We start from the raw sequence: 56,718 nt of genomic DNA on the forward strand, positions 1-56,718 counted from the left end.
CCCTACCGGAACAGATTCGCCGCTGCCCGCTGCCGCTGGTGGTGGTCTCTCAGTCGCTGCTGGATGAAAAATGCAATCTGGTGATGCGCGATAACCGGCAGGCGGCCAATCTGGCGGTGCGTTATCTTATCGAGCGCGGCCATCGTAATATCGCCTACATTGGCGGACGTGAAGGCTGCCTTATCCGCGAACAGCGCCTGCTCGGTTTTCGCAGCGCGATGGCGCAAAATGGGCTGGTCTGGCGCGATGAATACTCTCCGGCCTGCAGCGATGACACGCTGGCCGCGGGTTTCGCCACCCGCCAGCTGCTGGAAAAAAACAACACCATCACCGCCCTGCTCTGCCACTCGCCGGATGCCATGATCGGCTCCATCTCCGGTATTCATCAGGTCGGGCGTACGGTGGGTAAAGATGTGTTTTTAACACAGCAGGTCGCGCTGGTCGGTTTCGAAGATATGCTCCACGTAAACCTCACCTCGCCGTCATTTACCTATGTCTCATCCGCCAGCGAAGAGACGGGGCGTCAGGCTGCCGGGCTGATTATTCGCACGCTAAAGGAGCCGACGCTGCAAACCCAGCGCATTACGCTTTCCGGGCAGCTTATCGCGCGCGAGTCGGCGTAAAATCAGAATTCAGAACAGGTCTGTTAAGGCGAGATTACTGCTATATTTCCATGATTTGCCATGGATAATATCAATGCCTACCGTTATTACGCACGCTGCTGTTCCGCTTTGTCTGGGCCTGGGCCTGGGAACCAAAGTGATTCCTCCCCGCCTGCTGTTTGCCGGGATTGTTCTCGCCATGCTGCCGGACGCCGACGTGCTGGCGTTTAAGTTCGGCGTCGCGTATGGAAATGTTTTCGGCCATCGCGGCTTTACCCACTCCCTGCTGTTTGCCTTTGCGGTGCCGATACTTTGCGTGCTGACTGGACGACGATGGTTCAGGGCCAGCCTGACGCGGTGCTGGCTGTTTTTAACGGTGTCACTGCTGTCGCACAGCCTGCTGGATTCGATTACTACAGGCGGGAAAGGCGTCGGCTGGCTGTGGCCGTGGTCAGATGAACGCTTTTTTGCGCCGTGGCAGGTGATTAAGGTCGCGCCGTTTGCACTCTCACGCTATACCACGCCGTACGGGCATCAGGTGATTATTTCAGAACTGCTGTGGGTGTGGCTGCCGGGGGTTGTGCTGATGGGAATGTTGTGGTGGAGAAGAAGGTAAAAAAAAGCCGGGTGGCGGCAGCGCCTTACCCGGCCTACTTTTACCCGTAGGCCCGGTAAGCGTAAGCGACACCGGGCGTTACAGACTTACTTACGGCGCCAGGTGGTACCCTGCGGGCCGTCTTCCAGAATGATGCCCATCTCGGTCAGACGGTTACGCGCCGCATCGGCCGCCGCCCAGTCTTTCGCCTGACGCGCTTCCAGACGCGCTTTGATCAACGCTTCAATTTCCGCCACTTCGCCGTCATCCGCCTGCGCACCGCTCTGCAGGAACACGTCCGGATCCTGCTCCAGCAGGCCGAGCACGGAAGAGATCTTACGCAGATGAGACGCCAGCGCATTCGCCGCCGCCATATCTTCTGACTTCAGGCGGTTCACTTCGCGCGCCATGTCGAACAGCACGGAGTAGGCTTCCGGGGTGTTGAAGTCGTCGTTCATCACCTCAACAAAGCGTGCTTCGAACGCTTCGCCGCCTGCCGCCGGAACAGACCTGTCGGTCCCGCGCAGCGCGGTGTACAGACGCTCCAGCGCCGAGCGCGCCTGCTTCAGATTCTCTTCGCTGTAGTTCAGCTGGCTGCGATAGTGGCCAGACATCAGGAAGTAGCGCACGGTTTCCGCGTCGTAATACTTCAGCACGTCGCGCACGGTAAAGAAGTTGCCCAGCGATTTCGACATCTTCTCGCGGTCAACCATTACCATCCCGGAGTGCATCCAGTAGTTCACGTACTCGCCGCCGTGGGCGCAGGTGGACTGCGCAATTTCGTTTTCGTGGTGCGGGAACATCAGGTCTGAACCGCCGCCGTGAATGTCGAAGTGCTTGCCCAGCTGTTTGCAGTTCATCGCGGAACACTCAATGTGCCAGCCCGGGCGGCCTTCGCCCCACGGGGATGGCCAGCTTGGCTCCCCCTCTTTGGACATCTTCCACAGCACGAAGTCCATCGGGTTACGCTTCACGTCAACCACGTCGACACGGGCGCCGGCCTGGAGCTGATCCAGATCCTGACGGGAAAGCGAACCGTAGGTTGGGTCCGTTGGCACCGAGAACATCACGTCACCGTTGTCCGCAACGTAGGCGTGACCGCGTGCGATCAGCTTTTCGGTGATCTCGATGATTTCGTGAATATGGTGGGTCGCGCGCGGCTCGCTGTCCGGGCGCTGAATATTCAGGGCGTCGAAATCTTTGTGCATCTCGACGATCATGCGATCCACCAGCGCGACAAAGCTTTCGCCGTTCTCATTAGCGCGCTTGATGATTTTGTCGTCGATGTCGGTGATATTACGCACGTATTTCAGGGTATAGCCCAGAAAACGCAGGTAGCGTGACACCACGTCAAAAGCGACAAAGGTACGGCCATGGCCAATGTGACAGAGATCGTAAACCGTAATACCACACACGTACATGCCGACTTCCCCGGCATGGATAGGTTTAAATTCCTCTTTTTGGCGCGTCATTGTATTAAAGATTTTTAACATCGAAGATTCCATGTAAACACGTGTGTGGTTGAAAACCGGCTATTCTACCCGTAATTCAAACCCGAAGCAGCACACAATGCAAGGTGATCGCATCCTGTGGTTATGCTATAACAAGCCCCTATAGATGACCCGAACGCGGGTCGACGTACCACAATAACGGAACAGGATGCAAAAATGGTTACTTTCCACACTAATCATGGCGATATCGTAATCAAAACCTTTGATGACAAAGCGCCTGAAACAGTTAAAAACTTCCTGGACTACTGCCGCGAAGGTTTCTACAACAACACCATTTTCCACCGCGTGATCAACGGTTTTATGATCCAGGGCGGCGGTTTCGAACCTGGCATGAACCAGAAAGCCACTAAAGAGCCGATCAAGAACGAAGCGAACAACGGCCTGAAAAACACCCGCGGCACGCTGGCGATGGCGCGTACTCAGGCACCTCACTCTGCAACCGCGCAGTTCTTCATTAACGTGGCGGACAACGACTTCCTGAACTTCTCCGGCGAAAGCCTGCAGGGTTGGGGCTACTGCGTATTCGCAGAAGTGGTTGAAGGTATGGACGTGGTTGACAAGATCAAAGCCGTCTCTACTGGCCGCAGCGGTATGCACCAGGACGTTCCGAAAGAAGACGTTGTGATTACAAGCGTGACCGTCAGCGAGTAATTCGTGGCGACACTCTTTATTGCGGATCTGCATCTGCAAACAGAAGAACCGGCGATAACCGCCGGTTTTCTGCGTTTTTTACGCGGTGAAGCGAAAAGCGCCGATGCGCTGTACATCCTGGGCGACCTCTTTGAAGCCTGGATTGGCGACGACGATCCTAACCCGCTGCACCGTGAAATGGCTTCGGCCATTAAAGCGCTGGTGGATTCCGGCGTCCCCTGCTACTTCATTCACGGCAACCGTGATTTCCTGATCGGCAAGCGCTACGCCCGTGAAAGCGGCATGACGCTGCTGCCGGAAGAACAGGTGCTCGACCTCTACGGCCGCAAGGTGCTGATCATGCACGGCGACACGCTCTGCACCGACGATACCGGCTACCTGGCGTTTCGCGCTAAAGTCCACACCCCGTGGATCCAGAAGGTGTTCCTTGCCCTGCCGCTGTTTATCCGCAACCGCATCGCCGCCAGAATGCGCGCGGGCAGTAAAGCCGCCAACAGCAGCAAATCCATGACCATCATGGACGTTAATCCTCACGCGGTGGTCAACGTGATGGAAAAACATGGCGTTCAGTGGTTGATCCACGGGCATACCCATCGTCCAGACGTGCATTCCCTTATCGCCAACGGCGAACCGGCCCATCGCGTGGTGTTGGGTGCATGGCACTCAGAAGGATCCATGGTCAAAGTCACGCCAGAGGGTGTGGAGCTGATCGCTTTTCCGTTTTAACCCCTTACAGTTCATTCTATTTTTTTGAACAATATTGGCAAATTGTTTCGATTTTAATCAGCCCGTGGTCGGCCTATTATTTATCACATCAGGGCAGCACGCCCTATCCCAGATAAATTACTTAAGGAATACGACCATGAAATCCATCAAAACTTTCGTTGCAGTTACCGCTCTTTCCCTGGCTTCCTTCGGCGCTTTCGCGCAGAGCGTCAGCGCAACCGGTTCAACCCTTGACCGCGCAGAAGCGAAAATTGCTGCACAGGCTGCTGAACAGGGCGCGTCTTACAAAATCACCAGCGCGAAGGTCGACAACCGCGTGTATATGACCGCAGAACTGACGAAATAATGATTGCCCTTCGACAAAAACAGACCGCCAGAATGCGGTCTGTTTTGTTATGAATTGATGGTAACAACGGCTCAAGATTTAACCGCGCAACCGTTTTCCTTGCCCGTATAACATGCTATTCTCTGTGCCCTCGAAAGCAGTGTGTTTCGCACCACAGGAGTTTTAAGACGCATGTCTTCCCGCAATAATCCGGCGCGTGTCGCCATCGTGATGGGGTCCAAAAGCGACTGGGCTACCATGCAGTTCGCCGCCGAAATCTTTGAAATCCTGAATGTTCCGCACCACGTCGAAGTGGTCTCCGCGCACCGTACACCGGACAAACTGTTCAGCTTCGCCGAAAGCGCCGAAGAGAACGGTTATGAGGTGATCATTGCCGGTGCGGGCGGCGCAGCACACCTGCCGGGCATGATTGCCGCCAAAACCCTGGTGCCGGTTCTGGGCGTCCCGGTACAAAGCGCCGCGTTAAGCGGTGTGGACAGCCTCTACTCCATCGTCCAGATGCCGCGCGGTATTCCTGTCGGGACGCTGGCGATTGGCAAAGCGGGCGCGGCGAACGCTGCCCTGTTGGCCGCGCAGATCCTGGCGACGCACGATAAAGCGTTACATCAGCGTCTGGCGGAGTGGCGTAAAGCCCAGACCGACGAAGTGCTGGACAATCCGGACCCGCGGGGTGCGGCATGAAGCAGGTTTGCGTCCTCGGTAACGGCCAGTTAGGCCGCATGCTGCGTCAGGCCGGTGAGCCGCTGGGTATTGCCGTCTGGCCCGTCGGGCTGGACGCTGAACCTGAAGCCGTACCGTTCCACCAGAGCGTGATCACCGCCGAGATCGAACGCTGGCCGGAAACCGCGCTGACCCGCGAACTGGCGCGTCATAACGCCTTCGTAAACCGCGACGTGTTCCCGATCATTGCCGACCGTCTGACGCAAAAGCAGCTGTTCGACAAGCTCGGCCTGCCGACCGCGCCGTGGCAGCTCCTGTCCGATAAAAGCAAGTGGAATGATGTTTTCGCGATGCTGGGCGAGCTGGCCATCGTGAAGCGCCGCGTGGGCGGCTACGACGGCCGTGGCCAGTGGCGTCTGCGCGCAGACGACACTGCCGAGCTGCCGGACGACTGCTACGGCGAATGCATCGTTGAGCAGGGCATCAACTTTAGCGGTGAAGTGTCACTGGTTGGCGCACGCGGGCACGACGGACATACCGTCTTTTATCCGCTGACGCATAACCTGCATCAGGACGGTATTCTGCGCACCAGCGTCGCCTTCCCGCACGCCAATGCTGAGCAGCAGGCGCAGGCAGAAGAGATGCTTTCTGCCATCATGCACGAACTCGGATATGTGGGCGTCATGGCGATGGAGTGCTTTATCACCCCGTCCGGTCTGCTGATCAACGAACTTGCACCGCGCGTGCACAACAGCGGCCACTGGACGCAAAACGGCGCGTCCATCAGCCAGTTCGAACTGCACCTGCGCGCGATCACCGACCTGCCGCTGCCGCAGCCGGTGGTGGACAGCCCGTCGGTGATGATCAACCTGATCGGCACCGATCTGAACTACGACTGGCTGAAGCTGCCGCTGGTGCATCTGCACTGGTATGACAAAGAGGTTCGCGCGGGTCGTAAGGTCGGTCACCTGAACCTGAACGACAGCGACACGGGCCGCCTGAGCGCCACCCTGGAAGCCATGATCCCTCTCCTGCCGCCGGAATATGCGAGCGGTATCGTCTGGGCACAGTCAAAGCTCAAGTAAGACATCTGCGCCGGGGAGTTGACCTTCCCCTTCCCCGGCGTACAATCCCCGCCCATTGCTGCTGAGTTTTCTTCTGGAATAACCATGAACGATGGAACGGACTATCGCGCGATCCTCGCGTCTGATACCCCTTTAATCGACGTTCGCGCGCCGATTGAATTTGCCCAGGGTGCGATGCCCGCCGCCATTAACCTGCCGTTGATGAATGACGACGAACGCGCCGCCGTCGGCACCTGCTATAAACGCCAGGGCCCCGAGGCCGCGCTGGCGCTTGGCCATAGTCTGGTGAACGGCGAGACGCGTGAGACACGTATTAACGCCTGGCGTGAAGCCAGCCTTGCCCATCCTGAGGGCTTTCTCTGCTGCGCGCGCGGCGGTCAGCGCTCGCACATCTCGCAGGCCTGGCTTAAAGAGGCGGGCATCGACTACCCGCTGATCCGCGGCGGCTATAAAGCCCTGCGCCAGACGGCGATTCAGGTGACGATTGAGCAGTCACAAAAGCCGATAGTGCTTATCGGCGGCTGTACCGGAAACGGTAAAACCCTGCTGGTGAAGCAGCACGCACAGGGCATCGATCTGGAAGGGCTGGCGCACCATCGCGGTTCGTCTTTTGGCCGCACGCTCACGCCGCAGCTTTCCCAGGCGAGCTTTGAAAACCACCTTGCGGTTGAACTATTGAAAAAAGACGCCGCGCGCTGGGTGCTGGAAGATGAAGGTCGGATGATTGGCTCTAACCACCTGCCGGAGTGCCTGCGCGACCGGATGGTTGAAGCGCCTATCGTGGTGGTAGAGGATCCGTTTGAAATCCGTCTTGAACGCCTGCGCGAAGAGTATTTCGACCATATGTGGGCGGATTTTTCTGCTGCCTACGGCGAGGAAGCGGGCTGGAAAGCGTACAGCGAGTACCTGCACCACGGCCTGTTCGCCATACGCCGCCGTCTGGGGCTACAGCGGTATGCAGAATTCACCGTGCTGTTAGATTCCGCGCTGCTGGAACAGCAACGATCTGGCAGCACGGACGCGCACTTCAGCTGGCTTGTACCGCTCCTGAACGACTATTACGACCCGATGTACGGCTATCAGCTGGAGAAAAAGGCGGAGAAGATTGTGTATCGCGGGACGTACGGCGAGGTAGCTGACTGGCTTAATCGCTAAAAGAAAGCCGGGTGGCGAGGTAAAAGCAAAACGGCAACCAGGGTTGCCGTTTTTAATGTTTGTTCCCTCTCCCCGTGGGAGAGGGTCAGGGTGAGGGCATCAGGCCGCACCCTACAAGATCACTTAGAAGTCGTAACGCAGACGCACCAGGTTCATGTCGCCCAGGTCGTCGGTGCTGGAGGTGAACACGTGTTCGTAGTCCACGCGGAAACCGTAATCCAGCTGGAAGCTGATACCCACGCCGTTGTCGATGCGCTGGTAGTTGCGGCCATTCACGTAGTCAATACGGTCGCCCATGAAGTAAGGCTGGATAGATTTAACCGCATACTGACCAATTGGGAACTTGTAGCCCGCAAAGTATTCAATACCCCATGCATCACCGGCGAAGTAGTCGTTAACAGACACTTTTTTGGTGGTCATGAAGTTCTGATACCAGCCGCCGCCAACGGAGAATGTCCAGTTGTCCGGGGTCCAGCTCAGCGCGGTACCGAGGATGTTCTGGTCGTAGGTTTTGCTGTCGCCATTGGCCGGGTTACGCATATCCGCACGGGTGTAGTTCCACGCGGCGCCCCAGGTCAGATCGGTGGTCAGGTGGTAATCCAGACCCAGTGAACCGCCGCCTTTACGCTTGTAGCGCAGGCCGTTGCCCGGCAGGTATTCGCTGTCTTCAAACAGGTAGGATGCATAAATGTCAGCATCGCCCACGGTTTTCTTATATTTCAGCATATTACGTGAACGGTAAGAGCCGTCGTAATCGCCTTTGATCCCGTTACCTGGCGCCTGACCGATCATGTCGTAGTCCCAGATATCGGTTTTCGCGCCCACCACATCATAGTAAACGCTGTTCTGTTGACCGAAGGTCAGCGTACCCCAGGTGTCGCTCTTCAGACCGGTGTAGAGCATACGACGCGTCGTGTCGTGGTCGCTTTCGCTGTAGTGGTTGTCCCAGTTGAACATTGCAGGGAAGTTCACGCCCAGCTCGTAGTAGCTTACCCAACTGATGTCATCAAACAGGTAGTAATCTGCTGCGAAACGGAAACGGGTGCCGCCGTCGAAGCCGTTACGCTTGTAAGAACCTTTGTCGCCGTCACCGGTCATCATGTTGAACTGTGGACGGATACTCCCACCCACGGTGAAGTTCAGGCGGCTCAGCGGGTTACCCGCCTGAGGATCCTGCTTAAGAACGGTGATTTCCGCCTGAGAAGCGAAGGTAGTCAATGCCACTGCCGCGCCGATCGTTGCCGCCAGCGCTGATTTTTTTATAGTCATTATTTTTCCTTAATAGACACGCTGCTAAATATTTAGCGGGTGAATATTAACTGGAAATAATCGGGCTGTGTGGTCGGGTTTTTAATGTTTTGTGCTACTAAATGAGTGGGTATTATCACTTTGTGCTTTTTAAACACTACGCACCGGCATTTGAAACCGGTGCGTAACTTTCACCGTGCTAAATCAACTCGCGAACTGACGGAACAGGGCTTTGCCCTTTAACAGCCGCGTGCCGAGCCAGCCTCCGCAGAGTGAAAGCAGCACAGCGCCACAGAGAGGCAGGATCAACCAGAGACGCCAGTCAGGCTCCCACGGGAAGTCGAAGACTTTTGTCTGCAACACCGCCAGCGCCGTCTCTGCGCCAATGGCTGCCACCAGACCCGCCACCAGCCCCAGCAGCGCAAACTCGCTCCAGAGCGTCATCCGCAGCAGCCGCTTTCCGGCCCCCAGCGTGCGGTAGACCACCAGCTCCTGATGGCGCTGGCGCATGCCTACCTGCACCTGGGCCAGCAGCAACAGCACGCCGCAGATCGTCACCAGCACCACCATGACCTCCAGCGCGCGGCTCACCTGCTCCAGAACCTGCCCTACCTGCTTCAGGATCGCTCCAATATCCAGCAGGCTGACCGTCGGAAACTCCCGGTTAAGCTGGGTCAGCATGCCGTTGCCGTTTTCCCAGCGGAAGCTGGTCAGCCAGCTCTGCGGCTGACCGTCCAGCGCCCCCGGCGGGAAGATAAAGAAGAAGTTTGGCCGCAGGCTTTCCCAGTCAACTTTACGCAGGCTGGTGACCTTCGCGGTAAAATCCTGGGTATCGCCGGTAAAGGTCACGCTGTCCCCAAGCTTCACGTTCAGGCGCGTCGCCAGCCCCTCTTCCATCGACACTTCCCCCGCTTTTGGCGGCCAGGTGCCAGCGGTTATCGGGTTGTGGTCAGGGCGTTTCTCCTGCCAGGTCAGGTTCAGCTCGCGGTTAAGCGACTCGTCCTTGTTCCCCTCCGTTGGCTGCCCGTTGATCTGCGTCAGACGCGCGCGAACGATGGGATAGAACGACTCAGGGATAATGTGATGCTCCGACAGGAAACCCTTTAGCGGAGTGACCTGTTCTGGGGCAATATTGATCAGGAAAAAGTTCGGGCTTTCCGGGGGAAGCTGCTGCTGCCAGCGATCGAGCAGATCGCCGCGCAGCACCAGCAGCAGCGCCAGCAGCATAAATGACAGCGAAAAGGCCGACAACTGGCTGAGCGTTGACCAGGGCTGATGCAGCAGGCGGTTGACCGCCAGGCGCACGGGCAGGGATTTTACCGTCAGCCTCTTCAGGACATTGAGCAGTATCCAGCCCAGCACGCCGCACAGCAGCGCCAGCACAACCGCCCCGGCCAGTACCGCCCAAAGCAGCGTGCTGCCCCCCATCAGCCACGCCAGCAGCCCCACCGCCACCGCAATAATCACCGGAAGGTAGAACTTCAGCGGCCAGACGTTCGCCACCACATCGCTGCGGAGCACGCGCAGCGGCTGCGTGGCGAGCAGCAGTCGGTAAGGGCGTAGCCCTACCAGCAGCGAAATTACCGTCATCGCGCCGATTGCCCATAGCCACGGCCAGAGGCTGGCCGGCGGCAGTGCGGCCGGTAGCACCGGTTTCAGCATCACCATCAGCAGTTTTTCAAACAGCAGCCCCATTATTCCGCCGGTCAGCGCGGACAGGACCAGCAGCATCAGCCACTGACCGACAATCAGCTTGCGCAGCTGCGCCCTGCCCGCCCCCAGGGTTTTGAGGATCGCCACCAGGTCGTAACGACTGCGGCAGTAATGCCCCATCGCCACGGCCACCGCCGCCACCGCCAGCAGCAGGGTCAACAGGGCCGACAGCAGCAGGAACTGCTGAGAGCGCTCCAGAGATTTACCGAGCGCCCCCTCGTCCTGCTCCAGCCCGTACCAGCGGTGTTCCGGTTTGAGCTGCGGCAGAAGCCATTTTTCATATGCGTCAAGCTGGGCAGGCGTGCCGCCAAACTTATAGCGCCAGGTAACGCGGCTGCCCGGCTGTACCGCATGGGTTGCTGCTACGTCCGCGGTGTTCATCAGCAGGCGCGGCGCAAGCTGGAACGGGTTAAACCCAGAGTCAGGTTCCTGTACCACTTCCCCGGCAATTTTGAGGGTGGCGTCGCCGACGTCGATACTGTCGCCGGGTTTCAGATTCAGCAGCGCCATCAGACGCGATGCCAGCAGCACCGTACCGGGCGTGGGCTTTAATCCCGGCGGGCGGGTCTGCAAGTCACCGTACATCGGGTAGATGTCATCGACGGCCTTGACGCTCGCCAGCTGCGGCGTGTCGCCCGCAAAGGTCATGGTCTGGAAGCTTACCTGCTCCCCCACCTTCAGCCCTTCTTTACGCGCTTCGTCAATCCAGCCCGGCGGCACGGGGCGGGAGCTTTGCAGCGCCCGGTCCCCCGCCATAAACTCCCGGCTCTGCTGGCTGAGCCCTTTTTCCATCCGGTCGCTGACGCTGCCGAGCGCCAGCACGCAGGCCACCGCCAGGCTTAACGCCAGCCAGACAATCAGCAGCGAGGGCGAGCGCCACTCGCGCCAGAACCAGCGGGTAATCATGCCTCCTCCTGAAGAATACCGTTAACCAGCCGCAGGCGACGGTCGCAGCGGGCGGCGAGCTGCGGATCGTGGGTCACGAGGATCAGCGTGGTGCCGTGCTCGCGGTTGAGCGAAAACAGCAGGTCGGCAATCCTGTCGCCGGTTTTACGGTCAAGGTTACCGGTAGGCTCATCGGCAAACAGCACTTCCGGGCGACCGTTAAACGCCCGCGCCAGCGCCACGCGCTGCTGCTCACCGCCAGAAAGCTGCGCGGGAAGATGGTCGAGACGTTTCCCCAGACCGAGCTGTTCCAGCAGCGCCTTCGCGTGAGCGCGGCTTTCACGGCTATTTTCCCCGCGCAACAGCGCCGGGAGCTCGACGTTTTCCAGGGCGTTCAGGGTCGGGATCAGCATGAAGGACTGGAAGACAAAACCCACGTGACGCGCGCGCAGCGCCGCCCGCGACTCTTCATCAAGCTGGTGCAGCGGCTGCCCGACAAGGTGGACCTCGCCGCTGCTGCCGTCGTCCAGACCGGCCAAAATCGCCAGCAGCGTGGACTTACCGGAACCGGATTCGCCAATCAGCGCGATGGTTTCAGCGCGTTTGACAACGAGTTCAACTCCAGTAAGGATGGAAAGCTCGTGTTCCCCCTGACCGACGGACTTCTTAAGATGATGAACTTCAACACTGTTTTCCGCTGGCATTTGCCCTTCCTGTTTTTGATTCTGATGACCTTCCGCGCGGCGGCAGCGGACACGTTACTGGTTCTTGGCGACAGCCTGAGCGCAGGCTATCGCATGGCGGCCAGCGCGGCCTGGCCCGCCCTGCTCAATGAAAAATGGCAGAGCAAAACGTCTGTAATCAACGCCAGCATCAGCGGTGATACCTCGCAGCAGGGCCTGTCGCGCCTGCCTGCGCTGCTCAAACAGCATCAGCCACGGTGGGTGCTGGTTGAGCTTGGCGGTAATGATGGCCTGCGCGGTTTCCAGCCTCAGCAAACGGAGAATACGCTGCGCACCATTTTGCAGGACATCAGGGCGGCAAACGCCCAGCCGCTGCTGATGCAAATTCGCCTGCCCGCCAACTACGGTCGTCGGTATAATGAGGCCTTTAGCGCGATCTACCCTAAGCTTGCCAAAGAGTTTGATATTCCGCTGCTGCCATTTTTCATGGAAGAGGTCTATCTCAAACCCCAGTGGATGCAAGACGACGGGATCCACCCCAATCGCGATGCGCAGCCGTTTATTGCCGACTGGATGGCAACGCGGCTGGCTCCTTTAGTTAAACATGACTCCTGATTAAGCGGAGATCCTGACAGGTAAAGTTATGCAAAAATCGGTCTTAATTACAGGATGTTCCAGTGGAATCGGTCTGGAAAGCGCGCTCGAATTGAAGCGCCAGGGGTTTCGGGTCCTGGCGGCCTGCCGCAAACCCGACGATGTCGAACGCATGAACGGGCTGGGCTTTACCGGCGTGCTGCTGGATATGGACTCACCGGAGAGCGTTGAGCGCGCCGCCGATGAGGTGATTGCACTGACCGACAATCGTCTGTACGGGCTGTTTAACAATGCCGGTTACGGCGTGTATGGCCCACTGGATACCCTCTCCCGCGAAACGCTGGAGAAGCAGTTTTCGACCAATTTCTTCGGCGTGCATCAGCTCACCATGCGTCTGCTCCCCGCGATGCTGCCCCACGGTGAAGGACGCATCGTGATGACGTCGTCGGTGATGGGGCTGATTTCCACCCCAGGACGCGGCGCCTACGCCGCCAGCAAATATGCGCTGGAGGCCTGGTCCGACGCCCTGCGCATGGAGCTACGCCACAGCGGCATTAAGGTCAGCCTGATTGAACCCGGCCCGATCCGCACCCGCTTTACCGAAAACGTGAACCAGACGCAGGCGGATAAACCGGTCGAGAACCCCGGTATTGCCGCACGTTTTACCCTCGGGCCAGAGGCGGTGGTGGCCAAAGTGCGCCATGCTTTTGAGAGCGAACATCCCAAAATGCGCTATCCGGTGACGCTGGTCACCCATGCCGTAGGCTGGTTAAAACGCCTGCTGCCGGGCCGGATGATGGACAAAATTTTACACGGCTGAGTTGAAGCGACGACGCGCATCCCCATGTAAAGAACAAACCGACAAAAGAGAAAGCCGCATGTCCGTACAGAATATCGTCAATATTACAGAAGCTAACCTGCAACAGACCCTTGAACAGTCGATGACCAAACCGGTCCTGTTCTACTTCTGGTCTGAACGCAGCCAACACTGCCTGCAGCTGACGCCGGTGCTGGAGAGCCTTGCCGCCCAGTACAACGGTCAGTTCATTCTCGCGAAGCTGGACTGCGACGCCGAGCCGATGGTGGCGTCCCAGTTTGGCCTGCGCGCCATTCCCACCGTCTATCTGTTCCAGAACGGTCAGCCTGTTGACGGCTTCCAGGGGCCGCAGCCGGAAGAGGCTATCCGCGCCCTGCTGGATAAAGTGCTGCCGCGCGAAGAAGAGCTGAAGGCGCAGGAAGGCATGGCGCTGATGCAGGAAGGCAAATACGACGAGGCGCTGCCGCTGCTCAAAGAGGCGTGGCAGCTGTCGAATCAGAACAGCCAGATTGGCCTGCTGCTGGCGGAAACGCAGATCGCCCTGCACCGTTCAGAGGACGCGGAAGCCGTACTCAAGACCGTTCCGCTGCAGGATCAGGACACCCGCTACCAGGGTCTGGTCGCAAAAATTGAGCTGCTGAAACAGGCGGCGGACACCCCGGAAATTCAGCAGCTGCAGCAGCAGGTTGCCGACAACCCGGCGGACGCCGCGCTGGCAAGCCAGCTGGCGCTGCAGCTGCACCAGGTAGGGCGTAACGAAGAGGCGCTGGAGCTGCTGTTCAGCCATCTGCAAAAAGACCTCGCTGCCGCAGACGGTCAGGCGCGCAAGATGTTCCAGGAGATCCTGGCCGCGCTGGGCACCGGAGACGCGCTGGCGTCGAAGTATCGTCGTCAGCTGTACGCGTTGCTCTACTAACAAAAAAATGCCCGGTGGCGCTAACGCTTACCGGGCCTACAAAACAGGCTTAACCCGTTTTCTTTAATTGCGTCACCACCAGCTGGTGACGCGCGTTGTAAAACTTCCGATAGGTCAGGTAGCAGGCAATGATGGTCGACAGGCTTGCCGTGGAAAGCAGCATAAACGTCACCATGATCTGATACTTAATCGCTTTTACCGGATCGATACCGGCAAAAATCAGCCCCGACATCATGCCCGGCAGGCTCACCAGCCCCACCGTTTTGGCGGAATCTACCGTTGGGATCAGCGATGAACGAATGCTCTCGCGAATCAGCCGCGCCGAGGCCACTTTTGGCGTTGCCCCCAGGCTTAGTTTCTCCTGTAGCTGCTGCTGTTCACTGCTGAATCGCTGGCCAAGGTTGTTGTAACAGAGCCCAACGGCCACCATCGCGTTCCCGGCAATCATCCCCGAGATAGGGATAACCTGCATCGGCGTAAACTCAATCGAGCCGGAGAGCACCAGCACCGCCAGCGTGAGCGCCGTACCGGTGGTAATGGCGATAAACGACGAGATAAATGCTTTATCAATGTATTTACTGCGTTTTTTCGCATTCCACGCCGCGTTAAAGCAGATAAAGAGCACCATCAGCAGCGTCAGCACCGCGTGGTTAACGTTGAAGATATACTTCAGCACATAGCCGACGATGATGAGCTGAATCACCGCGCGGCAGATGCTCCACACAATATCTTTTTCCAGCCCCAGCTTTTCGCGGTAGCTGACCACAATCGCAATCAATACCAGCACCATCGAAAAGGCCAGCGATTCGTTGGTAATGTTATGTTCACCCACGGTTTGCCTCCTGCATTTTTCCGCCGTGCGGCTGAAGCGTAATCACGTCATCCGCATGGGTTATTTCGTTAGCATCGTGCGTCACCCACAGCACGGCAATATTTTGCTCCCGGGCGTAGCGATGAATAATCTCGTTGACGTTGCGCTTGTTGACGTCATCCAGCGCGCTGGTGATTTCGTCAAGCAACAACACCTTCGGTAAAAACTGCAGGTTGCGGATCAGCGAGACGCGCTGCTTTTCTCCGCCCGACAGCGCGTTGATGGATTTGGTCAGCGTCTCCTGCGCCAGGCCAAAGCGGGCCAGATCGTTGATAAACTGTTCCGGCTCCGGCGTTTTATTGCGGATTTGCCACGGGAAAATCAGGTTGTCATAAACCGTATCGCCAAAAAGCACGGGCGTTTGCACGCAATAGGAGACCTGCTGGCGATAGCTTTCCGGAGAGAGCGACGCAATATCCTGTCCTTCAAACAGAATGGTTCCCTCCGTCGGGCTGAGGAGTGAGGCCACGATTTTCAACAGCGTGCTTTTGCCGCAGCCTGAGGGGCCCGTGATTAATTTAAACTCACCTGGCGACAGGCTAAACCCGACGTGCTGCAGGATCGTGTTTTCCCCGACCCGAAATCCGACATCCCTGAGAAGTAATACGTTTTTTTTATCGTTCATTGCGCTTCCGTTAACCGCTTTTTGTCATAACCGTCTGTAGCATAATCCTTTCGCCCGCACAGAGCGAATAGCCTCACGCTAAAGCAAGTGTTAAACTTTTTGTTTGTTATTTGTCACCACCATCACTACAGGAAGTATGCGACATGGCACATATCTTTTATGAGTTTCCTTCCCTGAAGCCTGGTGTTCCTGATGTCGAAACATTAATGGAAGTCATCAAATCGTCGGAACTCACGCGTTTTGTCATTGGTGCAGAGGTGGTGGATTTTGTTAAGAAGGCGCTCATCGTGAACACCACGATCGGCAGCTTCAAAAATTGCTATTTCGCCTTCGACAACGGGACACACTTCCTTGAATTTGACGGTAAGGGAAAATCAAAACGTTTCAATGACGTACCCGACTGGTTCGTCTCTCCGGCGGAATTTTCACGCACCCAGTGGCTTATCAACCACAATCTTGCGGATGTAAAAGCCACTCAGTTCATTGACGTGCTGATGTCCTACCCGCTGAAAGAACGCCGCGCGCACTGTAATTTGTTATTTGGGCTGGAGCTGGAAAAGGTGAATGCGGTTCCGGCCGCAGGTAAAATCGGCAATAAGAACGGTAAAACCACCAAACCACGCGTGACCGATCTGGGATCGTTTGAATTGTTCCGTCAGTTCTTTGCACGAATGAAAACCGCCGTGCTGGCCGATGAGTTCCCTACCCTGCAGGTCCTGACGGGCATGGATAATCTGACAAAAGCGCCGCATAATTTAAAGCAGGGTATCAGAACCTGGTTTAAGGCCATCGCGGGCGACCTTCCACCGAATAACAAGCGCGTTGAAGCGGGGAATGCCGTACTGTTCTGCGCCCCCATTCGCGAACAGATCCAGCGTATCGAAGCGCTGGGGCTGGAGAATTACTACGAGGGATTATCGAAAGCCATTGCTGAAGCGGGTGATGGATTCATCTCTGACTTTACCTATACTTACGAGCAATAAACACACACTTTCACTCGTCACAGCATGCAAAACAGGAGGTTTTTATGCTTATCGTTGTTCCGGTCCTTATTTTCGTTGCGCTGGTTATCGTGGGCGCCGGCGTCAAAATTGTCCCTCAGGGTTATCAGTGGACCGTTGAGCGTTTCGGTCGATACACCAACACACTCCAGCCTGGCTTAAGCCTGATTGTTCCGTTCATGGACAGAATTGGTCGCAAGATCAACATGATGGAGCAGGTTCTGGACATTCCGTCCCAGGAAGTGATCTCCAAGGATAACGCCAACGTCACCATCGACGCCGTCTGCTTTATCCAGGTGATTGATGCGCCAAAAGCGGCCTATGAGGTCAGCAACCTGGAGCTGGCGATCGTCAACCTGACGATGACCAACATCCGTACCGTGCTCGGCTCGATGGAGCTGGACGAGATGCTTTCCCAGCGCGACAGCATCAACACCCGCCTGCTGCACATTGTCGACGAGGCAACGAACCCGTGGGGGATCAAGGTCACCCGCATCGAGATCCGCGACGTGCGCCCGCCGGCGGAGCTGATCGCCTCCATGAACGCCCAGATGAAGGCCGAGCGAACCAAGCGCGCCTATATTCTGGAAGCTGAAGGGGTGCGTCAGGCGGAGATCCTCAAAGCGGAAGGTGAAAAACAGTCGCAGATCCTGAAAGCGGAAGGCGATCGTCAGTCCGCATTCTTACAGGCTGAAGCGCGTGAACGTTCGGCCGAAGCGGAAGCCCGCGCCACCCAAATGGTGTCTGAGGCGATTGCCGCCGGTGATATCCAGGCCGTGAACTACTTTGTCGCGCAAAAATATACCGACGCCCTGAAACAGATTGGCTCGGCGAACAACAGCAAAGTGGTGATGATGCCGCTGGATGCCAGCAGCCTGATGGGCTCTATCGCCGGTATTGCCGAACTGATCAAGGACAGCGGAAACGAGCGTAAAAAATGATTGAGCTGATCGTTGCACATCCTCATGCCTTCTGGCTAAGCCTCGGTGGCTTATTGCTGGCGGCGGAGATGCTGGGCGGCAACGGCTACCTGCTCTGGAGCGGTGTTGCCGCCGTCATTACGGGCCTTCTGGTCTGGATCCTTCCCCTGGAGTGGGCGTGGCAGGGCGCACTGTTTGCCGTGCTCACGCTGGTGGCCGCGTGGCTGTGGTGGCGCTGGCTCAACCGGCGGGTTAACGAGCAGAAACCGGTCGACGCGCACCTTAACCAGCGCGGGCAGCAAATTGTCGGCAAACGTTTTACGCTCGATACCGCCCTGGTAAACGGGCGGGGGCATATGCGGGTGGGCGACAGCTCGTGGCCGGTGGTCGCCGACGACGACCTCAGCGCCGGCACGCGGGTTGAGGTCATTGCGGTGGAAGGCATTACCCTGCGGGTGAAAGCCTGTTAGGCAGAGGCCTTACGGTGGCAGCAGCCGGCAAGATTGTCGATTATCGGGCAGTCGGCGCTGTCATCCCCCGGACAGGACTCCGCGAGCTGCAGCAGCTGTTCGCGCATCGCCTGCAGTTCGGTGATGTGACGTTCAATCTCGGCCACCTTTTCCAGCGTGCGTTTTTTCACGTCGGCGCTGTGACGCTTCGGATCGTTGAACAGGTTAACCAGCTCGCCGCACTCTTCCAGATTAAACCCGACCTGTCTTGCCTGGCGCAGCAGCGTCAGCTCATCAATATGCAGTTTCGTATAGCTGCGGTAGCCGTTTTCGCTGCGCAGCGGCGGCGTGACCAGTCCCTTTTCTTCATAAAAACGGATTGCCTTGCTGGTTAAGCCGGTTTTTTTTGCCACATCACTGATATTCACATTTCCCCCTTGACCTTCCCCTTGATGGAAGGTTTAACCTTCATAACAGTTAGTAAAAAGCGTTACTCCGGTCAACAACTGACCAAAATATTATACGGGAGTTTTGTTATGTCTCACACTATTGACCTGACGCTGGACGGCCTCTCATGCGGCCACTGCGTCAAACGCGTTAAAGAAAGCCTGGAACAGCGCCCTGACGTTGAAAGCGCTGAGGTGACTATCGATCATGCCGCCGTCACCGGCAGCGCTAGCGCGGATGCGCTGATCGATACCATCAAGCAGGCCGGTTACGGGGCGGAGTTAAGCCACCCAAAGGCTAAACCGCTGGCAGAGTCATCATCCCCGTCGGAAGCACTGACAGCGGCCACTCCTGAGCTTCCGGTAGCTGATGATATTGATGACAGCCAACAGTTGCTGATCAACGGCATGAGCTGCGCCAGCTGCGTCTCCCGGGTACAAAACGCCTTGCAGGCCGTACCGGGCGTCGCACAGGCACGGGTCAATCTTGCGGAGCGTACTGCGCTGGTGATGGGCAGCGCCTCCGCCGCAGATTTAGTGCAAGCCGTTGAGAAAGCGGGCTACGGGGCGGAGGCCATCGAAGATGATGCCGAGCGCCGCGAGCGCCAGCAGGAAACGGCTATCGCCACCATGAAGCGCTTCCGCTGGCAGGCCATCGTTGCCCTGCTGGTCGGTATTCCGGTGATGGTGTGGGGGATGATCGGCGAAAACATGATGGTTACCGACGACAACCGCACGCTGTGGCTGGTGATTGGTCTGATTACCCTTGCGGTGATGGTGTTTGCAGGCGGACATTTCTATACCAGCGCCTGGAAAAGCCTGAAAAACCGCACCGCGACGATGGATACGCTGGTGGCGCTCGGTACCGGCGCAGCATGGCTCTATTCGATGAGCGTGAACGTCTGGCCCCAGTGGTTCCCGATGGAAGCGCGGCATCTCTATTATGAAGCCAGCGCGATGATTATCGGCCTGATTAACTTAGGTCATATGCTGGAAGCCCGCGCCCGTCAGCGCTCCTCGAAAGCGCTGGAAAGATTGCTCGATTTAACCCCACCGACGGCCCGCGTGGTCACGGACGAAGGGGAAAAGAGTGTTCCGCTGGCCGAGGTTCAGCCGGGCATGACGCTGCGTCTGACCACCGGCGACCGGGTTCCCGTTGACGGTAAGATAACCCAGGGCGAAGCCTGGCTGGATGAAGCGATGCTGACCGGGGAGCCTATCCCTCAGCAGAAATCAGACGGCGACGCCGTGCATGCCGGTACGGTCGTGCAGGACGGCAGCGTGCTGTTCACCGCCAGCGCCGTCGGCAGCCACACCACGCTGTCGCGTATTATCCGCATGGTGCGCCAGGCGCAGAGCAGCAAGCCGGAAATTGGCCAGCTTGCTGACAGAATCTCGGCCATTTTTGTGCCGGTGGTGGTTGGTATTGCCCTGCTGAGTGCGGCGATCTGGTATGTCTTCGGCCCCGCGCCGCAGATTGTTTATACCCTGGTGATCGCCACCACGGTACTGATCATCGCCTGTCCTTGCGCCCTTGGTCTGGCGACGCCGATGTCGATCATCTCCGGCGTAGGCCGCGCGGCCGAATTTGGCGTACTGGTGCGGGATGCGGACGCGCTGCAGCGGGCCAGCACCCTCGATACGCTGGTGTTTGATAAAACCGGCACGCTGACGGAAGGTAAACCGCAGGTGGTCGCCGTCCACACCGTGGGCGTGACGGAAGAGGATGCACTGCGTCTCGCCGCCGCGCTGGAGCAAGGGTCCAGCCATCCGCTGGCGCGCGCCATTCTCGATAAAGCGAATGCTTCTTCCCTGCCGCAGGTCAGCAATTTCCGCACCCTGCGCGGGCTTGGCGTCAGCGGCGAAGCAGAAGGCCACGCCCTGCTGCTGGGCAACCAGGCATTGCTCAATGAAAACGGTATTGATACCACCGCGCTGGAAAGCGAGCTGAAAGCGCAGGCGTCTCAGGGCGCCACGCCGGTTCTGCTGGCGGTGGATGGCAAAGCCGCCGCGCTGCTGGCCGTGCGCGATCCGCTTCGCCAGGACAGCGTGGACGCCCTGCAGCGCCTGCACCGTGCCGGCTACCGTCTGGTAATGCTGACCGGGGATAACCCGACCACCGCCAACGCCATCGCGAAAGAAGCCGGAATTGATGAGGTGATTGCGGGCGTACTGCCGGACGGTAAAGCGGACGCCATCAAGAAACTGCAAAGCCAGGGCCGTCAAGTGGCGATGGTCGGCGACGGCATCAACGATGCCCCGGCGCTGGCCCATGCTGACGTGGGGATTGCGATGGGTGGCGGGAGCGATGTCGCCATTGAAACCGCTGCCATCACGCTGATGCGCCATAGCCTGATGGGCGTTGCCGACGCGCTGGCCATTTCAAAAGCCACGCTGCGCAACATGAAGCAGAACCTGCTGGGGGCGTTTATCTATAACTCACTCGGCATCCCGATTGCTGCCGGTATTTTGTGGCCGCTGACCGGCACGCTGCTTAACCCGGTGGTCGCGGGTGCGGCGATGGCGCTCTCCTCCATCACCGTGGTGAGCAACGCCAACCGCCTGCTGCGCTTTAAACCGAAGGATTGAACCTTGTACCCGTACGCGCTAGCATGAACCTTTCCGTTCATGGAGCGCGTATGGGTCTGTTTAATCGTATAAAAACATCGTTTCGCGCCCTCTTTCCTCGCCGTTACGCCTGGCCCGGTCTGGATATCTCGCTTCCCGGCGGGCAACACCTGCACCTGGTCGGCAGCATCCATATGGGAACGCAGGATATGTCTCCCCTGCCACCCGGCCTGATAAAACTGCTGAAACACGCCGACGCGCTGGTCGTTGAGGCGGACATTTCGGGTCAGGAGTCACCGTTTGCCGGGCTCGAGAGCGATCTCACCCTGGCGGAGCGCCTGGATGAGACCCAGCTTGCGGAACTGACGCGGGTCGCCGAGGAAACCGGCGTATCGCTCTTCATGATTGACACCCTGCCGCTGTGGCAAATCGCGATGGTATTACAGGCTACGCAGGCGCAGCGTCTGGGCCTGCGCGGAGACTACGGCATTGATTACCAGTTGCTGAACGCGGCAAGAGCGCGCAGTTTGCCCATCATCGAGCTGGAGGGGACGGACAGCCAGATTGCGCTTCTGCGGCAGCTTCCCGACGACGGCTTGATGCTGCTGGATGATACGTTGACCCACTGGCACACCAACGCGCGCCTGCTACAGACCATGATTGGCTGGTGGCTGGATGCGCCGCCAGAGGACGGTAAGCTGGCGTTACCGTCGACGTTCAGCGAATCGCTGTATGATGTGCTGATGAATGCGCGCAACAAAGCCTGGCGGCAGACGCTGCATGCTTTACCTGCGGGGCATTACGTGGTGGCGGTTGGGGCGTTACATTTGTACGGAGAAGGGAATTTGCCGTCACTGTTAAAATAAAAAAATGGCCAATATTTCTATTGGCCCGTCAAAGAGGAATTTCATCGTTTTTATTATGCCGAAGGAGACCTTCGGTTGAGCCGATTGTCGCTCAAAGTGACCATCACTGCCAATACTATTGCGCAAGATGGTGCTATTTTTTAGACAAACGTCAGGCGTATGATGTTGGCATGATTTGTCTGTCGTAAGAAGGATAGCTATGACTCCCGCCGTTAAATTACTCGAAAAAAACAACATTTCTTTCCGGATCCACACTTACGATCACGATCCGAACGAGACCAACTTTGGTGATGAAGTGGTGCGCAAGCTGGGGCTGAATGCTGACCAGGTTTACAAAACGCTGCTGGTGGCGGTGAATGGCGATATGAAGCACCTCGCCGTCGCGGTGACTCCCGTGGCAGGACAGCTGGATCTGAAGAAGGTCGCCAAAGCGCTGGGGGCGAAGAAGGTGGATATGGCCGATCCGATGGTGGCGCAGCGCACCACGGGCTACCTGGTGGGCGGCATCAGCCCGCTCGGACAGAAAAAACGCCTGCCGACGCTGATCGATGCCCCTTCGCAGGAATTTGACACCATCTTTATCTCCGGCGGCAAACGCGGGCTGGATATCGAGCTGGCGGCGGGCGATCTGGCGAAAATGCTGGACGCTAAATTTGCGGATATTGCCCGCCGGGAGTAAAAAAAGCCAGGTGGCGGCTACGAGGTAAAAGCAAAACGGTAACAGGCGTTACCGTTTTTTGTGTTCTCGCCCTCTCCCGGTGGGAGAGGGTTGGGGTGAGGGCATCAGGCCGCACAGCACTACTGCCAGCTCACCTCGCCTTTCGGCTCATACGCATTCACGTCAATCGGTGAATTCTGCTCGATATACTGCTTCAGCACTTCCGCGTCGATAAAGCCGGTGTTCACGTATCCCGGTTTATTATCAATATGCGGATAGCCGTCGCCGCCGGTAGCGTTAAAGCTTAACGTCGCCAGACGGTACGTTTTAGCCGGGTCAACCGGTTCGCCTTTGATCTTCAGGTCGTTAAGCTTGCCGTCTTTCGCGACGAAGCTGACGTTGGCAAACTGCGGATAGGCCCCGGAATCTGGCTTCATCTGCGCCACGGCGGTCAGGTACTCAATCACCTCTTTCCCGCTCATATCCGCATACACCACCACGTTGCCGAACGGCTGTACCTTCAGGACGTCTTTATAGGTGATGTTTCCGCCTTCGATGGAATCACGAATGCCACCGCCGCTCATTACGCCAAAGTCAGCGCCGGTGCGCGCTATTTGCGCCGCCAGCACCAGATGGCCCATGTTGGTCTGCACGAAGCGGACTTTGCTGCGGTCCCCTTCCAGGCGGCCATTGAGCGTGCCAATCTTCACGTCCAGCTGCGCCTTGCCTTTGTTCTGGAACGGCGTCAGCAGGGAGAGCATCTGCTGGTTCTCTGCAATCTCAGGCGTGTAAAGTACGCGCTCACTTTTCCCGTCCGGGTAGGTGACCTTCTTCTTCAGGTTGACCGGAATGAGCTGGTAGTGAACCAGCTTCATCTCGCCGTTACGGAACTCGAAATCTGCACGACCCACGTATTTGCCCCACTCGTGCGCCTGTACGATCCAGATACCGTTCTGACGGTCCGGCGCGCACGGCGTGCCCGGCACGTAGTCCACCTGCTTTTTGTTCTCCGAGGCCATACACACCGGATCCTGTGAGTGACCGCCCACAATCATTGCCAGCGAGCCTGCCGGCAGGCTGCGCGCCATCTCGACGTCGCCGGGAGCATTGGAGCCGTGCTCACCGTTGTCGTAGTGCCCCATGTGGGTGGTGGCGATAATCACGTCCGGCTTTTCGTTTTGCTGCAGCTCCTGAATCACCAGCTTCGCTTCGTCTGCCGGTTTGCGGAATTCGATATCGGTAAAGAACTCGGGGTTACCAATTTTCGCCGTATCGTCAGTGGTTAGGCCGATGACCGCGATCTTCAGATCCTGACGCTTAAACAGCGCCCACGGCTTAAACAGGCGTTCGCCGGTGCTTTTCTGATAAATATTGGCTGAGAGGAACGGGAATTTGGCCCATTTTTCCTGCTGACGCAGCACGGTCAGCGGATTATCAAACTCATGGTTACCCACGGCCATCGCGTCGTAGCCAATCAGATTCATGCCGCGAAAGTCGGGTTCGGCGTCCTGCAAATCGGATTCCGGCACGCCGGTATTAATATCACCGCCTGAGAGCAACAGTACGCTGCCGCCCTGAGCCGCCACCTCTTTGCGAATGCCATCCACCAGCGTTTTTTGTGCCGACAGGCCATATTCGCCGTATTCACTGCGCCAGAAGTGACCGTGGTGGTCGTTGGTATGCAGAATGGTAATTTTATAGGATTTGTCTTTTTCATACGCCTGCGCGGGCAGGCTTACCAGCCCCCACGCCGCGATGAGCGCCAGCGCGACGCCCCGCTTCATTAACTTCATCTTCTCTCTCCCTGACCAATAGACAAAGGCAGAAATTACAGTGACTAATAAGAATAGACAAATAAGTTTTCATAATTGCGACTTTCTTCAAATGTCCCGGGCGGGTATGTTAGTCGGATAATAATTACACCCTGCATCTCTAATAACTAAAGACGTGGTACTTCTCTCTATGGCAATCAGTGAATCAACCCAGCCCGCTCCGGGCGCGCCGGCGTCGCCGCCTGCATCGCGCACCTCCTTTAAAGTCTTAGGCGCAATCAGTCTCTCGCACCTGCTCAACGACATGATCCAGTCGTTGATTCTGGCGATTTACCCGCTGCTGCAGTCTGAGTTCTCACTCACCTTCGTGCAGATCGGGATGATCACCCTGACCTTCCAACTGGCTTCGTCGCTGCTGCAGCCGGTGGTGGGCTACTGGACGGATAAATACCCGATGCCGTGGTCGCTGCCGGTTGGCATGTGCTTTACCTTAAGCGGGCTGGTGCTGCTGGCCATGGCCGGGAGTTTTGAAGCCGTGCTGATCGCCGCCGCGCTGGTGGGTACCGGGTCGTCCGTGTTCCATCCGGAGTCCTCCCGCGTGGCACGGATGGCGTCCGGTGGTCGTCACGGGCTGGCGCAGTCGCTCTTCCAGGTGGGCGGTAACTTTGGTAGCTCCCTGGGCCCATTGCTGGCGGCGGTGATCATCGCGCCGTATGGCAAAGGCAACGTGGCCTGGTTTGTACTGGCCGCACTGCTGGCGATTATCGTGCTGGCGCAAATCAGCCGCTGGTATGCCGCGCAGCATCGCGTGAACAAAGGGAAACCTAAAGCGAAGGTTATTAATCCCCTGCCGCGCAATAAGGTTATCCTGGCCGTCTCTGTGCTGCTGGTGCTGATTTTCTCGAAATACTTCTATATGGCGAGCATCAGCAGCTATTACACCTTTTATCTGATGCAAAAATTCGGATTATCGGTACAAAATGCGCAGATTCACCTGTTTGCCTTCCTGTTCGCCGTCGCGGCCGGTACGGTCATTGGCGGGCCTGTGGGTGATAAGATTGGGCGTAAATATGTCATTTGGGGCTCTATCCTCGGCGTGGCGCCGTTTACTCTTATTTTGCCGTACGCGAGCCTTGAATGGACGGGGATTTTAACCGTGATTATTGGTTTTATCCTCGCTTCCGCGTTTTCCGCCATTCTGGTTTATGCCCAGGAGCTGCTGCCTGGCCGTATCGGTATGGTTTCCGGACTCTTTTTCGGTTTCGCCTTCGGCATGGGCGGGCTTGGCGCAGCGGTGTTAGGGATGGTTGCGGATCACACCAGCATCTTCCTGGTTTATAAAATCTGCGCTTTCCTGCCGCTTCTTGGGATGTTAACTATATTCCTGCCTGATAACCGACATAAAGCCTGAATTACAGGTAGCCAAAGTTTTACTTTGGCTACCTGACACCCTGATGCCATAAGGGTTTCTTCTTCATCCCCTCTCTGAATTTATCAAAATGCGCTTTTTTACGTGCATATTGCTGTTTTATTCAAACTTCAACAATTATTCATAAACATAAGGGTAAAAATTGTCATAAACTATTACTCGGTTTTTTGGTTTTCGCCAAAAAGGAACACCCACAACGAAAGGAGACGGAATGCACCACGCCACACCGCTTATCACCACCATTGTTGGTGGACTTGTGCTCGCTTTTATCCTCGGCATGATTGCCAATAAACTGCGTATTTCTCCTCTTGTCGGCTATCTGCTGGCAGGTGTTCTGGCGGGACCGTTCACGCCAGGTTTCGTTGCGGATACCAAACTGGCACCTGAACTGGCGGAATTGGGCGTGATTCTGCTGATGTTTGGCGTCGGTCTGCATTTTTCCCTGAAGGATTTGATGGCGGTAAAGTCGATTGCCATACCGGGAGCGATCGCCCAGATAGGGGTGGCGACGCTGCTGGGGATGGCGCTTTCGGCCGTACTGGGCTGGTCGCTGATGACCGGCATCGTATTTGGGCTGTGTCTCTCAACCGCCAGTACCGTGGTGCTGCTGCGCGCGCTTGAGGAGAGACAGCTGATTGACAGCCAGCGCGGGCAGATCGCGATTGGCTGGCTGATTGTGGAAGACCTGGTCATGGTCCTGACGCTGGTACTGCTGCCTGCCGTCGCCGGGATGATGGAAAAAGACAACGTCGGTTTTGCCTCGCTGGCGCTGGATATGGGCATCACCATCGGTAAGGTTGTGGCGTTTATCGCCATCATGATGCTGGTGGGCCGCCGTCTGGTGCCGTGGATCATGTCCCGCAGCGCGGCGACCGGCTCACGCGAGCTGTTTACCCTCTCCGTGCTGGCGCTGGCGCTGGGCATCGCCTTTGGTGCCGTTGAGCTGTTTGATGTCTCCTTTGCTCTGGGTGCGTTCTTCGCCGGGATGGTACTGAACGAGTCCGAGCTGAGCCACCGCGCTGCGCACGATACGCTACCGCTGCGCGATGCCTTCGCCGTACTGTTCTTCGTCTCCGTCGGGATGCTGTTTGACCCGATGGTCCTGATCCATCAACCGCTGGCCGTGCTGGGCACGCTGGCGATCATCATCTTTGGTAAGTCGCTTGCCGCCTTCTTCCTGGTACGAATGTTCGGTCACTCTCCGCGTACGGCGCTAACCATCGCCGCCAGCCTGGCACAGATCGGTGAGTTCGCCTTTATTCTGGCCGGTCTGGGCATGGCCCTGAATCTGCTGCCGCAGGCGGGGCAAAACCTGGTGCTGGCGGGGGCGATCCTCTCCATCATGCTGAACCCGGTGCTGTTTGCCCTGCTGGAAAAATATCTCGATAAAACCGAAACGCTGGAAGAGCAGACGCTCGAAGAGGCCATCGAAGAAGAGAAGCAGATCCCGGTTGATATTTGCAACCACGCTCTGCTGGTCGGCTTTGGCCGTGTGGGCAGCCTGCTCGGTGAAAAGCTGATGGCACAGGGCATTCCGCTGGTGGTGATTGAGACCTCGCGCACCCGCGTCGACGAGCTGCGCGAGCGCGGTATTCGTGCGGTGCTGGGCAATGCGGCGAACGAAGAGATCATGAATCTGGCGCATCTGGACTGCGCCCGGTGGCTGCTGCTGACCATTCCTAACGGCTATGAAGCGGGTGAGATTGTGGCTTCCGCACGCGCGAAGTGCCCAACAATTGAGATTATCGCCCGGGCGCACTATGACGACGAGGTGGAGTACATTACCGAGCGCGGTGCAGATAAGGTGGTGATGGGCGAGCGCGAGATTGCTAACACCATGCTGACGCTGCTGGAAAAACCGCCGGTTGAAGAGGCGGTGACGGGGTAAGTTTAGTGCGGTCTGATGCCCTCACCCTGGCCCTCTCCCACGGGGAGAGGGAACAAACATTAAAAAAGGCAACTTACGTTGCCTTTTTACATTTACCGATCCCAATACGCCTCTTCGAGGCTGTCTTCCCGTTCCGGCAGACCACGCGTTAAGCGCGGTGAGTGCTGGTTCAGTACCTGATAGCTCACGCGGTTGGCGTACTTACACACCTGCGCCAGCGACGAATAGGTCAGCCAGCTAAACTTGTGCTTGCTGGAGTTCGGCACGTTGGTTTTGTGGTAGGCGTTAGCGGTGATGTCGTGCAACAGCGCGGCCAGCGCGCCGTCGCCCGCGCCGTTGGTGTTCATGATCTTCTCCGGCCCGCCCATATAAGGCGCGATGTGAGAGTAGATCCGCAGCGGGTTGATGCAATCCTGATGGCGCATACCGCGGCTGAACTCGTACTGGTTAAACTCGGCAATCGCGCCGGGCAGCAGCGGGTGCTGGGTCTTGCGTTTGCTCTCTTCCTCCGTGAAGCCGGCCATATACAGCCCAACCGGGCCCGCGGTGCAGAGCACCAGGTCCACCCAGTCCAGCGCTTTATCAGATGCCAGCAGCGGATCGCTTTCACCGGTCAGCGCTTCGGCCTCCTCTTCGTTCATCGCCAGAATCGAGACGTGCTCTTTCAGGAAGGCCTGCCACCACTCCGGGTTATCGGCGATAACGAATTTCGTGCCCAGCGTCAGAACGACCGGCACGTTGTATTTCTTCGCGTACTCAATCGCCTTCATGGTCGCTTCCGGCATGGGCTCACCCGGCTTGCAGCGCACCAGGTAGGAGGTCAGCACCAGCGCCGAGGCGCCCGCGATCACCTCTTCGGGAATACTCTCGGCGCGCAGCTTGTTCATGTGGCCAGGGCTGATGGCAAAGGTACGCTCCCCAGACTCGCCGATCAGCGTGAAGCAGCGGCCAATCGGCCCGTCAACGCCCTGCAGGTAGTTCAGATCGGTACGGCTGGAAGTGTTGCAGAGATAGCGGTAGGCATAGCCACCAATTTCGATATTGCTGCACATCACGCCGAGCAGCACCGAGCGGTCGTCTGCCAGCACGGAGTAGTTATGCATGGTATTGCCGATGGTACCGCCGGCGAACTGATGGGTAATCAGGTTTTCGCGCACCAGCTCCTGGTACAGCGCTTCGGCAACGTCATCCTCAATCACCAGCGAGTGTCCGGCGCTCAGACCGTAACGGGCGACAAACGCATCATCCACTTTCGCCTCAATGTCCACCAGCGTCTGATCGATACCGACGACCCACGCCGCGCTGGTTTCATTTTCTGGCTGGATTTGCTGCAGGAGCGGATCGCGGGCATCGACGGGAAAGTAGTGTTTGGATTTGCGTTTACCGGGAAATTTCATGGTCTGAACTGTACGAAGAATATGGGCCGGAAATGGTAGCACAAACCCGGCCCGGAGTGCGATCAGCGGCTGTTCGTCACCAGCGAGACCATCATGTCGATATGCTCAGGCGAGTCGTTAAGCGCCGGAATGTACTCGTACTTTTCGCCGCCAGCCTCCAGGAAAAATTCCCGATTTTGCACCGCGATCTCCTCCAGCGTTTCCAGACAGTCTGCCGAGAAGCCCGGCGACATCACCTGAATATGCTTCACGCCCTTCTCGCCGAGCATTTTGAGGGTTTCATCGGTGTACGGCGTCAACCACGGCTCGCGGCCGAAGCGCGACTGGAAGGTCATCATCACCTTCTCCGGCGGCAGGCCAAGGGCGGAGACCAGCTCGCGCGTGGTATCGCGGCAGCGCTGGGGGTAATCATCCCCTTCGTTAGCGAAACGCTGCGGGATCCCGTGATAGGAAAGCAGCAGCAGATCCGGCTCGCCGTGCTTTTCAAACGACGCGCGCGCGCTGTTGGCAAGCGCCTTGATGTAGAGATCGTTATCCGCGTAGTCGCGAATAAAGGTCACGCCCGGAATGCGGCGGCGGGTCGCCAGAATGCGGGCCAGCTCGTCCCAGACGGCGGCCACCGTCGAGCAGGAGTATTGCGGGTAGAGTGCCAACACGACGATATGGTCCACGCCCTGCGCCAGCAGGGATTCTACCGCGCTTTCCAGGGAGGGTTTGCCGTAGCTCATGCCGAGCGCGACGGGCAAATCCGGCAGGCGGGCGGCCAGCGCTTTTTCCTGACGACGGCTATAGACCATCAGCGGTGAGCCCTCTTCCATCCAGACGGACTGATAGAGTTTGGCGACGCGCGGAGAACGAATCGGCAGAATGACGCCACGCAGCAGCGGCCACCACAGCAGTCTTGGGAAATCCACGACGCGCGTGTCGCTTAAAAACTGTCGCAGGTAGCGTTTTACCGCGTCTGATGTAGGTGCTTCTGGGGTGCCCAGATTGGCAAGCAGGATGCCGGTTTTCGCCTGACTCATTCACGCCTCTTAACCATTTGATAGGTTGTCAATTGTAGCGGAAATGCGTTTAAACGAAACCCATTGCTGTAATAGGTAAGATGAGAATATTTCTCACCCGGAGGGCCCGGGTGAGAGAAATGCGATTAGCCGAGGATTTTTTCCAGCTCTGCACGTACGTCAGCCACGGCTTTGGTGCCGTCAACTTTAGCGTATTTGGTGTTACCCGCCTGCGCTTCTTTGGTGTAGTAGCCGATCAGCGGCGCGGTCATCTGATGGTATTCCACCAGGCGCTTGCGCACGGTCTCTTCCTGATCGTCTTTACGGGTGGTCAGCTCTTCGCCGGTCACGTCGTCTTTGCCTTCAACCTTAGGCGGGTTGAATTTGATGTGGTAAACACGGCCAGAAGCAGCGTGTACGCGACGACCAACGATACGGTCAACGATCAGCTCGTCCGGTACGTCGAACTCCAGAACGTAGTCCACGTTGATGCCCGCTTCTTTCATGGCGTCAGCCTGAGGAATGGTGCGTGGGAAGCCGTCCAGCAGGAAACCGTTACGGCAGTCTTCCTGAGCAATGCGCTCTTTGACCAGAGCAATCACCAGCTCGTCGGTCACCAGCTTGCCTGCGTCCATGATGTCTTTCGCCTGTTTACCCAGCTCGGAGCCAGATTTTACAGCGGCGCGCAGCATATCACCGGTGGAGATTTGCGGAATACCGTATTTCTCCATGATGAACTGAGCCTGAGTTCCTTTACCCGCGCCCGGAGCGCCAAGCAGAATAATACGCATTGCGAAAATCCCCTCAAAAGTCGTTTCAATTTTTCAAAAGCGCTAAACAATACCACCAGAACGGGCATCGCTCAAGGAAGGCAGGAAGGCTGAAACGGTTAATGGGGGGAGATAATTTGGGAGGGTGCGGTCTGGTGCCCTCACCCCGGCCCTCTCCCACGGGGAGAGGGAGAAGACCAGGGGAGGCGTGGTCAATTACGCCAGCAGCAGCGCATTCACACGTTTAATGAAGAGGTTAGGATCTTCCAGCGTACCGCGCTCGGCCAGCAGGGACTGATCCAGCAGCAGTTCAACCCACTCGGCAAAGCGGGCGTCGTCCTGGGTATCCGCCGCGCGTTTCACCAACGGATGATCCGGATTGAGCTCAAAGATATATTTCACTTCCGGCATCGCCTGGCCCGCCGCCGCGAACAGTTTCGCCATCTGAGTGCCCATTTCGTCGGCATCGGTGGTGACGATGGCCGGGGTGTCGGTCAGACGGTGCGTGAAACGCACCTCTTTCACGCGGTCGCCCAGCAGGGTTTTCACGCGCTCAACGAACGGCTCCAGCGCCTTCTCGGCTTCTTTCGCGCTTTCGTCCACTTCATCCGCCAGCTTGTCGATGGACTCGTCGGCTTTGGCCACAGACTGGAAGGATTTACCGTCGAACTCGGTCAGGTAGTTCATCATCCACTCGTCGATGCGGTCAGAAAGCAGCAGCACTTCGATGCCTTTCTTGCGCAACAGCTCCAGGTGCGGGCTGCTCTTCGCCGCCGCGTAGCTGTCGGCGGTGATGTAGTAGATCTTCTCCTGCCCTTCTTTCATGCGGGAGACGTACTCTTCCAGCGACACGGTCTGCGCGGAGGAGTCGGTATGCGTTGAGGCGAAACGCAGCAGTTTGGCGATGGTTTCAACGTTCGCGGTGTCTTCTGCCGGGCCTTCTTTCAGCACCAGGCCGAACTGTTTCCAGAAGGTCTGATATTTTTCCGCATCGTCTTTCGCCAGTTTTTCCAGCATCTGCAGCGCACGTTTGGTCAGGGCGTTGCGCAAGTTACGGGTGACGGTGCTGTCCTGCAGAATTTCACGGGAGACGTTGAGCGGCAGATCGTTAGAATCGATCAGGCCGCGCACAAAGCGCAGGTAGTTCGGCATGAACTGCTCGGCGTCGTCCATGATAAAGACGCGCTGCACGTACAGCTTCAGACCGTGCTTGTGATCGCGGTTCCACATGTCCCACGGCGCCTGTGCCGGGATGTACAGCAGGCTGGTGTACTCCTGCTTACCTTCCACACGGTTGTGGCTCCAGGTCAGCGGGTCGGTAAAATCGTGGGCGATGTGCTTGTAGAATTCGTTGTACTCGTCGTCTTTAATTTCAGACTTGTTGCGCGTCCACAGCGCCTGCGCCTTGTTGATTTTCTCCCAGGAAACCACGGTTTCACCGTCTTTCTCTTCCTGTTTTTCAATCTCGACCGGCAGGGCAATGTGGTCGGAATATTTGCTGATGATGGAGCGCACGCGCCAGTCGTTCAGGAAATCGTCTTCCCCTTCACGCAGGTGCAGGGTGATTTCGGTACCGCGGTCCGCTTTGGTGATGTCATCAACGGTATATTCGCCTTCCCCTTTGGACTCCCACAGCACGCCGTTCTCAGCGCTGTCGCCTGCCGCACGGGTACGGACGGTGACTTTGTCCGCCACGATAAACGCCGAGTAGAAACCGACGCCGAACTGGCCGATGAGCTGGCTGTCTTTCGCCTGGTCCGAGCCCATGGACTCGAGGAACGCTTTGGTGCCGGATTTGGCGATGGTGCCGAGGTGGTCGATCACCTCGTCGCGGTTCATCCCGATGCCGTTATCGGCGATGGTCAGGGTGCGGTTCTCCTTATTGAACGAGACGCGCACGCGCAGCTCGCCGTCGCCTTCGTACAGATCCGGGTTAGACAGCGCGCGGAAGCGCAGCTTGTCCGCCGCATCGGATGCGTTGGAAATCAGCTCACGCAGGAAAATTTCTTTGTTGGAATACAGGGAATGGATCATCAGGTGCAGAAGCTGTTTTACTTCTGACTGGAAACCACGGGTTTCTTGTCCTTTCATCTATGTCGACCTCAACAATGCCATTTAATGGGGTTTTAAAACGTTGAGTGAGAGATGGGGATACGGGGGGAAATTTTCAAGCGGAGGCCGCGCGCGCAGCCTCCGTTTGGTCAGAAAATAATCTTGTGACGCCCGGCCAGAGAGTGTGACAGCGTGGTGCCGTCCACCATCTCCAGCTCGCCGCCGACCGGCACGCCGTGGGCGATGCGGCTGGCGTCAACGCCGTACTGCGAGCACAGCTCGGCGATGTAGTTGGCGGTTGCCTCCCCTTCCACCGTCGGGTTGGTGGCGAGGATCACCTCTTTGATGGTTTCGGACTCAAGACGCTGTTCAAGGCGATCAAGACCGATATCATCCGGGCCAATACCGTCCAGGGGGGAGAGATGCCCCATCAGCACGAAGTAGCGGCCGGAAAACTGCCCGGTTTGTTCGATGGCGTAGATGTCCGCCGGACTCTCCACCACGCAAATCTGACCGTTTTCCTGACGACGCGGGTTCGTACAGATGTTACACACGTCCTGCTCGGTAAAGGTACGGCAGTCCGCACAGTGACCAATTTCTGACATGGCGCGTGTCAAAGCCTGCGCCAGGCGCATCCCGCCGCTGCGGTCGCGCTGCAATAGCGTAAACGCCATGCGCTGCGCCGACTTCGGGCCAACGCCCGGCAGGCAGCGCAGTGCTTCCATTAACTGCGTGAGCAGCGGACTGGTTTGCATCAGAATGGCATCTTGAAGCCAGGCGGCAGCTGCATACCGCTGGAAACAGAGGCCATTTTCTCTTTCTGAGTTTCGTCGATACGGCGAGCGGCATCGTTAAACGCGGCTGCAACCAGATCTTCCAGCATCTCTTTGTCGTCTTCGAGCAGGCTTGGGTCGATTTCCACGCGACGGCAGTTGTGCGCACCGTTGATGGTCACTTTGACCAGACCGGCACCGGACTCACCCGTGACTTCCAGCTGAGCGATCTCTTCCTGCATCTTCTGCATTTTTTCCTGCATCTGCTGAGCCTGCTTCATCAGGCCACCCAGACCGCCTTTTCCACCAAACATAGGCTTCTCTCTTTTTCACGTTTAAGGATTACAACCGTAAGTCAGACTCACGATCAAATGGGGCGAATACTCTCTTCATCCAGATCGGCGTCGAAGAACCGGCGCAGGGTCTGAATGTTGTTATCCGCAATAATCGCCTCGCGCGCCTGCGCGAGCTTTTCTTCATAAATGGCCTGGCGCCACTCGAGCGGCGTTTTCACTGCCGGATTATCATCTTCAATGATAGTCAATTCAACCGGCGCGCCCTGTAATGTGGCGAGCGCCTCGGCCAGCGCCTTTTGCGCGCCAGGGGAATTGAGGTGTCGCTGGCCCGGACGCAGGTGCAGACGCACCTGATTGCCGTCCTGCTCTTTCCAGGCGTTCAGCGCGACCTGCTCCACCAGCTTCGGCAGCTGGAGTTTGCTGACCTCAGCGGCCCAGGCGTCGCGCGCAATGGACTCTTCGGCAAGCTTCGCGGAAAGCTCCGGCGTTTTCTCATGCTCCAGCGCCTTTTTCAGCGCTTTCGGCGTGGCGACCTCTTCCTTCACCTCTTCGGTGATGGTGGTTGCCTTCCAGCGGTAAGCCTCTTCTTTCACCGGGGCTTTCTGCTCGAGCGCGGACGGTGCCGGACGCGACTGTACGCGCTCCGTTACCGAGGCCAGTCGTTCAAGCGCGGCGTTGTTCACCGGCCGCGCTCTTCCTGGCGCTGCCGGTTCACTCTTTTTTGGTTTGGTTACTCCCTGGGCACGCTGCAGCTGGCTGCGTGCGGCAAGCACCGAACTGGTGGCATCCGACAGCGGTACGTTCTGCTGCGGCGGCGGTGTCGGCTGCTGTGGTACCTGCTGCGGCGACATCACCGCCGTAGGGGCGACCGGCGCGAAAGACTGCCGCGGCACTTCCGGCTCCGGCAATGGCATGCGCGGGTGGAACGCCAGCGCACGCAGCAGCGTCATTTCAACGCCCATACGCGGATCCGGCGCGAACGGTAACTCTTTGCGGCCAATCAGCAGCGTCTGGTAGTACAGCTGCACGTCGGCAGGCGGCACGGTGCGGGCAAGCTCACGCATCCGCTGTTCAATGGTCGCCATATCCGCACCAATGGCGGAGGGAGAAAGCTGCAGCATCGCCACGCGGTGCAGCAGGCTGAGCATCTCAACCAGCAGCCCTTCCCATTCAATACCCCGGGCAGCGGCGGCATTCACCTGCGACATCACGCGTTCGCCGTTGGCGGCAATCATCGCTTCGATAAGCGACAGCGCCTGATCGTCATCCAGCGTGCCGAGCATGGTGCTGACCGCCTCGGTGGAGAGCTTGCCGTCACCGCTGGCAATCGCCTGGTCGGTCAGGCTGAGCGCATCACGCAGGCTGCCGTCCGCCGCGCGGGCCAGCAGCTGCAGGGCGCGCGGTTCGTGGACAATTTTCTCTTCATCAAGGATATGCTCAAGCTGCGCGCGGATCTGCTCAACGTCCAGCGCCTTCAGATGGAACTGCAGGCAGCGCGACAGGATCGTGACCGGCAGCTTTTGCGGATCGGTGGTCGCCAGCAGGAACTTCACGTGCGCGGGCGGCTCTTCCAGCGTTTTCAGCAGAGCGTTAAAGCTGTGGCGCGACAGCATGTGCACTTCATCGATCAGGTAGACCTTGAAGCGGCCGCGCGCCGGGGCGTACTGCACGTTATCGAGCAGATCGCGGGTATCTTCCACTTTGGTGCGCGAGGCGGCGTCGATCTCGATCAGATCGACAAAACGCCCCTGCTCGATCTCCCGACAGTTATCACACACGCCGCACGGCGTGGCGGTGATCCCGGTTTCGCAGTTGAGACCTTTTGCCAGCAAACGGGCAATAGAGGTCTTACCGACGCCGCGGGTGCCGGAAAAAAGATAGGCGTGATGGATGCGACCTAGCGACAAGCCGTTCGCCAGGGCCGTCAGCACATGTTCCTGACCGACAACGTCAGCAAAGGTTTGTGGTCGCCATTTACGGGCTAACACCTGATAACTCATGGGCAGGCTCTGCAACGCTGGAAGGTGAATTTATGGAGGGGAATGCTATCACAACCTCACCCATTGAGCGAGGTTGTGAAAACCGGGATTAGTGACCCGGGAAAGGCACCAGGCAATAGCTGGTAATACCCTGTTTTTCCAGGCGCTGTTCACCGCCGAGATCGAACAGGTTGATGATGAAGGCCGCGTCGGTCACTTCCCCACCCAGACGACGGATCAGCTTCACGGTCGCTTCAATGGTGCCGCCGGTTGCCAGCAGATCGTCGACCACCAGCACTTTGTCGCCCGGCTTGATCGCATCAACGTGGATCTCCAGCTGATCGGTGCCGTACTCCAGCTCGTAGCTTTCTGCGATGGTTTCACGCGGCAGCTTGCGCGGCTTACGCACCGGCACAAAACCCACGCCCATTGCCAGCGCAACCGGTGCGCCAAACAGGAAACCACGGGCTTCGGTACCTACTACTTTGGTAATCCCGGCGTTTTTATAACGCTCGACCAGCAGTTCAATGCTGAGCGCGTACGCTTTCGGGTCTTCCAGCAAGCTGGTGACATCACGGAAAAGAATGCCAGGCTTTGGATAGTCCTGGATGCTTTTGATGCTGTTTTTCAGATATTCAAGCTGCTGTGCAGTTGCGGTCATCGGTTTGTGCCTAAATAAAACAGTGTTACTCACAGCGCGCAACGAGTCGGCCAAGGCAACAATTGTTTAACCTTTGACCAGGCGCACCTGTGCTCGAAAACGGTCGAATTTACTGGCTGCGCGTGATAATTGCAACAGCCATGATGAGGCTTCAGTGCTTTTGTTGCTTTTCATCAACCACGGGGATCCGCCACATAAAGAAAAGCAGGCTGGTCAGGATCGCCAGCAGCAGAATACGTACCCACATCATTTTCACCAGCCATAATGAAATAGCGAAGGTGATGAGGATCACTGCGATCGCGCGCGGCTTCGCGCCGGGCGGCATGGCCCGGTGTTTTTGCCAGTGCCGCAGATAGCCGCCAAACCATGAGCGGTAGAGCAGCCAGTGGTGAAAACGCGGCGACGAGCGGGCGAAGCACCAGGCCGCCAGCAGGATAAATGGCGTGGTCGGCAGTAAGGGTAAAAACACACCCAGCGTGCCAAGCACTACCGCGAGCCAGCCAATGATGATTAAAATAGTACGCTTCATAATGCGAATCGTTATCAAACTGAACGGCTACTTTACCACTGGAGAGCGCCTTGAAAACAGCACTGCTTCTTGAGAGGCTGCAAAATCAGCTGATTGCTCTGCGGGAGCAGGCTACACCGCTAATGGGGCACGCCACGCTGAAGCCGCGCTTTGACCGACAGCTTTTTCGTACCCGCAGCACCGTTATTCAGGATTACCTGGCGGAAGCGCAGACGAATCTCGACGAGCTTCGCCATGCGGTTGAGAGTGAACAGCAGGAACAGGTGGCGTGGCTTGCGGCGCATCTCACCGAGCAGATCACCGCGCTGCATCGCGAAATCGCCGCCTGGCCGCTGCGCGCCTGGGACAGCGCCTCCCCGGGGCTCGGTAAATGGCAGCGCAAGCGGCTGGAGAACCAGGAGTTTGAACGCCGACTGTTTGAGATGAAGCGCGAACGCGAGGTGCGTCTGAACAACAGCGAAACGCTGGAAGAGCAGCAGCTATTGATGCGCGAGATTAGCGCGCTGGAAGGACGCATCGTCCGCTGCAGTCAGGCACTGGATGACATTGAGCGCGTCATTGAACGTTTGACCCGTTAACAGGAGCCACACCCATGTCACTGGAAAATGCACCCGATGAGGTCAAGCTGGCCGTCGATTTGATTATGCTGCTGGAGAATCATGAGATCCCCGCCGAAACGGTGCTTAAGGCACTGGAGATTGTACGGCGGGATTTTGAGGGGAAACTTCCCCCCCACTCTAACCCTCTCCCACAGGGAGAGGGAAAATAGATTAAGCCGGAGTCGGGTCGTCGCCCTTAATGTCGCGCTTCACTTCCGTATGCTCATCACCTTTCTCGTTACGCAGGTGAACCTCAAGCTGGTTGAAGGCGATATTAATATCGTTTTCACGGCACAGACGATCGATAGAACGGTTAAGTTCATCCACCGTGTAGCTGCGGTCACGCAGTTCACGCACGTATAAACGCAGTTCGTGATCCAGCGTACTCGGCCCAAAGGTGGTGAAGAAGACCGCCGGAGCCGGATCGTGCATCACTTTCGGATGCTCAGACGCCGCCTTCAGCAGCACCTCTTTCACCTTATCCAGATCCGATCCATAGGCCACGCCCAGGCGGATCACCACGCGCGTCACCGTATCCGAGAGCGACCAGTTGATCAGACGCTCGGTCACGAACGCTTTGTTCGGGATGATCACCTCTTTGCGATCGAAGTCGGTGATGGTGGTGGCACGAATACGGATCTTGCTGACCGTACCGGAGAAGGTACCGATGGTAACGGTATCGCCGATACGTACCGGACGTTCGAACAGGATGATCAGGCCGGAGACAAAGTTACCGAAGATCTCCTGCAGGCCAAAACCAAGACCGACCGAGAGGGCGGCCGCCAGCCACTGCAGTTTATCCCACGAGACGCCAAGCGAACCAAAGACCGTCATCGCCCCAACAATAATGATCACGTAGTTGAGGATCGTCGTAATGGCGTAGGACGCCCCCTGGCGAAGATTCAGACGTGACAGGAGCAGCACTTCGAGCAGGCCTGGCAGGTTGCGGATCAGCGCCCAGGCCACCACCGACGACACCAGCGCAAACAGCAGGCTGCCCATGGTCACGCTTTTCATGACCGCCGCGCCCGCTTCGGTACCGTTGTATTGCCAGAGGGTAATACTGTCGAGATAGGCGAAAACGGTAATAAGATCGGACCAGATAGCCCAGAACATCACCGCAAACAGGGCGATCATCACCAGCATGGTGATACGCAGCGTCTGCTGGTTAACCTGCTCCAGCGCGATGGTCGGCTCTTCCTGTGGCTCCGCGCCTTCGGCCCCCTCTTTCACCTGATGCTGACGACGCGCAATGGCACGGCGATAGGCGATGCGGCGGGCCGCCACGCTCAGGCCGCGCAGTACGGTCTGATAGAGCAGGTTCCAGACGATCACCAGATAGACCGTTTCAATCCAGCGCCCGGACAGGCGCAGCGTGGTATAGAAGTAGCCCGTTGCCGTCAGCACCATCAGCGCCAGCGGAATGATCGCCAGCACGGTCACGGTGGCCAGACGGATATTGTGGGACTCTTTATCACGCCAGCTGTCGCGGCACATCGGCCACATCAGGATCGCAATCAACAGCAGGTTCAGCAGGATGACCAGCTGGCCCAGCACATCATCCATCAGATGCAGCGGGGAAAGCTCAGAAACAACCGACCAGAAGTGCAGCGGCAGGAGGGCCAGGCTGATGCGCACAATCTGGCGACGCCAGTGGCTGGTCAGCTGCGCAGGCATGTTGAAATGACGCACCGCCACGCCGTCTTTTTCCAGCACCTTCCAGCACACGCCAAACACCAGCCAGAACAGCGCCAGTTTTTTACTGAACGCCCACAGCAGATCGCTGACGTTGAGCTGCATCGTGAGCAGAATCAGGCCCACAGCCAGAATAATCAGGCACACCGGCAGGGCGCGAATGAGATCGATGAGAATCGCTTTTGGCGTATGGAGCTGGCTATCGTTACGCAGTTGCCCCACTTCGGAGGCCAGCTTCGCCTGGTATTTTTTCAGCCAGGCCAGACGCCAGCGGATCAGGCCAGCAATCAGCAGCAGCGGTAATCCCGCCAGCAAGGCAATCGTCACCGCAGGCCAGGCTTTCTCCCAGTTCACGGTGATCTTCATGCTCTTGATCTGCGTTTTAAGCGTCTCAGGGAAGGATTTAATCCAGTCCCAGTCCATCGGTTTGTTGCTGTTTACCCAGAAAATCTGCTGAGTCAGGATCTCCTGCAGACTTTTCGAGACGCTCACCAGCTGCTGCTGGTTGATTTGCAGGTTAATGGCCATCATCAGCTGGTTACCCAGCTGTTTGTTGAGCTGGTCCAGCAGCTCGCGACGCATATCGACGACCTGGAGCAGCGCGTCGTGCACTTCCGGGTTCACGTCGCTGGAATGCCCCTCTTCAATTTTGGCGACAAAGGTATCGCTCTGGAAAAGGGCATCGCGCTGCTGGTTGACGTCAAACTGTTCCAGACGCAAATCCGCGATGCGGTTGGTCATGTCTTCCAGCTCATCAGCGGACGGGAGCGTCTGCTGCTGCTGGTAGAGAATACGCGACAGCAGGAGGCTGCCCTTCAGGACCGCGATCTGCTCTTTGATGTTGCGCTCAGCCTGCAGCGCGCGATCCAGCCAGTTCTTCACTTTGATATTTTGCTGAACCAGTGAGTTACCCTTTTCCGTCGCCTGTATCAGGCGCTGGCTAAGCTGGTGGTTGGCGTCGAGCTCCTGTTTCACCAGCGGATTCGCCTGAATGCGGGCGGTCTCATCAGGCGATACGGCCTCCTGGGCGGTTTTTTCCGTCAGCGTCAGGCGCTTGCTGTTTACCGCCTCCTGCAACAGCTGAAGCTGGTGTTCAAGACGATTAATGTTGGCGGTGACGTAATCGCGCTGTTTTTGCAGGGTGTCCTGCAGCACCGTATTCCCTTCCAGACTTTTACGCTGCTGTTCGATTTGTGCATTGAGCAACGTCTGCTGAACCAGCAGCAGGGTTTGCTGGGTCGGGCGCAGCGTTCCCTCTCCCACCGTCGTGCCATTCAGACGGTTACGGATCTGCTGCAGCTGCTGAGACGCGGAGTACATCAAGTTTTGCACGCGTTCCGGCTGGGTTTGCAGGGAGACAAGCTGGCTGTTATAGGTCGCGAGGTCGGACTGCGCGGTTTGCAGGTCGTCGAGCAGTTGCGCGACGCGCGACTCCAGTTGGCGTAAAGAGAGCGTCGAGAGCGTCTTGCGCGTTTCGGTATCGTTATCGACGTCGCTCAGGGCATTCAGCGATTCCGTCGCCTTGCGCATGTTTTCAGGGGCCTGCGCCACCTTCTGACGAAGCTGGGCGGTATCGGCTTTGACGCGTTCAATTTTATCCAGTGTTTCCAGCGTTTCCGTCAGATCCTGCTGGATGAGCTTATCCTGAGGAGAGAGCTCTTTTTGTTTGTTCAGCGCGTCGAGCTGCGACTGAACATCGCCACGCGAGGGAATGTCATTGCTGTTATCGGCGCGGGCCCAGGTCAGCGGCGCCGTGGCAAAGAAAAACAGCATCGCAAAGAGCAATGCAAAAACAGGATGTTGCGAGCGATTGATGGGCAGCATAGTTGTGAATGATGTCAGAAGATGACCGAAAATAGTCCGGCGTGAAGAATATCACGCTCGCCGGAAGCAGAATAGCGCGAACGTGAGCCTCTGAGATAAATCCTGGAAATGACTCAGGCAGTTAGCGACGGCGCGTCGCTGCGCAGCGTCGGGCAGAGCTGTAGCATTTCCAGTAAAATCGCCACGTAGCTGCGGGCTTCCTCTTTGAGGTCAAAGGATTGCGGGGCAAACAGCCAGTTTTCCATCAGACCTGAAATGTAGCCGCGCATCAGGATAGCCGCCCGGCGGGTCAAGAGATTGGCCGGTAACAGCTTTGCCTGCATACACAGGTTCAGGTTCAGTTCGATACGGTCATAGCTTTCGAGGCTGAGGCTGCGTTGCGCCTGTTGCACCACCGCCATTTCGCCCACGAACTCGCATTTATGATAAATTATTTCCATCATTAATCTGCGACGTTCTTCAACTACCGTCGCTTCAAGGATATATACTAATATTTCTCTCATTACTGAGAGTGGATCATCAGGGAATTTTGCCCGATACTCACTCTCGAGATCGCTAATGCTGGACTCTGAAAGCTCCCAGATTTCACCGAACAGATCTGACTTATCTTTAAAATGCCAGTAAATCGCTCCCCGCGTCACACCGGCAGCCTGAGCAATTTGTGCCAGCGAGGTTGACGAAACACCCTGCTGAGAGAACAAACGTATTGCCACATCCAGAATGTGTTGTCGGGTTTCCAGCGCTTGTTGTTTAGTTTTTCGTGCCATAGGTGGGTGAATTTACAGGAGTCAGATTTACATACATTTGTGAATGTATGTACCATAGCATGACGATAATATAAACGCAGCAACGGGTTTTAGACTCAGGACCCTTGATCAATTTGAAATCGGACACTCGAGGTTTACATATGAACAAAAACAGAGGGTTAACGCCTCTGGCGGTCGTTCTGATGCTCTCAGGCAGCTTAGCGCTAACAGGATGTGACGACAAACCAGCTCAACAAGGAGCTCAGCAGGCGCCAGAAGTAGGCGTCGTGACGCTCAAATCTGAACCTCTACAAATCACCACCGAGTTACCAGGCCGTACAAATGCTTACCGCATTGCGGAAGTGCGTCCTCAGGTTAGTGGCATTATCCTGAAGCGTAACTTCACCGAAGGCGGTGATGTGAAGGCCGGTGAGTCTCTGTATCAGATTGATCCCGCAACCTATCAGGCAAATTATGAAAGCGCGAAAGGCGACCTGGCGAAAGCACAGGCCGCAGCCAAAATTGCCCAGCTGACGGTGAATCGTTATCAAAAACTGCTCGGGACCAAGTACATCAGCCAACAGGATTACGATACCGCCCTGGCAGATGCGCAGCAGGCTAACGCAGCCGTAGTGGCAGCCAAAGCGGCGGTCGAAACCGCGCGCATTAACCTGGCCTATACCAAAGTGACCTCCCCTATCAGCGGTCGTATTGGTAAGTCTTCAGTCACGGAAGGGGCACTGGTGCAGAACGGTCAGACCACCGCGCTGGCGACCGTGCAGCAGCTTGATCCGATCTACGTTGACGTGACGCAGTCCAGCAATGATTTCCTGCGCCTGAAACAGGAGCTGGCTAACGGCACCCTGAAACAGGAAAACGGCAAAGCCAAAGTGGAGCTGATTACCAACGATGGTATCAAGTTCCCGCAGGAAGGTACGCTGGAATTCTCTGACGTGACGGTCGACCAGACCACCGGTTCCATCACCTTACGTGCGATTTTCCCGAACCCTGACAAAAACCTGCTGCCAGGTATGTTCGTTCGCGCGCGTCTGGAAGAAGGAACGAATCCAACCGCCCTTCTGGTTCCACAGCAGGGTGTGACCCGTACGCCACGCGGCGATGCGAGCGCACTGGTTGTTGGAGCAGATGACAAAGTCGAAACGCGCAATATCACCGCCACCCAGGCGATTGGCGATAAATGGCTGGTGACGGAAGGTCTGAAAGATGGCGATCGCGTGATTGTTTCTGGTTTGCAAAAAGTTCGTCCTGGCGCGCAGGTTAAAGCACAGGAAGTGAAATCTGACGATAAACAACAAGCTTCGGCCGCTGGCCAGTCAGAACAAACCAAGTCTTAACTTAAACAGGAGCCGTTAAGACATGCCTAATTTCTTTATCGATCGCCCCATATTTGCGTGGGTGATCGCCATTATCATCATGCTGGCCGGGGGACTTGCGATCCTGAAGCTGCCTGTCGCGCAATATCCAACGATTGCGCCACCGGCGGTGACCATCTCCGCAACCTACCCTGGGGCTGATGCGAAAACGGTGCAGGACACCGTCACTCAGGTTATCGAACAGAACATGAACGGTATCGATAACCTGATGTACATGTCCTCAAACAGTGACTCTACCGGTACAGTTCAGATCACCCTGACCTTCCAGTCAGGTACGGATGCTGACATTGCGCAGGTTCAGGTGCAGAACAAACTGCAGCTGGCGATGCCTTTGCTGCCGCAGGAAGTACAACAGCAGGGTGTGAGCGTCGAGAAATCGTCCAGCAGCTTCCTGATGGTTGTCGGCGTTATCAACACCAACGGCACCATGACGCAGGAGGATATTTCCGACTACGTGGGTGCCAACATGAAGGACGCCATCAGCCGTACTTCCGGTGTGGGTGACGTTCAGCTGTTCGGTTCTCAGTACGCAATGCGTATCTGGATGGATCCGAACAAACTGAACAACTTCCAGCTGACCCCCGTTGACGTGATCAATGCGATTAAAGCGCAGAACGCCCAGGTGGCAGCCGGTCAGCTAGGTGGTACGCCGCCGGTGAAAGGCCAGCAGCTTAACGCCTCGATCATCGCGCAGACCCGTCTGACCTCTGCCGATGAGTTCAGCAAAATTCTGCTGAAAGTGAATCAGGACGGTTCCCAGGTTCGCCTGCGCGACGTGGCAAAAGTAGAGCTGGGCGGTGAGAACTACGACATCATCGCGAAGTTTAACGGTAAACCGGCTTCCGGTCTGGGTATCAAACTGGCGACAGGTGCTAACGCCCTGGACACCGCCACGGCGATCCGCGCAGAGCTGAAGAAAATGGAACCGTTCTTCCCGTCAGGTCTGAAAATCGTTTACCCGTACGACACCACGCCGTTCGTCAAAATTTCGATTCACGAAGTGGTTAAAACGCTGGTAGAAGCGATCATCCTGGTGTTCCTGGTGATGTATCTGTTCCTGCAAAACTTCCGCGCGACGCTTATCCCAACGATTGCCGTGCCGGTTGTTCTGCTCGGGACCTTTGCGATCCTGTCGATATTTGGCTACTCGATAAACACCCTGACGATGTTCGGGATGGTGCTCGCCATCGGCCTGCTGGTGGATGATGCCATCGTCGTGGTCGAGAACGTCGAGCGCGTGATGGCGGAAGAAGGTCTACCGCCGAAGGAAGCGACCCGTAAATCAATGGGTCAGATCCAGGGCGCGCTGGTCGGTATCGCGATGGTACTGTCTGCGGTATTTATCCCGATGGCTTTCTTCGGAGGCTCTACCGGTGCGATTTACCGTCAGTTCTCGATTACCATCGTTTCCGCGATGGCGCTGTCGGTGCTGGTCGCGTTGATCCTGACGCCTGCGCTGTGTGCCACCATGCTGAAGCCGATTCAGAAAGGCGGTCACGGCGAGCATAAAGGGTTCTTCGGCTGGTTTAACCGCATGTTTGACAAGAGTACGCACCACTACACCGACAGCGTGGGCAACATCCTGCGCAGCACCGGTCGTTACCTGCTGCTCTATATCATCATCGTGGTGGGGATGGCGTTCCTGTTCGTTCGTCTGCCAAGCTCGTTCCTGCCGGATGAAGACCAGGGCGTGTTCCTGACAATGGCACAGCTTCCTGCGGGTGCGTCGCAAGAGCGTACCCAGAAAGTGCTGGATGAAGTGACGGACTACTACCTCACCAAAGAGAAAGACAACGTTGAATCCGTGTTTGCGGTTAACGGCTTTGGCTTTGCTGGTCGTGGTCAGAACACAGGTATTGCCTTCGTTTCTCTGAAAGACTGGTCTGAACGTCCGGGAGAAAAGAACAAGGTTGAAGCCATCACCGGCCGTGCAATGGGCACCTTCTCGCAGATTAAAGATGCGATGGTCTTCGCCTTTAACCTGCCAGCGATTGTTGAACTGGGTACCGCGACCGGCTTCGACTTCCAGCTGATTGACCAGGGCGGTCTGGGTCACGAAAAACTGACGCAGGCACGTAACCAGCTGTTTGGCGAAGTGGCTAAGCACCCTGACCTGCTGGTCGGCGTGCGTCCAAACGGCCTGGAAGATACGCCGCAGTATAAAATCGACATCGACCAGGAGAAAGCCCAGGCGCTGGGCGTATCCATCAGTGACATTAATACCACGCTGGGCGCCGCCTGGGGCGGTAGTTACGTTAACGACTTCATCGACCGCGGTCGCGTGAAGAAAGTGTACGTGATGTCAGAGGCGCAATACCGTATGTTGCCAAACGATATCAACAGCTGGTTCGTGCGCGGCAGCAATGGTCAGATGGTACCGTTCTCGGCGTTCTCAACGTCACGCTGGGAATACGGTTCGCCGCGTCTGGAACGCTATAACGGTCTGCCATCGATGGAAATCCTGGGTCAGGCCGCGCCGGGCCGAAGCACCGGTGAAGCCATGAATCTGATGGAAGAGCTGGCGAGTAAACTGCCTTCGGGTATCGGCTACGACTGGACCGGTATGTCCTATCAGGAACGTCTGTCCGGAAACCAGGCCCCTGCCCTGTACGCGATTTCACTGATCGTCGTCTTCCTGTGTCTGGCAGCGCTGTACGAGAGCTGGTCAATTCCGTTCTCCGTTATGCTGGTGGTACCGCTTGGGGTTATCGGTGCGCTGCTTGCGGCAACGTTCCGCGGACTGACCAACGACGTGTACTTCCAGGTAGGCCTGCTGACAACCATTGGCTTGTCGGCGAAGAACGCGATACTTATCGTTGAATTCGCCAAAGATCTGATGGAGAAAGAAGGTAAAGGCCTTATTGAGGCGACGCTTGAGGCTGTTCGTATGCGTCTGCGCCCAATCCTGATGACATCACTGGCGTTTATCCTCGGCGTACTGCCGCTGGTTATCAGCTCCGGCGCAGGCTCCGGTGCACAGAACGCAGTTGGTACAGGCGTTATGGGTGGTATGGTTACCGCAACCGTACTCGCTATCTTCTTCGTACCGGTGTTCTTCGTGGTGGTTCGCCGCCGCTTCAGCCGGAAGAATGAGGATATTGAGCACACGCATTCGGTAGAACCTCACTGATACCGGTTTCACATGATAAAAAGGCCGCATTAGCGGCCTTTTTCATTTTCAGAAAAAATCATAAATTACGCTTATTGTGGTTCTATTTATTTTCTGCCATCTTAAATAGACATATCATAATTAACTGATAACTTAATCGGTGAATTCAGGATTTTTTTAATTTCATTTCTCCGCTTAAGTTATTAGGAATATTCCTAATAAGAAGTTCTTACAAAGATAAGTCTGAATCTGAACTTTTCTCATCATTTTGCTAAGCCGATGAAACGTAAGGAAGCGATAAAGCACCCTCGTTAATTTGGATAAAAAGTTGAGTCCGGGATGACCATTTGCGTACTTGCTCGCATGTCTGCGGTTTTATTTGTAATTTTTCGTAATCGCGCGATGAAATCCAGGAAGGAGTGGCTTATAGTTAGGTTATCAGGAACACAGCACTCATGTAGCTAAGTCAGTTGTATCCATCCCGACAATGATGTTCGGTGAGTAAGAAATCACTCAGAAGGGGATGCGCTATGGACGAGTACTCGCCAAAAAGGCATGATATCGCGCAGTTGAAATTTCTCTGCGAATCCTTGTACCATGACTGCCTTGCCAACCTTGATGAAAGCAACCATGGCTGGGTAAACGACCCAACGTCTGCTATCAATTTACAGTTGAATGAGCTGATAGAGCATATCGCAACCTTCGCACTTAATTATAAAATTAAGTACAATGAAGATAATAAGCTCATTGAGCAAATTGATGAATACCTGGACGACACCTTTATGTTGTTCAGCAGTTACGGCATTAACGCCCAGGATTTGCAAAAATGGCGTAAATCGGGGAACCGGCTATTCCGCTGTTTCGTCAACGTGAGCAGAGCTAACCCGGTTAGTCTTTCCTGTTAAAATTATTACAATTACTAAGGTGAATTTATGTCTGATAAACCACTCACAAAAGTCGATTATTTGATGCGCTTACGACGTTGTCAGTCAATTGACACGCTTGAGCGCGTCATTGAAAAGAATAAATACGAGCTTTCGGATAATGAGCTGGCGGTATTTTATTCAGCCGCTGACCATCGTCTTGCCGAGCTGACAATGAATAAGCTGTATGACAAAATCCCTACTTCTGTGTGGAAATTTGTCCGTTAATCTTTGAAGGGTGTCTGTAGAGTTCTACGCCTCGTTCTCAGTTTTTACCTATCCCGTTATACTCCCTGTGCCCAGGCCAGGTCTCCGTGTAAAACGTGTTTTTCAGCAGCAATGTTGTGACGCCAGTCACATCGGCTTTTCGGGAACGTTCCCCTCCTGGCCTGTTCAGATTACCCTGCGGTAATCACATCCAGCGAGGTTTCCAATGAGCTTAGAAAAACAGAAGATGATTGCCGGTGAACATTATCGTCCCGGCGATGAGACGTTACGGGCCGACCGACTGCGAGCCCGCCATCTGGTCTATCGCTATAACCACACCGCACCTGATGAAAAAACAGAACGCCAGAACATTCTGGCGGAACTTCTGGGACAAAGCGAAGGCGCTTATATAGAACCGAGCTTCCGCTGCGACTATGGATATAACATTTATCTGGGCAAAAACTTTTACGCTAACTTCGACTGTGTAATGCTGGATGTCTGCCCTGTTCATATTGGCGATAACTGCATGCTCGCGCCGGGTGTTCATATTTATACGGCAACCCACCCGCTGGATGCGGAGGAACGCAATAGCGGCGTGGAGTTTGGAAAACCTGTCAGCATTGGCGATAACGTCTGGATTGGTGGCCGGGCGGTCATTAACCCTGGCGTCACCATTGGTGATAATGTCGTGGTGGCCTCCGGCGCCGTCGTGACGAAAGACGTCCCGGCTAACGTCGTCGTTGGCGGCAACCCGGCCAAAATCATTAAAACGCTGTGAGGTTACGGGGAGCCAACTGTTATGGTCTTTTAGCGCCAGACTGTTACTTTTTTCAGCCTGATGGCTCCCCTAAAATTGGCAGACACCCTGTATTGTCAACTCTCATGAAGGCAAAAAATGACCGAGATACAGCGCCTGCTTACCGCCACCATCGACGATCTTAACCTCCGCGAAAAGCGCGACAATCGCCCACGCTTTAGCATTAGCTTTATTCGCAAACATCCTGGACTGTTTGTCGCCATGTATGCCGCCTGGCTGGCGACGCTTATTGTAATGCTGACATCCGAAACGCTGGTGGACTCCGTCTGGCTGCTGGTTGTACTGTTTGTCGTCTTTAACGCCTTTTTCTTTTTCGACGTGAATCCGCGCTACCGTTACGAAGATATCGACGTGCTCGATTTCCGGGTCTGCTACAACGGCGAATGGTACAACACGCGTTTCGTGCCAGCGGAACTGATCGAAAACATCCTGCATTCTCCGGCGGTTGAAGCCGGGCAAAAAGAGAAACTGCAGAAAATGGTCTCCACCAAAGGACAGCTCTCTTTCTATGATGTCTTTAGCCTTTCCCGCCCTGCTGCTGCGTAATGAGCGCCTGCAGACGTCGGATCCCCGGGGCAAACTGAGAAGCAGAGGTATTGCCGTAACCTAAAACCAGACCGGTTTGCCCCTGCTTCGCCTCCAGGTAGTACCCGCTCAGTGCAGCGGGGGCCAGTTGAAACGCCCTCGCCTGCTCCACCAGTTTCTGGTCATCAATATTGTCTATCGCCAGCGTCAGATGCATCCCGCCTTCACCGGCCAGAATACGGTGCGGCGCATGAAGCTCTGCGCCCAGCACCTCCCGCAGCTGGCGATAGCGTTTACGGTAGAGCCGACGCATGGCGGCAAGATGGCGAGCGTAATGACCGTCCTCAATGAACAGCGCCAGCGTGCGCTGTTCGGCACGGTGCCCACCGCGCAACAGCGAGCCGATGGCCGGGCGAGCCGCTTTCGCCAGCGCTGGCGGTAACACCATAAATCCCATCCGGAGCGACGGAAACAGCGTTTTACTGAACGTCCCCAGATACACAACGGGCGCATTGTTGACCATTCCCAGCATCGCCGGTACGGGCTCACCGGCATAACGGAACTCGCTGTCGTAATCATCTTCAATGATCCACGCGTTGTGCTGCCGGGCGAGCTCCAGCAGCGCCAGCCGCCGCCGCGCGCTGAGCACGCTCCCGTAAGGGAACTGGTGCGAAGGTGAGGTAAAAATCAGTGAGGGTGCAGGCGCATCCAGCCCTTCCCAGCACATTCCCTCGTCATCAACCGGTATTCCCGTCATTGCCAGGCCGGTTTTAACAAACGCGCTTTTTGCCCCGCTATAGCCGGGGTTTTCTACCCAGGCGATATCCCCCGGCTCGCTCAACAGCATCGTACACAGGTTGACGCCTTCAAGCGCGCCTTCGGTTATCACAATCTGGCTGGCGTCGCAGTCAATACCCCGGGACAGGGCAAGATGTCGGGCAATCGCGGCCCGCAGCGACGGCTCGCCGGCCGGGTCGCCATACCCTAGCAGAGCATTTCCCTCCTCCCGCATCACGCGATCGTACAGTCGCCGCCACAGCGGCAGCGGAAAATAGTTGATGGCCGGCGTGCCTGGGGTAAACGCCAGAACAGGCGTGTCCCGGGGCACTGGCGCAGGCAGCAGCCCGACCCGTTTTGCGAGCGTGATGGCAGGGTCCGGCATTGTCCGGGTGACGGAACGGTGAGCTAACTGTGCCACCCGCGTTCCCTGGCGATTACGCTGCAAATACCCTTCGAGAGTGAGCTGGTCCAGCGCCGCATTGACGGTATTCCGGGAAAGGGAGAGCTGCTGAGCAAGCGTTCGCGAACCGGAAAGCTGGCTGCCGGATCGTAGCCTTCCGCACAGTATGGCCTCCCGCAGAGCAAGGTAGAGCGCGCGCTGGAGCGTCTCTTCCCCGCGTGTTTTCAGGGCTGCATGGAGCAAGGTATAAAATTCATCACCCGGTATATTCATCTCGCCTCCTCGTGGAACCATAAAAACATAGCGCAGTGGTTCTTTTTAAGGAACCAGCAATTCACTAGTCTGAAGCTCTTTTCAACGTCACGGAAATTAAGATGAAGACATTCAATCAGTTCGGACAGCCGGTGGGCGAAGCGCTTACCGACTGGCAACCCCGTCAGCACCCGTCCCGGGTGGTCCTTCAGGGTCACTATTGTCGGCTTGAACCGCTGCGCGTGGAGCATGCACACGCGCTGTTCTCTGCGTATTCCCTGGCCGAAGATACCCGCAACTGGACGTGGCTACTGCGTGAACCCGATGCCACCGCAGAGGAGTTTGCCGAATGGGTGGCGAGCGTAAGTGAGTTATCCGATCCCATCCACTTTACCGTGATGGATAACCGGACTCAGTCCCCCGTTGGAACGCTGTCCCTGATGCGGATCGATCCTAAAAACGGGGTCGTGGAAGTGGGGCACGTTCACTTCTCTCCCCTGTTAAGCCGCACGCCCATGTCGACAGAGGCGCAATATCTGCTGATGCGGTATGTGTTCGATACCCTGGGCTACCGGCGTTATGAGTGGAAGTGCAATAGCCTGAACGAACCTTCCCGCAAGGCCGCCCTGCGCCTGGGTTTTCAGTTTGAGGGGCGCTTTCGCCAGGCGCTGGTGATAAAAGGCCACAACCGGGATACCGACTGGTTTTCGATTCTCGATAAAGAGTGGCCGACGCTGGCGAACGCCTTTGAACGCTGGCTTGCCACCGACAATTTTACTGCCGATGGCAAACAGAAAAGATCCCTGGAAAGCTGGCGAGAAACGCGCGTCTAGCGTCTTTTTTTACGTCCCTGAACCGCCTTAAAGCGCGGATTGGATTTGCAAATCACGTACAAGCGTCCCTTGCGTTTGACTATCTGGCAATCCGGGTGACGCTGCTTTGCACTGCGTAATGAGTTAAGTACCTGCATGGTTAGCCCCGCTTCGCATTGAGAAAACCGCCAAAACGCTTGCGGAAGCGCGCTGCGCTACCGTCCGTGGAGAACGTTTTCTGCTTACCGGTATAAAACGGGTGCGATTTTGAAGAAACCTCGATGGTGATATACGGATATGTTTCACCGTCGAGTTCAATTTCGCGGTCGGTCTTAATGGTTGAGCCAACCTTGAAGTATTCATTCGCGCTGGTGTCGTGGAAGACCACGGTGCGATAGGCTGGATGGATATTGGGTTTCATCGTCAATCCTTTATGTTTTGTTATAACATAACAAAATAATATCCAGGACAGGTTCTAAAAACAACCCTTCCTTCTGACGATATTTTCTGGTTTACCTGAGATAAAATGAAAACCAGGCCAGCCACGTGCTATAACTATATCATTTCGCGGTAAAATCTTTCTCTTCAGGCAGGGAACTCAGTGCTCAGGAACGGGTATACGAGGAAGGACACGACAGCATGAAAACCCGACATCTGGTCAGTCTCGTGACTGGCGTACTTATCTTTTCCGTGCTGGTCCCCATTTGCCTGAGCATCTGGCTGGCCCATCGCCAGGCGGAAGATAAATTTGTCGATGCGCTGGAAAACTATGCCTCACGCGTGCTGATACGCACCGACAAGGTCGTGGATCAGGCGAAAGAAGCGCTTAATCATCTGCAGGCCTTTGAGGGCGTGCCGTGCAGCCCGTTGCAGTTAAGGGAGATGCGACGGGTCGCTTTTTCGTGGCGATACGTTCAGGAAGTGATTTATATCGACAACCTCAGGCCGCTCTGCTCCTCTCTTGAGCAAACCAGCCATGCGGCCCCTTTCCCCCCGCCGATGCGCATTACCGAAGACGGTTACAGCGCATGGCTGACCACGCAAAACGATCTTGGGTTTCATCGCTACATGGCCGTGCTGGGGCAAGGTCATTACCTTGTCCTGGTCGATCCGGCCTCACTGGTGGATGTCATCCCTTTCGGCGAGATAGCGATTGATGCAGCCCTGGTAGGAAGCACAACATACCGTATCTTCGCCAGCAGCAATACACTCGATCCGCATATCCGTGACATGATCAAAGGTCAGGAGATGACCAGCATACAGTACGACGGTTCAATGTACGTTATGAAGCCTGTACCTGAACTGGGATTTACCGTTGTCGCATGGGCTACGCTCAAACCGCTGGCGGAAACCTGGCACCGGCAGCTGCTTTTATGGCTCCCCTTCGGCGTCCTGATAAGCCTGCTTGCCGCGCTCTTTGTCCTGCGGATACTGCGTCGCATTCAGTCGCCGCGCAACCGCCTGCTTGACGCCATTAACAGCCGCGATTTTGTGGTTCACTATCAGCCCATCGTGGCGCTGTGTAGCGGAAAAATTGTCGGCGCAGAAGCACTGACGCGCTGGCCGCAGCCGGACGGAAGCAGCCTCTCGCCTGATATTTTTATTCCTCTTGCCGAGCAAACCGGGCTTATCTCCCAGCTGACGCAGGTCGTTATCGAAAAAGTGTTCGAGGATATGGGCAACTGGCTGCACCTTCACCCCGATCAGCATATCTCCATCAACCTCGCCCCCGCCGATTTGACCTCCGGCACGCTGCCGCCGCTGCTGAGTCACTTGCTGAACAAATGGAAGGTCCACCCGAGCCAAATCGCCCTTGAGGTCACCGAGCGCGGCTTTGCCGATCCCAAAATCAGCGCGCCGGCTATCGCCGCCTTCCGCCGTTCGGGGCACCCTGTCTATATAGATGATTTTGGTACGGGCTATTCCAGCCTGAGCTATCTGCAGGATCTGGATGTCGACACGCTAAAAATTGATAAATCGTTCGTGGATGCGCTGGAGTACAAAAACGTGACGCCGCACATTATTGAAATGGCGAAGTCGCTGCAGCTGGCGATGGTTGCGGAAGGCGTCGAGACCGCCGGGCAGCTCGCCTGGCTGCACCAGCACGGCGTGCAGTACGGACAGGGCTGGTACTACAGCAAAGCGCTGCCGAAAATGGAATTTATCCTTTGGGCAGAGAATAACCTCGGCACGCACGCTACTTAAGATAGGATTTGATCACCTGCAGCACCACGCCAAGATCGGCTTCACGCTGCGCTTCTTCAGGTTCTTTCACCACATGATCGGTTAAATGCCCTTCGATCACCTGCATCATCATGCCGTTGACCGCCCCGCGGATCGCCGCCAGCTGCTGTAACACCTCGGCGCATTCGTGATCGCTGTTCAGCATTTTCTCCAGGGCGTTGCTCTGCCCCTGAATTTTCTTCAGCCGAGTCAGTAACATTTTCTTGTCGCGAACGGTATGTGACATCTCTCTATCCCTTATTTTTGGCTTTTAAAGCATAACACGCTCTACTCCCCCTGAGTATTTTTCTACTGGGGGGTAGTATTAGACTACTGGGGGGGAGTAGTATTTGCAGACATTTTCCACGCCGGAATCCCCCATGACCGATTTTGCTTCACTCCTGCAGCAGGGTAATGCCTGGCTGTTTGTTCCCAGCGCCATCCTGCTCGGTGCGCTGCATGGCCTGGAACCGGGCCACTCAAAGACCATGATGGCCGCTTTTATCGTGGCCATCCGCGGCACGCTGAAACAGGCGGTACTGCTCGGCCTGGCGGCCACGCTCTCCCATACGGCGGTGGTCTGGCTCGTTGCTATGGCGGGATTATGGTTTGGTCGGGGCTGGGATGCGCATACGTCCGAACCCTGGTTCCAGCTGATCTCCGGGGTGTTGATCGTTGCGATCGCCCTGTGGATGGCGTGGCGAACCTGGAAAGAGAGCCAGCCACACGATCATCACCATCATCATCACGATCATCACCACCATGACCATCATCATGATCATCACCACCACGAACACCCGCTGGTTGAAGAGGAGTGGCAGGATGCCCACCAGCGCGCGCACGCGCAGGATATTAACCGCCGTTTTAGCGGTCAAAACGTCACCACCGGACAGATCGTCATGTTTGGCCTGACCGGCGGGCTTATCCCCTGCCCGGCCTCCATCACCGTTCTGCTGATCTGCCTGCAGTTAAAGCATTTTGCGCTCGGCGCAACGCTGGTATTCAGCTTCAGTATTGGTCTGGCATTAACCCTGGTGGCTTCAGGCGCGATTGCCGCCTTGAGCCTCAAACATGCGACAAAACGCTGGCCCGGATTTAGCGAATTTTCCCGTAAAGCGCCGTGGTTCTCCGCAGCGCTGATTACCGCGGTAGGGATTTATATGAGCCTGCACGGTCTGAGCGGCATTCTGAGGTAAGCGTGCGGCCACGCCGTGTGGCCGCCTCTCCTGGTCAGTTAAGGATTTTGCTGCCAGCTAAAGGTGTAGCGAAGCTGGCGTTTCTGCAGAATGAATTCCGGTGAAACGCTGGGGCTCCAGGAATCGTCGCCGCCCACGCCCATATGGAACGCATCGAGGTTGAGCCAGCACCCCGGCTCTTCCCGCAGCAAATGGTGATGGGTTGTCTCCCGCAGTTGCTGCTGGCTGTAGCGGCTCACCGAGAAATGGAACCTGCCATTCAGCTGATGCGTTCCCAGCACAAGTTCGCGGGTATCGCAGCGCAAACCATTTTCCGTCGGGAAGATATACGGCGTGTGCATCTCCACCAGGGGTAATGTCCAGCGTCCCTGCTGCGCCGCCAGCTTTCTGTCCGGGTAGTTTTCATGCGGCCCCAGCCCCAGCCAGGAAACATTTTCCGGCGTTTCGGCGAGATGAACGCTCAGGCCAATCCGTGCAGGTTCCGGAATATCAGACGCCATATCGACCTGAATATCGCCGTGCAGATCGCCCCGATCGTCCACCCGCCAGACTTTACGGCTCAGGAACAGCGTTTTGCCATGATACTCCCCGACGTGGAGGGTGGTGACCACGACTTCGCCCGCATGCTGCTCTGCCTCACAGCGCAAAACGCGTAAAGTGAGATCGTACATGCCCGCCGCTTTCCAGCGTTCAACCCAGGCATTCGGATCGATCTGCGTCGCTTCACTCACGCCAATGTCGTTGTCCAGCGGCGCACGGCTGACGTTATCCGTCAGAGGTGAAAGCAGCGTTTCAACGCCATTTCGCCACCATTGGGTCAGGTTTCCGGATGCGCGATCGAACTGCCAGCGCTGTTGACCATGCGCGATCTCCAGGATGCGATCGCTTTGCGTTAACACCGGCGGCTCGCCCGCCGGGACTAACGGAGCAATAAAGAGTGGAGCGGGAAGCTGCCACTGATCCCACGCGCAGCGGTGGTCTGCCGGTGACCACGGCGTTGCCCGCGGCTGGCGTACTTCAACATTCAGCCAGACTTCCCCCGGCTCGGCTTTCAATTCTGGCAGAGCGATCTCCAGACGCTGAGCGCCTCCAGGGGCTATCGCCAGCGTCACCTCGCCCGAAGCCAGCACCTCTCCGTCCCGGGCAACCGCCCAGCTCAGCACTTCGTTATCGGTACAGCGGAACAGGTAGCCGCTTTGCACCTCAATCACCAGCGGAGAGGTGCTAACCCGCGTAAAGATAAAGAACTGCTGGGCGCGCTGCGCCTCGTACAGCGCCGGGTGCGGCGTGCGATCGGGGAACACCAGCCCGTTAAGACAGAACTGTCGATCGTTCGGCTTATCGCCAAAGTCCCCGCCGTATGCCCAGAATGTATTGCCCTCTTCATCTTGCTTCGTCAGAGCCTGATCGACCCAGTCCCAGACAAATCCCCCCTGCAACCGAGGATGGCTGCGAAACGCCTGCCAGTATTTCGCGAACCCGCCGAAGCTGTTCCCCATCGCGTGGGCGTATTCGCAGAGGATCAGCGGGCGGGTTTCATCCGGCATGCCGATCCATTTTTTGATTGACCATTTAGGCACTGCCGGGAACGGCTGATCCTGATCGACCCGGGCATACATCGGGCAGACAATATCCGTCGCCGCCGTGTTCGCGCCGCCGCCTTCATACTGCACCGGACGCGTCGGATCCGTGGATTTCACCCAGCGATACAGCGCGTCGTGGTTTGCACCGTGCCCGGACTCATTGCCCAGCGACCATATGATAATTGAGGGATGATTACGATCGCGCTGCACCATACGGGTCACGCGCTCGCTCATGGCGGGCAGCCAGCGCGGATCGTCAGCGAGGCGGCTCATCGGCACCATGCCGTGGGTTTCGATGTTGGCTTCGTCAACAACGTACAGCCCGTAGCGATCGCAAAGCCGGTACCACAGCGGATGGTTCGGGTAGTGCGAGCAGCGCACGGCGTTGAAGTTGTGCTGCTTCATGATCTCGATATCGCGACGCATCGTCGCTTCGTCCATCACCTGGCCGTTTTCCGGATGATGCTCGTGCCGGTTAACCCCGCGGATCAG

Annotated in this window: 54 protein-coding genes and 1 other annotated feature (2 of these 55 cut by a window edge); of the genes, 30 read left to right on the forward strand and 24 right to left on the reverse strand. The window is 56.8% G+C overall.

Annotation, left to right across the window (positions count from 1 at the left end):
* Positions 1-623 carry the 3' portion of a Mal regulon transcriptional regulator MalI gene (malI, locus tag BM007_RS07630; protein ID WP_090417966.1) on the forward strand. Its footprint begins 394 nt before the window's first position, so only the last 623 of its 1,017 coding nucleotides appear in the window; its start codon lies off the left edge, out of view; its stop codon occupies positions 621-623.
* Positions 624-696: 73 nt separating this feature from the next.
* Complete coding sequence (locus tag BM007_RS07635) at positions 697-1,218, forward strand: metal-dependent hydrolase (RefSeq protein ID WP_024906878.1); 522 nt, start codon at positions 697-699, stop codon at positions 1,216-1,218.
* 86 nt (positions 1,219-1,304) lie between these two features.
* On the opposite strand, the gene cysS is transcribed toward BM007_RS07635, so the two are convergent.
* Entirely contained in the window at positions 1,305-2,690 is a 1,386-nt protein-coding gene (gene cysS, locus BM007_RS07640) for a cysteine--tRNA ligase (RefSeq protein WP_032646206.1), read from the reverse strand.
* Positions 2,691-2,864: 174 nt separating this feature from the next.
* Between cysS and ppiB the strand changes: the two genes are divergently transcribed.
* The 6 genes from ppiB to mnmH all read left to right on the forward strand — a co-directional run bounded on the left by ppiB (position 2,865) and on the right by mnmH (position 7,331).
* Positions 2,865-3,359, forward strand: coding sequence for a peptidylprolyl isomerase B (gene ppiB / locus BM007_RS07645; RefSeq protein WP_008499327.1), 495 nt, complete (start codon positions 2,865-2,867; stop codon positions 3,357-3,359).
* Between the two features lie 3 nt (positions 3,360-3,362).
* A complete protein-coding gene (lpxH, locus tag BM007_RS07650; RefSeq protein ID WP_024906876.1) occupies positions 3,363-4,085 on the forward strand; it encodes a UDP-2,3-diacylglucosamine diphosphatase in 723 nt (240 codons plus the stop codon).
* A 136-nt stretch (positions 4,086-4,221) separates the two neighbouring features.
* Positions 4,222-4,431, forward strand: a complete 210-nt coding sequence (locus tag BM007_RS07655) for a YdgH/BhsA/McbA-like domain containing protein (protein WP_024906875.1) — start codon at positions 4,222-4,224, stop codon at positions 4,429-4,431.
* A 171-nt stretch (positions 4,432-4,602) separates the two neighbouring features.
* Positions 4,603-5,112 (forward strand): 5-(carboxyamino)imidazole ribonucleotide mutase, encoded by a 510-nt coding sequence (purE, locus tag BM007_RS07665; protein WP_014882834.1) that lies wholly within the window; start codon positions 4,603-4,605, stop codon positions 5,110-5,112.
* Positions 5,109-6,176, forward strand: a complete 1,068-nt coding sequence (gene purK, locus BM007_RS07670; RefSeq protein ID WP_061715844.1) for a 5-(carboxyamino)imidazole ribonucleotide synthase — start codon at positions 5,109-5,111, stop codon at positions 6,174-6,176. Before purE ends, purK begins: the two co-directional genes overlap by 4 nt.
* An 84-nt stretch (positions 6,177-6,260) precedes the next feature.
* The gene (gene mnmH, locus BM007_RS07675; RefSeq protein WP_090417969.1) at positions 6,261-7,331 is read left to right on the forward strand and encodes a tRNA 2-selenouridine(34) synthase MnmH; all 1,071 of its coding nucleotides are present in this window, start codon (positions 6,261-6,263) and stop codon (positions 7,329-7,331) included.
* Positions 7,332-7,454: 123 nt separating this feature from the next.
* On the opposite strand, the gene BM007_RS07680 is transcribed toward mnmH, so the two are convergent.
* The 3 genes from BM007_RS07680 to ybbA all read right to left on the reverse strand — a co-directional run bounded on the left by BM007_RS07680 (position 7,455) and on the right by ybbA (position 11,881).
* Positions 7,455-8,600, reverse strand: coding sequence for a porin (locus BM007_RS07680; RefSeq protein ID WP_024906872.1), 1,146 nt, complete (start codon positions 8,598-8,600; stop codon positions 7,455-7,457).
* 183 nt (positions 8,601-8,783) lie between these two features.
* On the reverse strand, positions 8,784-11,198 hold the full coding sequence (gene ybbP / locus BM007_RS07685) for a putative ABC transporter permease subunit YbbP (protein WP_090417972.1): 2,415 nt from the start codon (positions 11,196-11,198) through the stop codon (positions 8,784-8,786).
* Positions 11,195-11,881 carry a putative ABC transporter ATP-binding protein YbbA gene (gene ybbA, locus BM007_RS07690; protein WP_090418247.1) on the reverse strand — a complete coding sequence of 229 codons (687 nt, stop codon included), beginning with the start codon at positions 11,879-11,881 and terminating at the stop codon, positions 11,195-11,197. The genes ybbP and ybbA overlap by 4 nt, the downstream gene beginning before the upstream one ends.
* Here ybbA and tesA point away from each other — a divergent pair.
* From tesA to BM007_RS07705, 3 genes are read left to right on the forward strand one after another with little or no spacing between them, the layout of a single operon-like run.
* The gene (tesA, locus tag BM007_RS07695; protein ID WP_032646200.1) at positions 11,852-12,475 is read left to right on the forward strand and encodes a multifunctional acyl-CoA thioesterase I/protease I/lysophospholipase L1; all 624 of its coding nucleotides are present in this window, start codon (positions 11,852-11,854) and stop codon (positions 12,473-12,475) included. The genes ybbA and tesA overlap by 30 nt on opposite strands.
* 28 nt (positions 12,476-12,503) lie before the next feature.
* Positions 12,504-13,274 carry an SDR family oxidoreductase gene (locus BM007_RS07700; RefSeq protein ID WP_014882827.1) on the forward strand — a complete coding sequence of 257 codons (771 nt, stop codon included), beginning with the start codon at positions 12,504-12,506 and terminating at the stop codon, positions 13,272-13,274.
* Positions 13,275-13,332: 58 nt separating this feature from the next.
* Positions 13,333-14,187, forward strand: a complete 855-nt coding sequence (locus BM007_RS07705; protein WP_090417974.1) for a co-chaperone YbbN — start codon at positions 13,333-13,335, stop codon at positions 14,185-14,187.
* Between the two features lie 49 nt (positions 14,188-14,236).
* On the opposite strand, the gene fetB is transcribed toward BM007_RS07705, so the two are convergent.
* Positions 14,237-15,019: an iron efflux ABC transporter permease subunit FetB gene (gene fetB, locus BM007_RS07710; RefSeq protein WP_024906866.1), complete on the reverse strand. Its 783-nt coding sequence runs from the start codon at positions 15,017-15,019 to the stop codon at positions 14,237-14,239.
* On the reverse strand, positions 15,012-15,683 hold the full coding sequence (gene fetA, locus BM007_RS07715) for an iron efflux ABC transporter ATP-binding subunit FetA (RefSeq protein WP_032646196.1): 672 nt from the start codon (positions 15,681-15,683) through the stop codon (positions 15,012-15,014). Before fetA ends, fetB begins: the two co-directional genes overlap by 8 nt.
* 143 nt (positions 15,684-15,826) lie before the next feature.
* Between fetA and BM007_RS07720 the strand changes: the two genes are divergently transcribed.
* From BM007_RS07720 to BM007_RS07730, 3 genes are read left to right on the forward strand one after another with little or no spacing between them, the layout of a single operon-like run.
* Entirely contained in the window at positions 15,827-16,666 is an 840-nt protein-coding gene (locus tag BM007_RS07720; RefSeq protein WP_024906864.1) for a hypothetical protein, read from the forward strand.
* A 44-nt stretch (positions 16,667-16,710) separates the two neighbouring features.
* Complete coding sequence (locus BM007_RS07725; RefSeq protein ID WP_024906863.1) at positions 16,711-17,625, forward strand: SPFH domain-containing protein; 915 nt, start codon at positions 16,711-16,713, stop codon at positions 17,623-17,625.
* A complete protein-coding gene (locus BM007_RS07730) occupies positions 17,622-18,074 on the forward strand; it encodes an NfeD family protein (RefSeq protein ID WP_024906862.1) in 453 nt (150 codons plus the stop codon). The genes BM007_RS07725 and BM007_RS07730 overlap by 4 nt, the downstream gene beginning before the upstream one ends.
* On the opposite strand, the gene cueR is transcribed toward BM007_RS07730, so the two are convergent.
* Positions 18,071-18,481: a Cu(I)-responsive transcriptional regulator gene (gene cueR / locus BM007_RS07735; protein WP_024906861.1), complete on the reverse strand. Its 411-nt coding sequence runs from the start codon at positions 18,479-18,481 to the stop codon at positions 18,071-18,073. The genes BM007_RS07730 and cueR overlap by 4 nt on opposite strands.
* 108 nt (positions 18,482-18,589) lie before the next feature.
* Here cueR and copA point away from each other — a divergent pair, with 108 nt between their 5' ends.
* From copA to ybaK, 3 genes are all read left to right on the forward strand, one after another.
* Positions 18,590-21,088 carry a copper-exporting P-type ATPase CopA gene (gene copA / locus BM007_RS07740; RefSeq protein WP_090417977.1) on the forward strand — a complete coding sequence of 833 codons (2,499 nt, stop codon included), beginning with the start codon at positions 18,590-18,592 and terminating at the stop codon, positions 21,086-21,088.
* A 50-nt stretch (positions 21,089-21,138) separates the two neighbouring features.
* Positions 21,139-21,933: a TraB/GumN family protein gene (locus tag BM007_RS07745; RefSeq protein WP_090417980.1), complete on the forward strand. Its 795-nt coding sequence runs from the start codon at positions 21,139-21,141 to the stop codon at positions 21,931-21,933.
* 199 nt (positions 21,934-22,132) lie between these two features.
* Positions 22,133-22,612 carry a Cys-tRNA(Pro)/Cys-tRNA(Cys) deacylase YbaK gene (gene ybaK, locus BM007_RS07755; protein WP_045909742.1) on the forward strand — a complete coding sequence of 160 codons (480 nt, stop codon included), beginning with the start codon at positions 22,133-22,135 and terminating at the stop codon, positions 22,610-22,612.
* A gap of 119 nt (positions 22,613-22,731) precedes the next feature.
* Here ybaK and ushA read toward each other — a convergent pair whose 3' ends face one another.
* The gene (ushA, locus tag BM007_RS07760; RefSeq protein WP_090417983.1) at positions 22,732-24,384 is read right to left on the reverse strand and encodes a bifunctional UDP-sugar hydrolase/5'-nucleotidase UshA; all 1,653 of its coding nucleotides are present in this window, start codon (positions 24,382-24,384) and stop codon (positions 22,732-22,734) included.
* Positions 24,385-24,553: 169 nt separating this feature from the next.
* Between ushA and BM007_RS07765 the strand changes: the two genes are divergently transcribed.
* Both BM007_RS07765 and ybaL read left to right on the forward strand, forming a co-directional pair.
* A complete protein-coding gene (locus tag BM007_RS07765) occupies positions 24,554-25,774 on the forward strand; it encodes an MFS transporter (protein WP_024906857.1) in 1,221 nt (406 codons plus the stop codon).
* A 229-nt stretch (positions 25,775-26,003) separates the two neighbouring features.
* Positions 26,004-27,680 (forward strand): YbaL family putative K(+) efflux transporter, encoded by a 1,677-nt coding sequence (ybaL, locus tag BM007_RS07770; RefSeq protein WP_024906856.1) that lies wholly within the window; start codon positions 26,004-26,006, stop codon positions 27,678-27,680.
* Between the two features lie 92 nt (positions 27,681-27,772).
* On the opposite strand, the gene BM007_RS07775 is transcribed toward ybaL, so the two are convergent.
* From BM007_RS07775 to BM007_RS07815, 9 genes are all read right to left on the reverse strand, one after another.
* A complete protein-coding gene (locus BM007_RS07775) occupies positions 27,773-29,077 on the reverse strand; it encodes an inosine/guanosine kinase (protein WP_024906855.1) in 1,305 nt (434 codons plus the stop codon).
* A gap of 62 nt (positions 29,078-29,139) precedes the next feature.
* On the reverse strand, positions 29,140-30,102 hold the full coding sequence (gene hemH, locus BM007_RS07780; protein WP_048991473.1) for a ferrochelatase: 963 nt from the start codon (positions 30,100-30,102) through the stop codon (positions 29,140-29,142).
* A 125-nt stretch (positions 30,103-30,227) separates the two neighbouring features.
* The gene (gene adk, locus BM007_RS07785; RefSeq protein WP_006809841.1) at positions 30,228-30,872 is read right to left on the reverse strand and encodes an adenylate kinase; all 645 of its coding nucleotides are present in this window, start codon (positions 30,870-30,872) and stop codon (positions 30,228-30,230) included.
* A 195-nt stretch (positions 30,873-31,067) separates the two neighbouring features.
* Positions 31,068-32,942 (reverse strand): molecular chaperone HtpG, encoded by a 1,875-nt coding sequence (htpG, locus tag BM007_RS07790; protein ID WP_024906853.1) that lies wholly within the window; start codon positions 32,940-32,942, stop codon positions 31,068-31,070.
* Positions 32,943-33,052: 110 nt separating this feature from the next.
* Entirely contained in the window at positions 33,053-33,658 is a 606-nt protein-coding gene (gene recR, locus BM007_RS07795) for a recombination mediator RecR (protein WP_008499298.1), read from the reverse strand.
* Complete coding sequence (locus BM007_RS07800; RefSeq protein WP_003858972.1) at positions 33,658-33,990, reverse strand: YbaB/EbfC family nucleoid-associated protein; 333 nt, start codon at positions 33,988-33,990, stop codon at positions 33,658-33,660. Before BM007_RS07800 ends, recR begins: the two co-directional genes overlap by 1 nt.
* Before the next feature lie 53 nt (positions 33,991-34,043).
* Positions 34,044-35,972 (reverse strand): DNA polymerase III subunit gamma/tau, encoded by a 1,929-nt coding sequence (gene dnaX / locus BM007_RS07805; protein WP_048991477.1) that lies wholly within the window; start codon positions 35,970-35,972, stop codon positions 34,044-34,046.
* Positions 34,650-34,714, reverse strand: a sequence feature (DnaX frameshifting element). It overlaps the preceding gene by 65 nt.
* Before the next feature lie 88 nt (positions 35,973-36,060).
* On the reverse strand, positions 36,061-36,612 hold the full coding sequence (gene apt / locus BM007_RS07810) for an adenine phosphoribosyltransferase (RefSeq protein ID WP_006176947.1): 552 nt from the start codon (positions 36,610-36,612) through the stop codon (positions 36,061-36,063).
* A gap of 151 nt (positions 36,613-36,763) precedes the next feature.
* Positions 36,764-37,141 carry a DUF454 family protein gene (locus BM007_RS07815; protein ID WP_090417986.1) on the reverse strand — a complete coding sequence of 126 codons (378 nt, stop codon included), beginning with the start codon at positions 37,139-37,141 and terminating at the stop codon, positions 36,764-36,766.
* A 50-nt stretch (positions 37,142-37,191) separates the two neighbouring features.
* Here BM007_RS07815 and priC point away from each other — a divergent pair, with 50 nt between their 5' ends.
* Complete coding sequence (priC, locus tag BM007_RS07820) at positions 37,192-37,719, forward strand: primosomal replication protein N'' (RefSeq protein WP_090417989.1); 528 nt, start codon at positions 37,192-37,194, stop codon at positions 37,717-37,719.
* Between the two features lie 14 nt (positions 37,720-37,733).
* On the forward strand, positions 37,734-37,910 hold the full coding sequence (gene rsmS / locus BM007_RS07825) for a pleiotropic regulatory protein RsmS (protein WP_048991481.1): 177 nt from the start codon (positions 37,734-37,736) through the stop codon (positions 37,908-37,910).
* Between the two features lies 1 nt (position 37,911).
* Here rsmS and mscK read toward each other — a convergent pair whose 3' ends face one another.
* A complete protein-coding gene (gene mscK / locus BM007_RS07830) occupies positions 37,912-41,259 on the reverse strand; it encodes a mechanosensitive channel MscK (protein ID WP_061715857.1) in 3,348 nt (1,115 codons plus the stop codon).
* A gap of 113 nt (positions 41,260-41,372) precedes the next feature.
* A complete protein-coding gene (gene acrR, locus BM007_RS07835) occupies positions 41,373-42,026 on the reverse strand; it encodes a multidrug efflux transporter transcriptional repressor AcrR (RefSeq protein WP_090417992.1) in 654 nt (217 codons plus the stop codon).
* A 140-nt stretch (positions 42,027-42,166) separates the two neighbouring features.
* Between acrR and acrA the strand changes: the two genes are divergently transcribed.
* The 6 genes from acrA (at position 42,167) to BM007_RS07865 (ending at position 49,001) form a co-directional block, all read left to right on the forward strand.
* Entirely contained in the window at positions 42,167-43,360 is a 1,194-nt protein-coding gene (gene acrA / locus BM007_RS07840) for a multidrug efflux RND transporter periplasmic adaptor subunit AcrA (protein ID WP_024906847.1), read from the forward strand.
* 22 nt (positions 43,361-43,382) lie between these two features.
* Positions 43,383-46,529: a multidrug efflux RND transporter permease subunit AcrB gene (gene acrB, locus BM007_RS07845; RefSeq protein ID WP_024906846.1), complete on the forward strand. Its 3,147-nt coding sequence runs from the start codon at positions 43,383-43,385 to the stop codon at positions 46,527-46,529.
* A 509-nt stretch (positions 46,530-47,038) separates the two neighbouring features.
* Positions 47,039-47,413, forward strand: coding sequence for an Hha toxicity modulator TomB (gene tomB, locus BM007_RS07850; protein ID WP_008499288.1), 375 nt, complete (start codon positions 47,039-47,041; stop codon positions 47,411-47,413).
* A gap of 27 nt (positions 47,414-47,440) precedes the next feature.
* On the forward strand, positions 47,441-47,659 hold the full coding sequence (locus tag BM007_RS07855; RefSeq protein WP_010428174.1) for an HHA domain-containing protein: 219 nt from the start codon (positions 47,441-47,443) through the stop codon (positions 47,657-47,659).
* Positions 47,660-47,864: 205 nt separating this feature from the next.
* Complete coding sequence (maa, locus tag BM007_RS07860) at positions 47,865-48,416, forward strand: maltose O-acetyltransferase (RefSeq protein WP_090417995.1); 552 nt, start codon at positions 47,865-47,867, stop codon at positions 48,414-48,416.
* A gap of 117 nt (positions 48,417-48,533) precedes the next feature.
* On the forward strand, positions 48,534-49,001 hold the full coding sequence (locus BM007_RS07865) for a YlaC family protein (protein ID WP_024906844.1): 468 nt from the start codon (positions 48,534-48,536) through the stop codon (positions 48,999-49,001).
* Here the strand turns inward: BM007_RS07865 and BM007_RS07870 are convergent.
* Entirely contained in the window at positions 48,973-50,433 is a 1,461-nt protein-coding gene (locus BM007_RS07870; RefSeq protein WP_090417998.1) for a MocR-like pyridoxine biosynthesis transcription factor PdxR, read from the reverse strand. The two genes, BM007_RS07865 and BM007_RS07870, sit on opposite strands and share 29 nt — an antisense overlap.
* A 101-nt stretch (positions 50,434-50,534) precedes the next feature.
* Here BM007_RS07870 and BM007_RS07875 point away from each other — a divergent pair, with 101 nt between their 5' ends.
* Positions 50,535-51,245, forward strand: a complete 711-nt coding sequence (locus BM007_RS07875; protein WP_090418001.1) for a GNAT family N-acetyltransferase — start codon at positions 50,535-50,537, stop codon at positions 51,243-51,245.
* Here the strand turns inward: BM007_RS07875 and ykgO are convergent.
* Complete coding sequence (gene ykgO / locus BM007_RS07880; RefSeq protein ID WP_003859006.1) at positions 51,242-51,382, reverse strand: type B 50S ribosomal protein L36; 141 nt, start codon at positions 51,380-51,382, stop codon at positions 51,242-51,244. The genes BM007_RS07875 and ykgO overlap by 4 nt on opposite strands.
* Positions 51,383-51,384: 2 nt before the next feature.
* The gene (locus tag BM007_RS07885) at positions 51,385-51,645 is read right to left on the reverse strand and encodes a type B 50S ribosomal protein L31 (RefSeq protein WP_006176933.1); all 261 of its coding nucleotides are present in this window, start codon (positions 51,643-51,645) and stop codon (positions 51,385-51,387) included.
* Between the two features lie 218 nt (positions 51,646-51,863).
* Between BM007_RS07885 and BM007_RS07890 the strand changes: the two genes are divergently transcribed.
* A complete protein-coding gene (locus tag BM007_RS07890) occupies positions 51,864-53,429 on the forward strand; it encodes an EAL domain-containing protein (protein ID WP_090418004.1) in 1,566 nt (521 codons plus the stop codon).
* Here BM007_RS07890 and BM007_RS07895 read toward each other — a convergent pair.
* Positions 53,422-53,694 (reverse strand): metal/formaldehyde-sensitive transcriptional repressor, encoded by a 273-nt coding sequence (locus BM007_RS07895; RefSeq protein WP_024906840.1) that lies wholly within the window; start codon positions 53,692-53,694, stop codon positions 53,422-53,424. The two genes, BM007_RS07890 and BM007_RS07895, sit on opposite strands and share 8 nt — an antisense overlap.
* 133 nt (positions 53,695-53,827) lie before the next feature.
* Between BM007_RS07895 and BM007_RS07900 the strand changes: the two genes are divergently transcribed.
* Positions 53,828-54,643, forward strand: coding sequence for a nickel/cobalt efflux protein RcnA (locus BM007_RS07900; RefSeq protein ID WP_090418007.1), 816 nt, complete (start codon positions 53,828-53,830; stop codon positions 54,641-54,643).
* 38 nt (positions 54,644-54,681) lie between these two features.
* Here the strand turns inward: BM007_RS07900 and BM007_RS07905 are convergent, their stop codons facing one another.
* On the reverse strand, positions 54,682-56,718 hold the 3' portion of the coding sequence (locus tag BM007_RS07905) for a beta-galactosidase (RefSeq protein ID WP_090418010.1). The gene runs 1,053 nt beyond the window's last position; the window shows 2,037 of its 3,090 coding nt (coding positions 1,054-3,090); its start codon lies off the right edge, out of view; its stop codon occupies positions 54,682-54,684.

This window comes from Enterobacter sp. NFIX59 (assembly GCF_900113755.1).
Lineage (GTDB): Bacteria > Pseudomonadota > Gammaproteobacteria > Enterobacterales > Enterobacteriaceae > Enterobacter > Enterobacter pseudoroggenkampii.

Bases quoted from the DNA above. Each gene is read 5' to 3' on its own strand.
- BM007_RS07635 (WP_024906878.1), top strand. From the start codon at position 697: ATGCCTACCGTTATTACGCACGCTGCTGTTCCGCTTTGTCTGGGCCTG.
- cysS (WP_032646206.1), bottom strand. From the start codon at position 2,690: ATGTTAAAAATCTTTAATACAATGACGCGCCAAAAAGAGGAATTTAAA.
- ppiB (WP_008499327.1), top strand. From the start codon at position 2,865: ATGGTTACTTTCCACACTAATCATGGCGATATCGTAATCAAAACCTTT.
- BM007_RS07655 (WP_024906875.1), top strand. From the start codon at position 4,222: ATGAAATCCATCAAAACTTTCGTTGCAGTTACCGCTCTTTCCCTGGCT.
- purE (WP_014882834.1), top strand. From the start codon at position 4,603: ATGTCTTCCCGCAATAATCCGGCGCGTGTCGCCATCGTGATGGGGTCC.
- purK (WP_061715844.1), top strand. From the start codon at position 5,109: ATGAAGCAGGTTTGCGTCCTCGGTAACGGCCAGTTAGGCCGCATGCTG.
- mnmH (WP_090417969.1), top strand. From the start codon at position 6,261: ATGAACGATGGAACGGACTATCGCGCGATCCTCGCGTCTGATACCCCT.
- BM007_RS07680 (WP_024906872.1), bottom strand. From the start codon at position 8,600: ATGACTATAAAAAAATCAGCGCTGGCGGCAACGATCGGCGCGGCAGTG.
- ybbP (WP_090417972.1), bottom strand. From the start codon at position 11,198: ATGATTACCCGCTGGTTCTGGCGCGAGTGGCGCTCGCCCTCGCTGCTG.
- tesA (WP_032646200.1), top strand. From the start codon at position 11,852: ATGAACTTCAACACTGTTTTCCGCTGGCATTTGCCCTTCCTGTTTTTG.
- ybbA (WP_090418247.1), bottom strand. From the start codon at position 11,881: ATGCCAGCGGAAAACAGTGTTGAAGTTCATCATCTTAAGAAGTCCGTC.
- BM007_RS07700 (WP_014882827.1), top strand. From the start codon at position 12,504: ATGCAAAAATCGGTCTTAATTACAGGATGTTCCAGTGGAATCGGTCTG.
- BM007_RS07705 (WP_090417974.1), top strand. From the start codon at position 13,333: ATGTCCGTACAGAATATCGTCAATATTACAGAAGCTAACCTGCAACAG.
- fetA (WP_032646196.1), bottom strand. From the start codon at position 15,683: ATGAACGATAAAAAAAACGTATTACTTCTCAGGGATGTCGGATTTCGG.
- BM007_RS07720 (WP_024906864.1), top strand. From the start codon at position 15,827: ATGGCACATATCTTTTATGAGTTTCCTTCCCTGAAGCCTGGTGTTCCT.
- BM007_RS07725 (WP_024906863.1), top strand. From the start codon at position 16,711: ATGCTTATCGTTGTTCCGGTCCTTATTTTCGTTGCGCTGGTTATCGTG.
- BM007_RS07730 (WP_024906862.1), top strand. From the start codon at position 17,622: ATGATTGAGCTGATCGTTGCACATCCTCATGCCTTCTGGCTAAGCCTC.
- copA (WP_090417977.1), top strand. From the start codon at position 18,590: ATGTCTCACACTATTGACCTGACGCTGGACGGCCTCTCATGCGGCCAC.
- BM007_RS07745 (WP_090417980.1), top strand. From the start codon at position 21,139: ATGGGTCTGTTTAATCGTATAAAAACATCGTTTCGCGCCCTCTTTCCT.
- ybaK (WP_045909742.1), top strand. From the start codon at position 22,133: ATGACTCCCGCCGTTAAATTACTCGAAAAAAACAACATTTCTTTCCGG.
- ushA (WP_090417983.1), bottom strand. From the start codon at position 24,384: ATGAAGTTAATGAAGCGGGGCGTCGCGCTGGCGCTCATCGCGGCGTGG.
- BM007_RS07765 (WP_024906857.1), top strand. From the start codon at position 24,554: ATGGCAATCAGTGAATCAACCCAGCCCGCTCCGGGCGCGCCGGCGTCG.
- ybaL (WP_024906856.1), top strand. From the start codon at position 26,004: ATGCACCACGCCACACCGCTTATCACCACCATTGTTGGTGGACTTGTG.
- BM007_RS07775 (WP_024906855.1), bottom strand. From the start codon at position 29,077: ATGAAATTTCCCGGTAAACGCAAATCCAAACACTACTTTCCCGTCGAT.
- hemH (WP_048991473.1), bottom strand. From the start codon at position 30,102: ATGAGTCAGGCGAAAACCGGCATCCTGCTTGCCAATCTGGGCACCCCA.
- adk (WP_006809841.1), bottom strand. From the start codon at position 30,872: ATGCGTATTATTCTGCTTGGCGCTCCGGGCGCGGGTAAAGGAACTCAG.
- htpG (WP_024906853.1), bottom strand. From the start codon at position 32,942: ATGAAAGGACAAGAAACCCGTGGTTTCCAGTCAGAAGTAAAACAGCTT.
- recR (WP_008499298.1), bottom strand. From the start codon at position 33,658: ATGCAAACCAGTCCGCTGCTCACGCAGTTAATGGAAGCACTGCGCTGC.
- BM007_RS07800 (WP_003858972.1), bottom strand. From the start codon at position 33,990: ATGTTTGGTGGAAAAGGCGGTCTGGGTGGCCTGATGAAGCAGGCTCAG.
- dnaX (WP_048991477.1), bottom strand. From the start codon at position 35,972: ATGAGTTATCAGGTGTTAGCCCGTAAATGGCGACCACAAACCTTTGCT.
- apt (WP_006176947.1), bottom strand. From the start codon at position 36,612: ATGACCGCAACTGCACAGCAGCTTGAATATCTGAAAAACAGCATCAAA.
- BM007_RS07815 (WP_090417986.1), bottom strand. From the start codon at position 37,141: ATGAAGCGTACTATTTTAATCATCATTGGCTGGCTCGCGGTAGTGCTT.
- rsmS (WP_048991481.1), top strand. From the start codon at position 37,734: ATGTCACTGGAAAATGCACCCGATGAGGTCAAGCTGGCCGTCGATTTG.
- mscK (WP_061715857.1), bottom strand. From the start codon at position 41,259: ATGCTGCCCATCAATCGCTCGCAACATCCTGTTTTTGCATTGCTCTTT.
- acrR (WP_090417992.1), bottom strand. From the start codon at position 42,026: ATGGCACGAAAAACTAAACAACAAGCGCTGGAAACCCGACAACACATT.
- acrA (WP_024906847.1), top strand. From the start codon at position 42,167: ATGAACAAAAACAGAGGGTTAACGCCTCTGGCGGTCGTTCTGATGCTC.
- acrB (WP_024906846.1), top strand. From the start codon at position 43,383: ATGCCTAATTTCTTTATCGATCGCCCCATATTTGCGTGGGTGATCGCC.
- tomB (WP_008499288.1), top strand. From the start codon at position 47,039: ATGGACGAGTACTCGCCAAAAAGGCATGATATCGCGCAGTTGAAATTT.
- BM007_RS07855 (WP_010428174.1), top strand. From the start codon at position 47,441: ATGTCTGATAAACCACTCACAAAAGTCGATTATTTGATGCGCTTACGA.
- maa (WP_090417995.1), top strand. From the start codon at position 47,865: ATGAGCTTAGAAAAACAGAAGATGATTGCCGGTGAACATTATCGTCCC.
- BM007_RS07865 (WP_024906844.1), top strand. From the start codon at position 48,534: ATGACCGAGATACAGCGCCTGCTTACCGCCACCATCGACGATCTTAAC.
- BM007_RS07870 (WP_090417998.1), bottom strand. From the start codon at position 50,433: ATGAATATACCGGGTGATGAATTTTATACCTTGCTCCATGCAGCCCTG.
- BM007_RS07875 (WP_090418001.1), top strand. From the start codon at position 50,535: ATGAAGACATTCAATCAGTTCGGACAGCCGGTGGGCGAAGCGCTTACC.
- ykgO (WP_003859006.1), bottom strand. From the start codon at position 51,382: ATGCAGGTACTTAACTCATTACGCAGTGCAAAGCAGCGTCACCCGGAT.
- BM007_RS07885 (WP_006176933.1), bottom strand. From the start codon at position 51,645: ATGAAACCCAATATCCATCCAGCCTATCGCACCGTGGTCTTCCACGAC.
- BM007_RS07890 (WP_090418004.1), top strand. From the start codon at position 51,864: ATGAAAACCCGACATCTGGTCAGTCTCGTGACTGGCGTACTTATCTTT.
- BM007_RS07895 (WP_024906840.1), bottom strand. From the start codon at position 53,694: ATGTCACATACCGTTCGCGACAAGAAAATGTTACTGACTCGGCTGAAG.
- BM007_RS07900 (WP_090418007.1), top strand. From the start codon at position 53,828: ATGACCGATTTTGCTTCACTCCTGCAGCAGGGTAATGCCTGGCTGTTT.